Source organism: Nocardioides sp. URHA0032, from assembly GCF_000620645.1.
Lineage (GTDB): Bacteria > Actinomycetota > Actinomycetes > Propionibacteriales > Nocardioidaceae > Nocardioides.
The window spans coordinates 227,932-285,602 of sequence record NZ_JIAV01000019.1 but is presented as its reverse complement, the minus strand read 5'-3'; the positions used below and the strand labels follow the sequence as shown (position 1 = coordinate 285,602).

The 57,671-nt window shown below is 71.6% G+C and carries 51 protein-coding genes; 40 read left to right on the top strand and 11 right to left on the bottom strand.

Annotated elements, in window-relative coordinates; all coding sequences use genetic code 11:
- Positions 1-11: 11 nt before the first annotated feature.
- Positions 12-2,570, bottom strand: a complete 2,559-nt coding sequence (gene pepN / locus N538_RS0110115; RefSeq protein WP_028637215.1) for an aminopeptidase N — start codon at positions 2,568-2,570, stop codon at positions 12-14.
- Between the two features lie 63 nt (positions 2,571-2,633).
- Here pepN and chrA point away from each other — a divergent pair, with 63 nt between their 5' ends.
- The 5 genes from chrA to N538_RS0110090 all read left to right on the top strand — a co-directional run bounded on the left by chrA (position 2,634) and on the right by N538_RS0110090 (position 8,030).
- Positions 2,634-3,989 (top strand): chromate efflux transporter, encoded by a 1,356-nt coding sequence (chrA, locus tag N538_RS24750; protein ID WP_036570016.1) that lies wholly within the window; start codon positions 2,634-2,636, stop codon positions 3,987-3,989.
- Between the two features lie 39 nt (positions 3,990-4,028).
- Positions 4,029-4,628: a mycothiol-dependent nitroreductase Rv2466c family protein gene (locus N538_RS0110105; protein ID WP_028637214.1), complete on the top strand. Its 600-nt coding sequence runs from the start codon at positions 4,029-4,031 to the stop codon at positions 4,626-4,628.
- 52 nt (positions 4,629-4,680) lie between these two features.
- Positions 4,681-5,205 (top strand): TIGR03086 family metal-binding protein, encoded by a 525-nt coding sequence (locus N538_RS0110100; RefSeq protein ID WP_028637213.1) that lies wholly within the window; start codon positions 4,681-4,683, stop codon positions 5,203-5,205.
- 43 nt (positions 5,206-5,248) lie between these two features.
- Positions 5,249-7,036, top strand: a complete 1,788-nt coding sequence (gene metG / locus N538_RS0110095; protein ID WP_028637212.1) for a methionine--tRNA ligase — start codon at positions 5,249-5,251, stop codon at positions 7,034-7,036.
- A gap of 172 nt (positions 7,037-7,208) precedes the next feature.
- The gene (locus N538_RS0110090) at positions 7,209-8,030 is read left to right on the top strand and encodes a class I SAM-dependent methyltransferase (RefSeq protein ID WP_036570103.1); all 822 of its coding nucleotides are present in this window, start codon (positions 7,209-7,211) and stop codon (positions 8,028-8,030) included.
- Here the strand turns inward: N538_RS0110090 and arfB are convergent.
- Both arfB and N538_RS0110080 read right to left on the bottom strand, forming a co-directional pair.
- On the bottom strand, positions 8,017-8,445 hold the full coding sequence (gene arfB / locus N538_RS0110085) for an alternative ribosome rescue aminoacyl-tRNA hydrolase ArfB (RefSeq protein WP_028637210.1): 429 nt from the start codon (positions 8,443-8,445) through the stop codon (positions 8,017-8,019). The genes N538_RS0110090 and arfB overlap by 14 nt on opposite strands.
- A complete protein-coding gene (locus N538_RS0110080; RefSeq protein ID WP_028637209.1) occupies positions 8,442-8,852 on the bottom strand; it encodes a CoA-binding protein in 411 nt (136 codons plus the stop codon). Before N538_RS0110080 ends, arfB begins: the two co-directional genes overlap by 4 nt.
- 97 nt (positions 8,853-8,949) lie before the next feature.
- Here N538_RS0110080 and N538_RS0110075 point away from each other — a divergent pair, with 97 nt between their 5' ends.
- The 7 genes from N538_RS0110075 to paaK all read left to right on the top strand — a co-directional run bounded on the left by N538_RS0110075 (position 8,950) and on the right by paaK (position 14,820).
- Complete coding sequence (locus N538_RS0110075; RefSeq protein WP_155992038.1) at positions 8,950-9,870, top strand: hypothetical protein; 921 nt, start codon at positions 8,950-8,952, stop codon at positions 9,868-9,870.
- A gap of 107 nt (positions 9,871-9,977) precedes the next feature.
- Positions 9,978-11,162: an acyl-CoA dehydrogenase family protein gene (locus N538_RS0110070; protein ID WP_028637207.1), complete on the top strand. Its 1,185-nt coding sequence runs from the start codon at positions 9,978-9,980 to the stop codon at positions 11,160-11,162.
- 39 nt (positions 11,163-11,201) lie between these two features.
- Positions 11,202-11,936 carry a dienelactone hydrolase family protein gene (locus N538_RS0110065; protein WP_028637206.1) on the top strand — a complete coding sequence of 245 codons (735 nt, stop codon included), beginning with the start codon at positions 11,202-11,204 and terminating at the stop codon, positions 11,934-11,936.
- Between the two features lie 45 nt (positions 11,937-11,981).
- Positions 11,982-12,308: a hypothetical protein gene (locus N538_RS0110060; protein WP_028637205.1), complete on the top strand. Its 327-nt coding sequence runs from the start codon at positions 11,982-11,984 to the stop codon at positions 12,306-12,308.
- A 63-nt stretch (positions 12,309-12,371) separates the two neighbouring features.
- Positions 12,372-13,136: a sigma-70 family RNA polymerase sigma factor gene (locus N538_RS0110055; RefSeq protein WP_036570015.1), complete on the top strand. Its 765-nt coding sequence runs from the start codon at positions 12,372-12,374 to the stop codon at positions 13,134-13,136.
- Positions 13,133-13,561, top strand: coding sequence for a hydroxyphenylacetyl-CoA thioesterase PaaI (gene paaI, locus N538_RS0110050; RefSeq protein ID WP_028637203.1), 429 nt, complete (start codon positions 13,133-13,135; stop codon positions 13,559-13,561). The genes N538_RS0110055 and paaI overlap by 4 nt, the downstream gene beginning before the upstream one ends.
- Positions 13,558-14,820 carry a phenylacetate--CoA ligase PaaK gene (paaK, locus tag N538_RS0110045; protein WP_231496189.1) on the top strand — a complete coding sequence of 421 codons (1,263 nt, stop codon included), beginning with the start codon at positions 13,558-13,560 and terminating at the stop codon, positions 14,818-14,820. Before paaI ends, paaK begins: the two co-directional genes overlap by 4 nt.
- Here the strand turns inward: paaK and N538_RS0110040 are convergent.
- Together N538_RS0110040 and N538_RS0110035 are read right to left on the bottom strand one after the other, a co-directional pair.
- On the bottom strand, positions 14,814-15,680 hold the full coding sequence (locus tag N538_RS0110040; RefSeq protein WP_028637201.1) for a crotonase/enoyl-CoA hydratase family protein: 867 nt from the start codon (positions 15,678-15,680) through the stop codon (positions 14,814-14,816). The two genes, paaK and N538_RS0110040, sit on opposite strands and share 7 nt — an antisense overlap.
- Before the next feature lie 7 nt (positions 15,681-15,687).
- Entirely contained in the window at positions 15,688-16,926 is a 1,239-nt protein-coding gene (locus N538_RS0110035) for an LCP family protein (protein WP_028637200.1), read from the bottom strand.
- A 23-nt stretch (positions 16,927-16,949) separates the two neighbouring features.
- Between N538_RS0110035 and N538_RS0110030 the strand changes: the two genes are divergently transcribed.
- From N538_RS0110030 to N538_RS27360, 9 genes are all read left to right on the top strand, one after another.
- Entirely contained in the window at positions 16,950-17,471 is a 522-nt protein-coding gene (locus N538_RS0110030) for an acyl-CoA thioesterase (protein WP_028637199.1), read from the top strand.
- A gap of 102 nt (positions 17,472-17,573) precedes the next feature.
- Positions 17,574-18,995, top strand: a complete 1,422-nt coding sequence (locus N538_RS0110025; protein WP_028637198.1) for an LCP family protein — start codon at positions 17,574-17,576, stop codon at positions 18,993-18,995.
- A 117-nt stretch (positions 18,996-19,112) separates the two neighbouring features.
- Positions 19,113-20,066: a glycosyltransferase family 2 protein gene (locus N538_RS0110020; RefSeq protein WP_051549150.1), complete on the top strand. Its 954-nt coding sequence runs from the start codon at positions 19,113-19,115 to the stop codon at positions 20,064-20,066.
- Positions 20,063-20,971 (top strand): glycosyltransferase family 2 protein, encoded by a 909-nt coding sequence (locus N538_RS0110015; protein WP_028637196.1) that lies wholly within the window; start codon positions 20,063-20,065, stop codon positions 20,969-20,971. The genes N538_RS0110020 and N538_RS0110015 overlap by 4 nt, the downstream gene beginning before the upstream one ends.
- 6 nt (positions 20,972-20,977) lie before the next feature.
- Complete coding sequence (gene glf / locus N538_RS24745) at positions 20,978-22,165, top strand: UDP-galactopyranose mutase (protein WP_036570013.1); 1,188 nt, start codon at positions 20,978-20,980, stop codon at positions 22,163-22,165.
- Positions 22,162-24,168 (top strand): glycosyltransferase, encoded by a 2,007-nt coding sequence (locus N538_RS0110005; RefSeq protein WP_028637195.1) that lies wholly within the window; start codon positions 22,162-22,164, stop codon positions 24,166-24,168. Before glf ends, N538_RS0110005 begins: the two co-directional genes overlap by 4 nt.
- Positions 24,161-25,075: an ABC transporter permease gene (locus N538_RS0110000; RefSeq protein WP_051549120.1), complete on the top strand. Its 915-nt coding sequence runs from the start codon at positions 24,161-24,163 to the stop codon at positions 25,073-25,075. The genes N538_RS0110005 and N538_RS0110000 overlap by 8 nt, the downstream gene beginning before the upstream one ends.
- Positions 25,075-25,863 carry an ABC transporter ATP-binding protein gene (locus N538_RS0109995; RefSeq protein ID WP_028637193.1) on the top strand — a complete coding sequence of 263 codons (789 nt, stop codon included), beginning with the start codon at positions 25,075-25,077 and terminating at the stop codon, positions 25,861-25,863. The genes N538_RS0110000 and N538_RS0109995 overlap by 1 nt, the downstream gene beginning before the upstream one ends.
- Before the next feature lie 384 nt (positions 25,864-26,247).
- On the top strand, positions 26,248-29,130 hold the full coding sequence (locus N538_RS27360) for an FG-GAP-like repeat-containing protein (protein WP_051549119.1): 2,883 nt from the start codon (positions 26,248-26,250) through the stop codon (positions 29,128-29,130).
- A gap of 7 nt (positions 29,131-29,137) precedes the next feature.
- On the opposite strand, the gene N538_RS24735 is transcribed toward N538_RS27360, so the two are convergent.
- Positions 29,138-29,863, bottom strand: coding sequence for a TIGR03089 family protein (locus N538_RS24735; RefSeq protein ID WP_036570011.1), 726 nt, complete (start codon positions 29,861-29,863; stop codon positions 29,138-29,140).
- A gap of 17 nt (positions 29,864-29,880) precedes the next feature.
- Between N538_RS24735 and N538_RS0109980 the strand changes: the two genes are divergently transcribed.
- Positions 29,881-30,957 (top strand): mannose-1-phosphate guanylyltransferase, encoded by a 1,077-nt coding sequence (locus tag N538_RS0109980; protein ID WP_028637192.1) that lies wholly within the window; start codon positions 29,881-29,883, stop codon positions 30,955-30,957.
- Between the two features lie 32 nt (positions 30,958-30,989).
- Here N538_RS0109980 and N538_RS0109975 read toward each other — a convergent pair whose 3' ends face one another.
- Genes N538_RS0109975 through cofD form a run of 3 tightly spaced genes read right to left on the bottom strand, consistent with a single transcriptional unit; the run spans position 30,990 to position 33,754 of the window.
- The gene (locus N538_RS0109975) at positions 30,990-31,757 is read right to left on the bottom strand and encodes a DUF3105 domain-containing protein (RefSeq protein ID WP_028637191.1); all 768 of its coding nucleotides are present in this window, start codon (positions 31,755-31,757) and stop codon (positions 30,990-30,992) included.
- 39 nt (positions 31,758-31,796) lie between these two features.
- Entirely contained in the window at positions 31,797-32,759 is a 963-nt protein-coding gene (locus tag N538_RS0109970; protein ID WP_028637190.1) for a coenzyme F420-0:L-glutamate ligase, read from the bottom strand.
- Positions 32,756-33,754: a 2-phospho-L-lactate transferase gene (gene cofD, locus N538_RS0109965; RefSeq protein ID WP_028637189.1), complete on the bottom strand. Its 999-nt coding sequence runs from the start codon at positions 33,752-33,754 to the stop codon at positions 32,756-32,758. The genes N538_RS0109970 and cofD overlap by 4 nt, the downstream gene beginning before the upstream one ends.
- 202 nt (positions 33,755-33,956) lie before the next feature.
- On the opposite strand from cofD, the gene N538_RS0109960 reads away from it, so the two are divergent.
- From N538_RS0109960 to N538_RS0109950, 3 genes are all read left to right on the top strand, one after another.
- Positions 33,957-34,211 (top strand): WhiB family transcriptional regulator, encoded by a 255-nt coding sequence (locus N538_RS0109960; RefSeq protein ID WP_028637188.1) that lies wholly within the window; start codon positions 33,957-33,959, stop codon positions 34,209-34,211.
- Positions 34,212-34,347: 136 nt separating this feature from the next.
- Entirely contained in the window at positions 34,348-37,200 is a 2,853-nt protein-coding gene (locus N538_RS24730) for a glycosyltransferase family 2 protein (RefSeq protein WP_051549116.1), read from the top strand.
- On the top strand, positions 37,197-38,588 hold the full coding sequence (locus N538_RS0109950) for a DUF5719 family protein (RefSeq protein ID WP_028637187.1): 1,392 nt from the start codon (positions 37,197-37,199) through the stop codon (positions 38,586-38,588). Before N538_RS24730 ends, N538_RS0109950 begins: the two co-directional genes overlap by 4 nt.
- 6 nt (positions 38,589-38,594) lie before the next feature.
- Here the strand turns inward: N538_RS0109950 and N538_RS0109945 are convergent, their stop codons facing one another.
- Both N538_RS0109945 and N538_RS0109940 read right to left on the bottom strand, forming a co-directional pair.
- Positions 38,595-39,635, bottom strand: a complete 1,041-nt coding sequence (locus N538_RS0109945) for an NAD-dependent epimerase/dehydratase family protein (RefSeq protein ID WP_028637186.1) — start codon at positions 39,633-39,635, stop codon at positions 38,595-38,597.
- Between the two features lie 36 nt (positions 39,636-39,671).
- Positions 39,672-40,097, bottom strand: coding sequence for a metallopeptidase family protein (locus N538_RS0109940; RefSeq protein ID WP_028637185.1), 426 nt, complete (start codon positions 40,095-40,097; stop codon positions 39,672-39,674).
- A 49-nt stretch (positions 40,098-40,146) separates the two neighbouring features.
- Between N538_RS0109940 and N538_RS0109935 the strand changes: the two genes are divergently transcribed.
- The 15 genes from N538_RS0109935 (at position 40,147) to secA (ending at position 57,465) form a co-directional block, all read left to right on the top strand.
- Positions 40,147-40,506, top strand: a complete 360-nt coding sequence (locus tag N538_RS0109935) for a DUF3499 domain-containing protein (RefSeq protein WP_028637184.1) — start codon at positions 40,147-40,149, stop codon at positions 40,504-40,506.
- Positions 40,507-40,529: 23 nt separating this feature from the next.
- On the top strand, positions 40,530-41,900 hold the full coding sequence (locus N538_RS0109930; protein ID WP_028637183.1) for a phosphomannomutase/phosphoglucomutase: 1,371 nt from the start codon (positions 40,530-40,532) through the stop codon (positions 41,898-41,900).
- Positions 41,897-42,061 carry a Trm112 family protein gene (locus N538_RS27930; RefSeq protein ID WP_081790395.1) on the top strand — a complete coding sequence of 55 codons (165 nt, stop codon included), beginning with the start codon at positions 41,897-41,899 and terminating at the stop codon, positions 42,059-42,061. Before N538_RS0109930 ends, N538_RS27930 begins: the two co-directional genes overlap by 4 nt.
- A gap of 2 nt (positions 42,062-42,063) precedes the next feature.
- Positions 42,064-43,095 carry an SIS domain-containing protein gene (locus N538_RS0109920; RefSeq protein WP_028637182.1) on the top strand — a complete coding sequence of 344 codons (1,032 nt, stop codon included), beginning with the start codon at positions 42,064-42,066 and terminating at the stop codon, positions 43,093-43,095.
- Positions 43,096-43,124: 29 nt separating this feature from the next.
- Entirely contained in the window at positions 43,125-44,216 is a 1,092-nt protein-coding gene (locus N538_RS24725) for an acyltransferase family protein (RefSeq protein ID WP_051549115.1), read from the top strand.
- A gap of 10 nt (positions 44,217-44,226) precedes the next feature.
- Positions 44,227-45,168 carry a DUF808 domain-containing protein gene (locus N538_RS0109910; protein WP_028637181.1) on the top strand — a complete coding sequence of 314 codons (942 nt, stop codon included), beginning with the start codon at positions 44,227-44,229 and terminating at the stop codon, positions 45,166-45,168.
- 55 nt (positions 45,169-45,223) lie between these two features.
- The gene (gene ahcY, locus N538_RS0109905) at positions 45,224-46,651 is read left to right on the top strand and encodes an adenosylhomocysteinase (protein ID WP_028637180.1); all 1,428 of its coding nucleotides are present in this window, start codon (positions 45,224-45,226) and stop codon (positions 46,649-46,651) included.
- Between the two features lie 36 nt (positions 46,652-46,687).
- On the top strand, positions 46,688-47,413 hold the full coding sequence (gene mtrA, locus N538_RS0109900; protein ID WP_051549113.1) for an MtrAB system response regulator MtrA: 726 nt from the start codon (positions 46,688-46,690) through the stop codon (positions 47,411-47,413).
- A 9-nt stretch (positions 47,414-47,422) separates the two neighbouring features.
- Complete coding sequence (mtrB, locus tag N538_RS0109895; RefSeq protein WP_028637178.1) at positions 47,423-49,054, top strand: MtrAB system histidine kinase MtrB; 1,632 nt, start codon at positions 47,423-47,425, stop codon at positions 49,052-49,054.
- Complete coding sequence (locus N538_RS0109890; RefSeq protein ID WP_028637177.1) at positions 49,051-50,799, top strand: LpqB family beta-propeller domain-containing protein; 1,749 nt, start codon at positions 49,051-49,053, stop codon at positions 50,797-50,799. Before mtrB ends, N538_RS0109890 begins: the two co-directional genes overlap by 4 nt.
- A gap of 57 nt (positions 50,800-50,856) precedes the next feature.
- On the top strand, positions 50,857-51,567 hold the full coding sequence (locus N538_RS0109885) for a ComF family protein (RefSeq protein ID WP_051549111.1): 711 nt from the start codon (positions 50,857-50,859) through the stop codon (positions 51,565-51,567).
- Between the two features lie 337 nt (positions 51,568-51,904).
- On the top strand, positions 51,905-52,525 hold the full coding sequence (gene hpf, locus N538_RS0109880) for a ribosome hibernation-promoting factor, HPF/YfiA family (protein ID WP_028637175.1): 621 nt from the start codon (positions 51,905-51,907) through the stop codon (positions 52,523-52,525).
- 114 nt (positions 52,526-52,639) lie between these two features.
- A complete protein-coding gene (locus tag N538_RS0109875; protein ID WP_231496187.1) occupies positions 52,640-53,323 on the top strand; it encodes a response regulator in 684 nt (227 codons plus the stop codon).
- A gap of 82 nt (positions 53,324-53,405) precedes the next feature.
- Positions 53,406-54,614: a winged helix-turn-helix domain-containing protein gene (locus tag N538_RS0109870; protein ID WP_051549107.1), complete on the top strand. Its 1,209-nt coding sequence runs from the start codon at positions 53,406-53,408 to the stop codon at positions 54,612-54,614.
- A 37-nt stretch (positions 54,615-54,651) separates the two neighbouring features.
- Positions 54,652-57,465 carry a preprotein translocase subunit SecA gene (gene secA, locus N538_RS0109865; RefSeq protein ID WP_028637172.1) on the top strand — a complete coding sequence of 938 codons (2,814 nt, stop codon included), beginning with the start codon at positions 54,652-54,654 and terminating at the stop codon, positions 57,463-57,465.
- Positions 57,466-57,671: the final 206 nt, after the last annotated feature.

Below are 57,671 nucleotides of genomic sequence, written 5' to 3'. Positions count from 1 at the left end.
GGCGGGGCGGATCAGCCCTGCGCGTCCTTGGCCTGGGCGGCCAGCGCCCGGGCGACGTCGGCGCGGCCCTCACGGACGTACCGCTTCGCTGCCGGGTTGGCCTCCGACGAGTCGAGCCACGCGTCGACGCGGTCGAGCAGCTCCTGGCTGGCCAGCTGCTTGGGGAAGATGAACTCCAGCGCGGTGGACGCGCGCTGGGTGCCCTTCCTCTCCCACAGCGTGTCGGCCTCGGCGAGGTACTTCTCGACGTACGGCGCCAGCACCTCGTCCTGGCCGTACTGCTGGAAGGCGAGCACCACGCTGCGCTGGGTCTCGTTCGGTACGTCGTCGCGGACCATCGCGATCTCCCACGCCTCGGCCTTCGCCTCGGCGGTCGGACGCATCGCCCGCGCGGCGGCGGCGTGCTCCTGGCCGGAGATCGTGTTGTCGCGCTCGAGCTCCTCGGCGATCCGGTCCGCGTCCGCGCGGCCGTTGCGGGCCAGGCCCTTGAGCAGCGTCCAGCGCAGGTCGGTGTCGACCGCCAGCCCGTCGAAGGTGAGCGTGCCGTCGAGCACCCGCTCCAGGTCGGTCAGCGCCGCGTCACTGTGCGCGGCGCCGGCGTACGCCCGCGCGAACGACAGCTGGTGGTCGCTCCCCGGCTCGGCGTTCTCGAGCAGCTTGCGCAGGCCCTGCTCCCACGTCGAGCGCAGCGCCGCCCTGTTCTCCGGTGCGGAGTAGAGCGTCGCCGCGAGCGCGGCGTACCCGGGGATCCTGGCCACGCCGAACGCGTCGGTCTCGCTGCCGATCCCGCTGAGCACCAGCGCCACGAAGTCGGTGGCGCTCATCTCGGCGTCGCGGGTCATGTCCCACGCCGCGCCCCAGCACAGCGCCCGGGCCAGGGAGTCGTCGAGGGTGGCGAGGCCGCCCACCACGGTCGCGAGCGAGCGCTCGTCGAGGCGGATCTTGGCGTACGCCAGGTCGCCGTCGTTGAGCAGCAGCAGGTCCGGCTGCTGCTGGCCGACCAGTTCGGCGACGTCGGTGTGGTCGCCGTGCACGTCGATCTCGATCGAGGTACGCCGGACCAGCCGGCCGCCGGCCTCGTCGTACAGGCCGATGCCGAGGCGGTGCCGGCGCAGCGTCGGGTGGTCCGGGTCGGCGGTCTGGCGCACGCCGAACGACGCGTAGGTGCCGTCCTCGGCGAGCTCGAACTCGGGAGCGAGGGTGTTGACGCCCGCCGTCTGCAGCCATTCCTGCGCCCACGACTCGAGGTCACGGCCGGAGGACTTCTCGAGCGCGGCGAGCAGGTCCTTGAACTCGGTGTTGCCGAACTCGTGCTCCTGGAAGTACGCGCGCACGCCCACGAGGAAGTTCTCCAGCCCGACCCACGCGACGAGCTGCTTGAGCACCGAGGCGCCCTTGGCGTAGGTGATGCCGTCGAAGTTGACCTCGACCGCGCGCAGGTCGACGTTGTCGGCCGCGATCGGATGGGTGCTGGGCAGCTGGTCCTGGCGGTACGCCCAGTTCTTCCGCGCGTTGGTGAAGCCGGTCCACGACTCGGTGAACTCCGAGGCCTCGACGGCAGCGTGGTAGCAGGCCCACTCGGCGAACGACTCGTTCAGCCAGAGGTCGTCCCACCACTTCATGGTGACCAGGTCGCCGAACCACATGTGCGCCATCTCGTGGAGGATCACCTCGTTGCGGAACTCGTAGAACGAGCGGTCCTGGCGGCTGCGCGGGAGGTACTCGTCGCGCAGCGTGATGCAGCCGGCGTTCTCCATCGCGCCCATGTTGTACTCCGGCACGTAGAGCTGGTCGTACTTGCCGAAGGGGTAGGGGTAGGCGAAGGCCTCCTCGAAGAACTCGAAGCCCTGGCGGGTCAGCTTGACGAGCTCCTCGACGTCGAGGTGCTCGACCAGCGACTGGCGGCAGTAGTGGCCGAGCGGGATGTCGCCGTGCTTGCCGTGGTAGACGTCCAGCACCTCGTGGTACTCGCCCGCGACGACCGCCGTGACGTACGTCGACAGCGGCTTCGTCGGCTCGAACCGCCAGACCGCTGCGCCACCCTGCCCATCACCGGCGCTCGGCTCCGGGGTCGGGGTTGGGGAGTTCGAGACGACCTTCCAGCCCTCGGGTGCCGTCACCGTGAACTGGAACGGCGCCTTGAGGTCGGGCTGCTCGAAGGTGGTGTAGACGCGCCGGGCGTCCGGCACCTCGAACTGCGTGTAGGTGTAGACCCGGTCGTCGGCTGGGTCGACGAAGCGGTGCAGGCCCTCGCCCGTGCGGGAGTAGGTGCAGTCCGCGCGCACGACGAGCTCGTTCTCCGCGGCCAGGCCGGTGAGCGTGATCCGGCTGTCGGCGTACGCCGTGGCCGGGTCGACGGGCTCGCCGTTCAGCGTGATCTCGTGGACGGTCGCGTCGACGAGGTCGGCGAAGGTCTCGGCACCGGCCTCGGAGCAGGTGAACCGGATCGTCGTGGTCGATCCGAAGGTCTTGTCGCCGGTGGTGAGGTCCAGGTCGATGGCGTACGACGTGACGTCCAGGAGCGCGGCGCGGGTCGCGGCCTCGTCCCGGGTGAGGTTGGTTCCAGGCATGCGAATCATCCTGCCACTCGGTCCTTCGGTCGCGAAAAGCAGATCGACCGGCATGATGTCCGCGTGAGCGACCCCGGCAGGCACGTCGTCCCGCTGCGGGAGGCGTTCCGTGCGTGGTTCCTCATCTCGTGGCAGACCTTCGGCGGCCCGGCGGGCCAGATCGCGGTGATGCACCGCGAGCTCGTGGTCGAACGCCGCTGGATCGGCGAGCGTCGGTTCCTGCACGCCATGAGCTTCTGCATGCTGCTCCCCGGGCCGGAGGCCCAGCAGCTCGCGGTCTACAGCGGGTGGCTGCTCAACGGCTGGGCCGGAGGCGTGATCGCCGGGGTGCTCTTCGTGCTGCCGGGCCTGCTCACGATCCTCGCGCTGTCGTGGGTGTACGTCGCGCACGGCGACTCCACGCTCGTCACCGGACTGCTGCTCGGCCTCGCCGCCGCAGTCATCCCGATCGTCATCCAGGCCGTGCTCCGGCTCGGCGGCCGCGCGGTGCGCAACCGGGTGCTGCTGGTGCTCGCGGTGGCCGCGTTCCTGGCGCTCGCCGTCCTCGCCGTGCCGTTCCCGCTCGTCGTGCTCGTGGCCGGGCTGGTCGGCTGGCTGATCGGCCGGCGCCGTCCGGACCTGGTCCGGGTGCCCGAGCCCACGACCCAGCCGGAGGAGGTCCCGCCGCTGATCCCGGACGACGCGCTGCACACCGGAGTCCGGTCGGGGCGTCGTTCCCTCCTCATCCTCGCCGTCGGGCTGCTCCTCTGGGTCGCGCCGGTCGCGGCGGCGTACGCCCTCGCCGGCGGCCGCCCGACCGTGTTCACCGACCAGGGCCTGTTCTTCGGCGGAATGGCGCTGGTGACGTTCGGCGGCGCGTACGCCGTGCTCTCGTACGTCGCCCAGGCAGCGGTCGAGCACTACGGGTGGCTGACCGCGCAGGAGATGGTGCGGGGGCTCGCCCTCGCCGAGACGACACCCGGGCCCCTGATCATGGTCGTCCAGTTCGTCGCGTTCCTCGGCGCGTTCCGCGATCCTGCCGGGCTGGACCCGTGGGCGGCGGCGGTGCTCGCGTCGCTGCTGGTCGTGTGGGTGACGTTCGTCCCGTGCTTCCTCTTCATCTTCCTCGGCGCGCCGTACGTGGAGCGGCTGCGCGGCAACGACACGCTCTCGTCCGCCCTGACCGGGGTCACCGCGGCGGTCGTGGGGGTGATCGCGAACCTCGCCCTCTACTTCACCGTCCACACCCTGTTCGCGGAGGCCGAGCGCGCTGGCTGGGACCACTTCGGGCTCCTGGTGCCGGTGTGGTCGTCATTCCAGTGGCAGCCGGCGGTGCTGGGCGCACTCGGGACCGTGCTGATCTTCGGCCTGCGCTGGCCGGTGCTCCGCACCCTGGGGGTCTGCGGGCTGGCGGGGCTGGCCGTCGCGATCCTCACCTGACGGGGAATGCGGACCGCGGTCCGGGTCGTTGCGAATGACATGACCAACGCTGACTTCTGGTTCGACCCCGCCTGTCCCTTCGCCTGGATCACGTCTCGCTGGATCCTCGAGGTCGAGAAGGTCCGTGACATCGAGGTCACGTGGCACATCATGAGCCTTGCCTACCTCAACCAGGACAAGGACATCTCCGACGAGTACCGCGAGTTCCTCGCGACCGCCTGGCAGCCGGTCCGGGTGCTGATGGCCGCCGAGCAGAAGTACGGCAAGGAGGTGCTGCTGCCGCTGTACACCGCGATGGGCACGCGCATCCACGTCGAGAAGCAGGACAGGGACCGGGCGATGATCGAGGCCGCCCTGGAGGAGGCCGGCCTCGACACCTCGCTCGCCGACGCCATGGACGGCCCGTCGTACGACGAGGCCATCGCCGCGTCCCACGAGCGCGGGATGAGCCAGGTCGGCAACGAGGTCGGGACGCCGACGATCGCCTTCGAGGGCCGCGCGTTCTTCGGTCCGGTCATCAGCAAGGCGCCCCGCGGCGAGGACGCCGGCCGGATGTGGGACGCCTTCGTGACGCTCTCGAAGTTCGAGCACTTCTACGAGCTCAAGCGCAGCCGCACCGAGGCGCTCGACTTCAGCTGATCCCGCCGGCGCGACACTCGCCGACGTCGCCGCGACGGCCTACGGTGGCTCCATGGGCGACGAGGTGACGGTGCTGTCCCACGCGATCGACCAGGCCGGCGACGTGCTCGACCACGTCCACGCCGACCATCTCGATCGCGGTACGCCGTGCGCCGACTGGACCGTGGCGGGGCTGGTCGACCACCTGGTCGCGGCGCCGGGGCGGTTTCTGACGATGATGCGCGGCGAGGAGCCGGACTGGTCCAGCGACCCGCACGTCGCGGAGTCCTGGGGCCCGGCGTTCCGCGCCCACGGCGACGACCTGGTGCACGCGTGGCACCAGCACGAGCGTGACGCGCCGGTGCCGGCCGACTGGCAGATCGCCGAGCTCGCCGTCCACACGTGGGACCTGGCCATGGCGATCGACTTCCCGCCGGACCGCCTCGATCCCGAGGTGGCCGAGCACGGACTCGCGTTCATGCAGGCGAACCTGACAGCCGAGAACCGGGGGCCGGCGTTCGCGGCCGAGGCGCCCGTTCCCGAGGGAGCCGGGCCCTACGAGCGACTCGCGGCGTTCGCGGGCCGGACCGTGGCCTGACACCAGCGGAAACCGGGTGGCGGCCGATCCCTAGGATTGCCCCATGAGCAGAGTCCTGTCCGCAGTCGCCTGGCCGTACGCCAACGGCCCGCGCCACATCGGCCACGTCGCCGGTTTCGGCGTGCCCTCCGACGTCTTCAGTCGGTACATGCGGATGGCGGGCCACGACGTGCTCATGGTCTCCGGCTCCGACGAGCACGGCACGCCGATCCTGATCGCCGCGGACGAGGCCGGGATGACACCGCAGGAGCTCGCCGACCAGAACCACCGGATCATCGCCGAGGACCTCACCAGCCTAGGCCTCACCTACGACCTCTACACGCGCACCACCACCCGCAACCACCACGCCGTGGTGCAGGAGCTGTTCCTCGGCGTGTACGAGAACGGCTACTTCGTCGAGGAGACGACGTACGGCGCGATCTCGCCGTCCACCGGCCGCACGCTGCCCGACCGCTACATCGAGGGCACCTGCCCGATCTGCGGGTACGACGGCGCCCGCGGCGACCAGTGCGACAACTGTGGCAACCAGCTCGACCCGCACGACCTGATCGACCCACGCTCGAAGATCAACGGCGAGACGCCGGAGTTCATCGAGACCCAGCACTTCTTCCTCGACCTGCCGGCGTTGGCCGACGCGCTCGCGGAGTGGCTGGACGGCCGCGAGGCGACCGGACTCTGGCGCCCGAACGTGATTCGGTTCAGCCAGAACATCTTGAAGGAGATCCGGCCGCGCTCGATGACCCGCGACATCGACTGGGGCATCGCCGTACCCCTCGAGGGCTGGCGGGAGAACCCGACGAAGAGGTTCTACGTCTGGTTCGACGCGGTCATCGGCTACCTGTCGGCGTCGGTCGAGTGGGCACGCCGCCTGGGGGAGCCGGACCGCTGGCGCGACTGGTGGAACGACCCCGAGGCGCTGTCGTACTACTTCATGGGCAAGGACAACATCACCTTCCACAGCCAGATCTGGCCGGCCGAGCTGCTGGCCTACTCCGGCAAGGGCAGCAAGGGCGGTACGCCGCGCGAGCTCGGCGAGCTCAACCTGCCCACCGAGGTCGTCAGCTCGGAGTTCCTGACCATGGAGGGGCGGAAGTTCTCCTCCTCCAAGCGGGTGGTGATCTACGTCCGCGACCTGCTCAGCCGCTACCAGCCCGACGCATTCCGGTACTTCGTGGCCGCGGCCGGCCCGGAGAGCCAGGACTCCGACTTCACCTGGGCGGAGTTCGTGCGCCGCACCAACGACGAGCTGGTCGCCGGGTGGGGGAACCTCGTCAACCGCACGGCCAACCTGATCGCGAAGAACTTCGCCGAGCTCCCGAAGGCCGGCGAGCTGACCGCGGAGGACGAGGCGCTGCTCGCCGGCGTCGAGACGGCGTTCGGCACGGTCGGCGACCTGATCGGCCGGCACCGGCAGAAGCAGGCGATCGGCGAGGCGATGCGCGCGGTCGCCGAGGTCAACAAGTACGTCTCCGACACCGAGCCCTGGAAGATCAAGGACGACCCGGAGCGGCTCGGCACCATCCTCCACGTGGTCGCCCAGTGCGTCGCGGACCTCAACCTGATCCTGTCGCCGTTCCTGCCGTTCTCCGCCAACGAGGTCGACCGGGCGCTCGGCGGTGCGGGCGACGTCGCGCCGATGCCCAGGATCGAGGAGGTCGACGACCTCGACGGCGGCGCGCCGTACCCGATCATCACGGGGGAGTACTCCGGGTTCCCGGCCTGGGAGCGCCGGCCGATCGTGCCCGGCACCCCGGTCGCGAAGCCGACCCCGATCTTCACCAAGCTGGACCCGGCGATCGTCGACGAGGAGCTCGCCCGCCTCGAGGGCTGACGCGACACGCCGGCGGGTTTCTCCGGTCAGCCGGTGAAACCCGACCGACACGCCGGACCGGGTCGGCGTGTCGGTCGGGTTCTGCCGGACAAGTTCGCACCCGCGGGCGCTTCGTTCGGCGGGAACGACTCGCCCCGTATCGCCGGCCCCGCGGATGCGGCAGGCTGGGTCCGTGCGTGACGGGGAGCCCAGCCGGACCGCGTTCGGGGCCGCGGCGCTCCGTGCCGCCCACCAGGAGTCCGAGGAGCCTCGGGTCTTCACCGACCCTCTCGCGCTGCGGATCCTGGGAGAGCACGAGCTGCCGCACCGCGCCTGGTCGCAGCCACGGCTGCGCCTGTTCATCGCGGTGCGGCACCGCTTCGCGGAGGACTCGCTCGCCGCTGCGGTCGCCCGCGGCACCCGCCAGCTGGTCGTGCTCGGCGCCGGGCTCGACACGTTCGCCTACCGCAACCCGTTCCCCGGCACCCGAGTCTTCGAGGTCGACTTCCCGGCCACCGGCGCGTGGAAGCGCGAGCAGCTCGCCGCCGCCGGGATCGCAGTGCCCGACAACGTCACGTACGTCGGCGTCGACTTCGAGCACGACTCGCTCGCCGAGCGGCTGGCCGACGCGGGCTTCGACGCGGGGCAGCCGGCGTTCTTCCTCTGGCTCGGTGTCGTGCCCTACCTCTCCGACGACGCCGTCCGCGCCACGCTGTCCGTGGTCGCGGCGGTCCCCGACGGGGAGGTCGTGCTCGACTACCTCAGGTCCGTCGCGGCCGCGCCGACGCTCGCGCGCTCCGACCGGGCGACGCTCGAGGCGCACGTCGCCGGGGTGGGCGAGCCGCTCCAGCCCGGACGCGACATCGCGACCGTGGCCGCGATGCTGCGCGAGGCCGGCTTCGACGAGATCGAGGACATCGGTCGCCGCGAGATCCGCTCGCGCTACCTGGGGCTGTCGCCGGGTGACGCCGACGGCGACGCGCACGTGGTGCGCGCCCGGGTCACTCGTCCCTGACCCTCCCGCGCAGCGCCTTCGTCTCGCCGCGCGCCTTCTTCTCGTCGAGCCGCCGGCGCTGCGAGCCACGGGTCGGCCTCGTGGGCCGCCGGGCGGGGGGCGGGGGAGCGAGCGCGGCGCGGAGCCGCTCGGCCAGCCGCTCGCGGGCGGCGACCCGGTTGCGGTGCTGCGACCGGTGCTCGGAGGCCACCACCCGCACCGGCGAACCCAGCCGGCCGACGAGCCTGGCCCGCTGGGCGTCGTCGAGGACGGGCGACGCCGCGACGTCGTACTCCAGCTCGACCCGGCTGTCGGCGGTGTTCACCGACTGCCCACCCGGCCCGGGGGACCGCGAGAACCGCTCGACCAGCTCGGCTGCGGGGATCGTCAGGCCGTCCGGAACGCCCGGGCCGGCCGGGACGACGAGGTCCCTCACCGCCGCCGGCGCCACTCGATCGCCGGGCAGGTGTCCATGACCATCGGCACGCCTGCGGCCACGGTGCGCTCGAAGGCGTCCTGGTCGACCACCCCGAGCTGGAACCAGACGCCCCGCGCCCCGACCGCGACCGCCTGGTCGGCGAACTCGCCTGCCGACTCCGACCGCCGGAACACGTCGACGACGTCGACCGGGAACGGCACGTCGGCCAACGTGGCGTAGCCCTGCTCGCCGAGCACCACCGGCGCCGACGGATGGATCGGGACGATCCGCTTGCCCCGGCGCTGCAGGAGCGCGGCGATCTCGTACGCCGTCCGGGTCGGGTCACCCGAGAGCCCGACCACGGCCCAGGTCTCGCAGTCATCCAGCATCATCCGGACCCACTCCGGGTCCTGCCAGTCCGCCATGTCACGAGCCTAGGCCGTCGCGGGAGCCCGAGCCCTCGCCTCACGAATTCGACGACTTCGGGGGTTCCGCCCACGGTGCTCGGCCTGTCGGGATAGCGTGCGTCCGTCTTGCTACCTCCTGGTAGCACATCCAGTTGCTCGGGAGGGAGCACTTTTCATGAAGATTCGCAGCATCACCGCGCGTGCCGCGGTTGCCGGCGCCACCACTGCCCTGATCGCCGGTGGCCTCGTCGCCGCCACCAGCACCACCGCGGGCGCGGTGGATGCCAGTACCGACTACGCATGCGCGCTTGCGAGCCCGATCCCGATGGACCTCGGGACCTTCAACCTGCTCGTCTCGACGCCAGTGATCCCGCCGACCGTGACCGCCGGTCAGAGCTTCCCCGGTGGACTGCTGGCGCTGACGGCAACGCTGACGATCCCCTCTCCGACGGGTGCCGCTCTCGCCAGTTACGGTGTCGACCACGCTGACGCGCCCGACTACGCCGTTGGGCTCGGATCGTCCTCGATCGGTGCGCCGATCGCCTTCGGTGCACCCACCGTGAACGACGACGGGTCTGCGACTGTGGAGGGGGCTGGGGTCAACGAGCCGTTCACGCTTCCTGCTGCGGGCACCTACTCGGCGATGCTGCCGAGCACCTTCACGCTCGAGACTCAGGTGAACCTCGGTGGCGGGCCGACTCCTGCGACGATCACCTGCAACAGCGACGCGCCCGGCAACCTCGGGTCGGTCCAAGCTACCAAGGGCCTCTCGGAACTCACGGTGAAGGCCGCGAAGAAGCAGAAGGTGACCGCGACCGTCAAGCGCCTCGGTGACGAGGTCGTGGCAGGAGGCAAGGTCGTTGCCAAGGTCGGCAAGAAGTCGTGGACCAGCCAGCTCACCAACGGCAAGGCCGTCTTCAAGTTCCCGAAGTCGCTGAAGGGCAAGAAGGCCGTCTTCAGCTACAAGGGGGACGCATTCACGGCTGGCGACAGCAAGGACCTCAACAGCAAGCCGATCGCTACCGTGATCAAGTGACGCTCTAGCTCCAAGCAGTTGACGAACGCCCGGCCGGGTTCTGCCCCGGCCGGGCGTTCGCATGCCCGCCCCCGGACGCTCGGTTACCCGCAAGTAGAATTGGCGGCATGAGCTCCGAGTTCCCCCTCTTCGCCCTCTCCGAGGAGCACCAGGCGATCCGTGAGGCCGTGCGGGCGGTCTGTGACGCCAAGGTCGCGCCCTTCGCCGCCGACGTCGACGAGCATGCGCGCTACCCCGACGAGGCGGCGGCAGCGCTGCTGGCGGCGGACTTCCACGCACCGCACGTCCCGGAGGAGTACGGCGGCGCCGGGGCGGACGCCCTCGCGACCGTGATCGTGATCGAGGAGGTCGCCCGGGCCTGCGCGTCCAGCAGCCTGATCCCGGCGGTCAACAAGCTCGGCTCGCTGCCGGTGCAGATCTCCGGGTCCGAGGAGCTCAAGAAGCGCTACCTCGGCAAGCTGGCGGCGGGAGAGGGCGGCTTCTCGTACTGCCTGTCCGAGCCGGACGCCGGCTCCGACGCGGTGGGCATGAAGGCCCGCGCGGTGCTGGATCGGGGCAGCGACGGCGACCACTACGTCCTCAACGGCGTGAAGCGCTGGATCACCAACGCCGGGGTCAGTGAGTACTACACGGTCATGGCCGTCACCGACCCCGAGAAGCGCGGCCGGGGCATCTCGGCGTTCGTGGTCGAGAAGTCCGACCCGGGTGTCTCCTTCGGTGCCCCGGAGAAGAAGCTCGGCATCAAGGGCTCGCCGACCCGCGAGGTCTACCTGGACAACGTCCGGATCCCGGCGGACCGGATGATCGGGGCGGAGGGCACCGGCTTCGAGACCGCCATGAAGACCCTGGACCACACCCGGGTCACGATCGCCGCGCAGGCGGTGGGCATCGCGCAGGGTGCTCTGGACTACGCCCTGGGGTACGCCCAGGAGCGCAAGCAGTTCGGCAAGTCGATCAGCGACTTCCAGGGGATGCAGTTCCTGCTCGCCGACATGGGCATGAAGGTCGAGGCCGCCCGGCAGCTGACCTACGCGGCCGCCGGCAAGTCCGAGCGCGGCGACGCCGACCTCACCTTCTTCGGTGCCGCCGCGAAGTGCTTCGCCTCCGACGTCGCCATGGAGGTCACCACCAACGCCGTGCAGGTCCTCGGCGGCTACGGCTACACCCGCGACTACCCCGTCGAGCGGATGATGCGCGACGCCAAGATCACCCAGATCTACGAGGGCACCAACCAGGTGCAGCGCATCGTGATGGCGCGCCAGCTCCTCGCCGGGGTGCAGTCGCAGCTCTGAGGACCGCGCCGGTTGTGCAGGGCAACTACGGTCGCGGGCATGGGAACCACGATCGAGGTCCAGGCAGCCGACGGGACCGCGGAGGCGTATCTGACGGGCGAGGCCGGCAGGCCCGGCGTGCTGTTCTACGTCGACGCGATCGGGCTCCGGCCGCAGGTCGAGGAGATGGCGGACCGGATCGCGTCGTGGGGGTACGTCGTGCTCGTCCCGCACGTGTTCTACCGCGACGGCCGGGCCGCCGACCTCGCCCCGACGGCCGACCTGCGCGACCCGGGTGCCCGCGAGGAGTTCTTCGCCTCGGGGGTCGGTGACCGGGTTGCCGCGCTGACCCCCGACCGTTCGGGACCGGACGCCGAGGCATGGGTGCGCGCCCTGGAGCAGCACGCGGGCGACGGGCCGATCGGCGTCACCGGCTACTGCATGGGCGCGCGGCTCGCCGTCCGCACCGCCGGCCAGTTCCCGGGCACCGTGGCGGCGGTCGGCGGCTTCCACGGCGGCCGCCTGGTGACCGACGCCGACGACAGCCCGCACCACGCGGTCGCGGCCTCGACCGCGGAGTACGTCTTCGGCCACGCCGACCAGGACGCCTCGATGCCGCTCGAGCAGGTCGAGGCGCTCGAGCAGGTGCTCCAGGAGGCGGGCCGGCCGCACCTCAACGAGGTCTACGCGGGCGCCGCCCACGGCTACACGATGGCCGACACGTCGGTGTACGACGAGGCCGCGGCCGAGCGCCACTACCGCGTGCTGCAGGGGCTGTTCGCCCGCACCCTGTGACCCGGCGGCGTACATGCCGCCGGTACGGCGGGGGTACTCCGGGACATGCCTCAGGAGCAATGGAGCAAGAAGCGCGAGCGGCAGTACGAGCACATCAAGGAGGGCCTCGAGGATCGGGGTCGTGACGAGGACGAGGCGGAGGAGATCGCCGCCCGGACGGTCAACAAGGAGCGGGCCCGGCACGGCGAGGCGAAGCAGGCGAGCCGGGCGTCGACCGAGGACATCTCCTCGTCCCGGCGCGGCGGGCTGCGCTCGCACGCCGGGGCCGGCGGTCGCACCCGGGACCAGCTCTACGCCGAGGCGAAGCGGAAGAACATCAAGGGCCGCTCCTCGATGACCAAGGCCGAGCTCGAGAAGGCCGTCGGTCGTTGAACCCTCGGCACTGCCGCCCGAAAGGGTGGTGTGCGGTCTAGACCAGGCTGCCATCGTCGAGGAATGGAAGACCGGCGAGCGGCAACCGCGCGCCTCCTGGCCGAGGCGCGGGACGCGTCTCCCGGCGACCGCCGAGCCATCCAGGACGAGGTCATCCGGCTCAACATGGTCGTCGCGAGCGACTGCGCCCGCCGGTACCACGGCCGGGGCGTCGCCACCGAGGACCTCGAGCAGGTCGCCTACCTCGGCCTGGTGAAGGCCGTGCAGGGCTTCGACGCCGATCGCGGCAGCGACTTCCTCTCGTTCGCGGTGCCGACCATCCGCGGCGAGCTGCGCCGCCACTTCCGCGACCACGGCTGGGCGCTGCGCCCGCCGCGCTCGATCCAGGAGATGCAGACCCGGATCCTGGCCGCCGAGGGCGAGCTGACCCAGGAGCTCGGCCGGTCCCCGCGGCCCTCGGACCTGGCGCGGCACCTCGACGTCGACCTGGAGCGGGTGCTCGACGCGCTCGGCGCGACCGGGTGCTTCAGCCCCGCATCCCTGGACGCACCCGTGCCCGAGGGCGAGGACGCGCTCGGTGCCCGCCTGGGCTCGCTCGACCCGGACTTCGCCGAGGCCGAGGCGCGGGTCACGCTGCACGCCGTGCTCAGGGGCCTGACTCCGCGCGAGCGCCGGATCCTGGAGCTCCGGTTCTTCGGCGGCTACACCCAGGCGGAGATCGGCGCGGACATCGGGGTCACCCAGATGCAGGTCTCGCGGCTGCTGAACCGGATCCTGACCCGCCTCCGCGAGCGGCTCGTCGAGACAGGTCCTAGCCTGTCGGCGTGACACCGGAGGAGGCCGCCCGCGACGTCGCCGAGCGCAGCGCCGCGGCCATGTGGGCCGACGACCACGCCAGCCAGGCCCTCGGCATGTCGCTCGAGGCGGTCGGGCCGGGCACGGCCACGCTGCGGATGACGGTCCGCGACGACATGGTCAACGGCCACGACCTCGGCCACGGCGGGCTGACGTTCACGGTCGCCGACTCGGCCTTCGCCTTCGCCTGCAACTCCTACAACAGGCGCACGGTCGCCGCCGGGGCCGAGATCCGGTTCCGCCGGCCGACGCACGCCGGGGACGTGCTGGTCGCGACGGCGGTCGAGCGCGAGCGCGCCGGCCGCGACGGCACGTACGACGTCACGGTGACCGTCGGCCACGAGGTGGTCGCCACCTTCGTCGGCCGGTCCCGCGAGATCGGCGGGCAGCTCTGGTGACCGTCCCGCCGGACCTCGGTCGCCCCGAGCTGGAGGCGCTCCAGCTGGAGCGGCTGCGCGCCACGCTGCGCGCGGCGTATCAGCACGTGCCCCACTACCGCAGGGCGTTCGACGAGGCCGGCGTCCGACCGGACGACCTCGCCTCGCTGGCGGACCTGGCGCGGTTCCCGTTCACGACCAAGGCCGACCTCCGCGCGAACTACCCGTTCGGCATGTTCGCTGTACCCCGCGAGCAGGTCGTCCGCGTCCACGCGAGCAGCGGCACGACCGGCAAGCCCACCGTGGTCGGCTACACCCAGACAGACGTCGACACCTGGGCGGACCTGATGGCGCGCTCGATCCGCGCGGCCGGCGGCCGGCCGGGGGACGTCGTGCACGTGGCGTACGGCTACGGCCTGTTCACCGGCGGTCTCGGTGCCCACTACGGCGCCGAGCGGCTCGGCTGCACGGTGGTGCCGGTCAGCGGCGGCATGACCGAGCGGCAGGTGCAGCTCATCGTGGACTTCGCGCCACGGGTGATCATGGTGACCCCGTCGTACTTCCTCGCGATCCTGGACGAGATGGACCGCCAGGGCGTGGACCCGCGGAGCACCGCCCTCGAGGTCGGCATCTTCGGCGCGGAGCCCTGGACCGACCAGATGCGCCGAGCCGTGCAGGAGCGCTCCGGCGTCCGCGCCGTCGACATCTACGGGCTGTCGGAGGTGATGGGGCCGGGCGTCTCGCAGGAGTCCGGCGAGACCCAGGACGGGCTGCACGTGTGGGAGGACCACTTCCTGCCCGAGATCGTGGACCCGGTGACGCTGCAGCCGGTGCCCGACGGTGAGCCGGGGGAGCTGGTGTTCACCTCGCTCACCAAGCAGGCGATGCCGGTCATCCGCTATCGCACCCGAGACCTCAGCCGGCTGCTGCCGGGGACGGCGTACCCGACGTTCCGGCGGATGGAGAAGGTCACGGGCCGGACCGACGACATGATGATCGTGCGCGGGGTGAACGTCTTCCCGAGCCAGGTCGAGGAGCAGATCCTCGGCGTGGAGGGACTCACCCCGCACTACCTCTGCGTGCTCACCCGGCCCGGGACGCTCGACGAGCTGACCGTGCAGGTCGAGGCCGCCGGCCCTCCCGACCCGGGCCTCGGTGGCCTCCTCGCCGAGCGGATCAAGCAGCGGATCGGCGTGACCGCGCGGGTCGAGGTGCTGGCGCCCTACGCCCTGGAGCGCTCGCTCGGCAAGGCCAAGCGGATCAGCGACCGGCGTCAGTAGACCTCGGGCAGGTCGGAGGCCCGGCCGGCGAACTCCGGCGCGCGCTTCTCCAGGAACGCCGCGACGCCCTCCTTGCCGTCGCCGATCGACTGCCAGTACATCGCCAGCGAGTCCGACAGGTGCGCCTCGAGCGGCTCCGCGGCGGCGCTGTTGCGGTAGAGCAGCCGCTTCGCGAGGCCCAGGGCGGCGGGCGAGCGGCCCACCACGAACGAGCGGGCCAGGTCGTACGCCGCCGGCAGCAGGTCGTCGGGCTCGTGCACGCTGCGGACCAGCCGTCCGGTGAGCGCCGCGTCCGCGCTCAGGATGTCGGCGGAGTAGACCCACTCGAGCGCCTGCTGGATGCCGACGATGCGCGGCAGGAACCAGGTCGATGCCGCCTCCGGCACGATCCCGAGCCGGCCGAACACGAACCCGATCCGCGCCCTCGTCGAGGCCAGCCGCAGGTCCATCGCCAGGGTCATCGTGGCGCCGATGCCGACGGCGGGGCCGTTGATCGCGGCGATCACCGGCTTCGGCAGCGCGTGGATCGCGAGGGTCACCTTGCCGCCGGTGTCGCGGACGCCGTCGTCGTACGGCGCCTCGGCGTACCGCGCCCGGAACTCCGTCACGCTCGGGCGCAGCGACTCGTCCAGGCCGAAGACGTTGCCCTCGGCGGAGAGGTCCATGCCGGCGCAGAACGCCCGCCCCGCTCCGGTCACCACCACCGCGCGGACCTCGTCGTTCCAGGCGTCCTCCCGGAAGACCTGCTCGAGCTCGCGGGCCATCGTCAGGTCGAAGGCGTTGAGCTGGTCGGGTCGGTCGAGGGTGACGGTCGCGATGCCGTCCCCGTCGACCTCCCAGCCGAGGGTCTCGAAGCTCATCGGTCGATCATCCGGTGACGCTCTTCGGCAGGCCCGTCGCGGTGCAGAGGCCCTTCGGGATGTCGTCGGTCTTGTCCTGCTTGATGTAGTCGAACATCTGCCGGGACCGGTCCGGGTCCCAGTGGACCGCGAGGTCCGAGATCGGCACGACGCAGCTCAGGTCGACGTTCGTCATCGCCGTCGCCCACTTGGCGGCCGTGATCGGGCTCGCACCCTCGCCGAAGGCGAAGAAGTCGGGGATCGCCATGTTGAGGTTCCAGTAGCGGAACGGGTTGATGAACGTCCAGGGCGACATCACCTTGTCACCGACGGCGGCGACGACCTCGCGCTGGTGCTTCACACGGGTGATGTCGCCGTACCGCGGGTCGGTGTGACGGGAGCGCGCGTAGCCGAGCGCGGTGGTGCCGTCCGCCTGCTGGCAGCCCTTCTTGATGTCCAGCCCCGCCAGCTTGTCCTTCATGTCGAACGTCGGGCAGATCTGGATCCCGCCGACCGCGTCGACGACACCGGCCAGCCCGCCGAGACCGATCTCGACGTAGTCGTCGACGCGGATCCCGGTGTTCTGCTCGATCGTCTTGACCAGCAGCTGCGCGCCGCCGTCGGCGCCACCGCCGTTCGCGTAGCCGTACGCGTAGGCGGCGTTGATCTTGCTGGTGCCGTGGCCCGGGATGTCGACCAGCGAGTCGCGCGGGATCGACATCAGCAGGTTCGGTCCGCTGCCGGTGTGCAGCAGCATGATCGTGTCCGTGCGCTGGCCCGAGGCGTCGCCGGTGTGGAACTGCTTCCGCTGATCCTTCGTGAGGTCGCCGCGGGAGTCGCTGCCGACCATCAGGTACGTCGTCCCGGACTGGTCGCCGGGACGCTTGCCGCTCGGCTCGAAGGCGACCTTGTCGACCTTCGTCCACGAGTAGAACGGGACCGCCACGAGGTAGACGACCCACAGCAGCAGCAGGACCAGGACGATGCCGATCCAGAACTTCGGTCCGCGACGGCGGCCGCCGCGCTGCGTGCGGGGTGCGGGCGCGACCGGGGGCGGCGAGGGCGGCGTGGAGCGGTTGCCCGGAGCGGTCGAGGGCGGGGGCGGGGGAGACGGCGGCGGCGCGTCGGAGGGGCGCGACATCGTGGGCATCACCCGGGTCTCGTCGGGGCGTGGCTCCTCGCCCGGGTGGGCGTTCTCGCCGTACAGCCAGTGGAAGTCAGGAGCCCCGTCCTCGGGTGCACCATCCTGCCGAGGACGGTCATTCATGTCGCTGACGCTACCGTGCAGGCATGACTGCCCCAGGGGATGGGGAGCGGCACGGGCTCGCTCCGTCGTACGCCCGGGTCTCGCTCGCGGTGGTCACCTCCGGGCGGGAGGCGAACCTCCTCGGCAACATCCACGGCGGCGAGATCATGAAGCTCGCCGACTCCACCGCGGGGGCCGTCGCGGCCCGGCACAGCGGCGGCCCGGCCGTCACCGCCGCCGTCGACGAGGTGGCGTTCCTGCAACCGGTGCACGTCGGTGACATCGTCCGGACGTTCTCCCAGGTGAACTGGGCGGGGAGGTCCTCGATGGAGATCGGGGTGCGCGTCGAGGCACAGCCCTGGAACGACCCGTCGACCACCTCGCTGCACGTGGCGTCGGCCTACTTCGTGTTCGTCGCCGTCGACGGGGCCGGCCGGCCGCGCCCGGTCCCCGGCGTCGTCCCCGAGACGCCCGACGAGGCGCGCCGCCTCCGCGAGGCCGAGATCCGTCGCGCGCACCGGCTGGCGCGGAAGGTCGAGATCGACTCGGGCCGTCGTACCGACTGAGGCGTCCCGGCGCGTCGCGACCGCGTGTGACGGGTGTGACTGGTGATACTGGCGGTCAGCACCACCACTTCCCCGCTCCACCTGTCGCAGAGAGGCATCTCGATGCCACCCGTCTCTTCCCCCGGGTCCTCCGCGCTCGACCGTGCCGCTCGGGTGCGCTTCCGCAGGGCCATGGCCCTGATGCTGATGACGCTCGTCCTGCCGGGCTCGGCGCAGATCGTCGCCGGCAACCGCCGGGTCGGCCTCACCGCGCTCTACGTCTGGGTGGCCGGCTGGGCGGTCTTCCTCGGCACCCTGCTGGTCGGCGTCTTCTGGCACGAGCTGTTCTTCTGGTTCGCCTCCACACCGTTCTTCCTCTTCTGGCTGCGCCTGGTCCTGATGGCGCTCGCGACCGGCTGGGCGCTGCTGTTCTTCGACGCCTGGCGGGTCGGCCAGCCGCTCACGCTCTCGATGGGACACCGCCGCGCGGTGGTCGGGGTCAACGGCGTCCTGTGCCTGACCGTCGCCGGCACCCTGCTCTTCGGCGCCCACCTGGTCGGCGTGCAGCGCGACTTCATCCTCACCATGTTCGGCGGCGACACCGTCACCGGTGCGCACGACGGCCGCTACAACGTGCTGCTGCTCGGCGGTGACTCGGGCGCCGGCCGCTGGGGCCTGCGCCCCGACTCGATGACGGTCGCCAGCATCGACGCCGACACCGGCCGCACGGTGCTGATCTCGCTGCCCCGCAACATGCAGAACTTCCCGTTCGCGAAGGGCTCGGTGATGCACCAGCAGTTCCCGCACGGCTTCGACGCGGACTACCTCAACGGCGTGAGCACCTGGGCCGGCGACAACACCGAGCTGTTCCCGCACTCCGACAACCCGGGCGTCGACGCCACGATCATGGCGATCGAGGGCATCACCGGCCTGAAGATCAACTACTGGGCGATGGTCAACCTCGAGGGCTTCAAGGACCTCGTGGACGCCGTCGGCGGCGTGACCCTGAACGTGCGCCAGCCGATCCCGGTCGGCGGCCTCGGCGACGACGTGACCGGCTACATCCAGCCCGGGGTCCGGAAGCTGGACGGCCACGACACGCTCTGGTTCGCCCGCGCCCGCGACGACTCCGACGACTACTCGCGGATGGCCCGCCAGAAGTGCGTGATGAACGCGATGCTGCAGCAGATCAGCCCGCAGGTCGCCGTCCGCAACTTCGAGTCGATCGCGCAGGCCAGCTCCGCGATGATCTCCACGAACATCCCGGCCAGCGAGGTCGACCGGTTCATCCAGCTCGCCCTGAAGGCACGCGGCCAGCAGGTCTCGACGCTGTCGCTCGTGCCGCCGATGATCAACACGGCCGACCCCGACATCAAGCTGATCAGGCACAAGGTCGCCGGCGCGATCGACAGGGCCGAGGGCACCGCACCGCCGCCGGCGAAGTCGAAGCAGCACAAGGACGCCACCGTCACCGGCGGCTCGATCGGCTCGCTCGGCGACGGGTACGCCGCCAACGAGGCCGACGACCTCGACACCGCCTGCTGAGGGCCCTGACCGGTCGGCGGCCGGCGGTCGGTCCCGGCGGGTGACCACAGTGACCCACGCCCCACCGCCGGCTCGCCCCCGACGAGCGCGCGCAGGCCGCCCCCTAGGGTGGTCGCCGTGACCGAGCAGCCCGCGCAGCCAGCGCAGCCCCGCATCGCGGCGGTGGTGGTCACGTTCAACCGGCTCGACCTGCTGCAGCGGCTGCTCGAGCGGCTGGAGGGGGAACCTGGGCTGGCCGAGGTCCTGGTGGTCGACAACGCCTCGACCGACGGCACGGGGGAGTGGCTCTCGACGCTGGCCGACCGCGATCCCGGCGACGAGCACCCGACGGTGCCGGTCCTCGGCCGCACCCTCGTCGAGAACGGCGGGGGTGCGCGGGGGTTCCACGACGGCCTGGAGTGGGCGGTGGAGCGCGGCGCCGACCTGGTCTGGCTGATGGACGACGACGGCCTGCCGGACCCCGGCTGCCTCGAGACCCTGCTCGGCGAGACCGACCTGGACTTCTGGGGACCGTTGGTCGTCGACGAGGCGGAGCCCGGCCGGCTGGTGTTCCCGATCCGGCTGCCGGGCGGCACCAAGGTGGTGCACCGGCTGGCCGACGTCGAGGCGGCCGCGCGGAACGGCCGCATCGACGGCATCGTGATCCCCTTCAACGGCGTGCTCGTCACCCGTGCCCTCGTCGAGCGGATCGGGCTGCCCCGGTCCGAGTACTTCATCTGGGGCGACGACCACGAGTACCGGCTGCGCGCCGAGAAGGCCGGCGCCCGGATCGCCACCGTGGTCGGCGCGCAGGTGCGGCACCCGGCGGTCGGCAGCCTGGGAACGCCGATGATGTTCGGGCGGACGACGTACAACCACAGCCCGAGCGACCTCAAGCACTACTGCATGGCCCGCAACAACCTGCTCAACCTGCGCGAGTACCGCGGCTGGCCGTACGCGCTGGCCTTCGTCGGAAAGACCGTGTGGTTCTACGCCTTCACCCGGCCGAGCCCGCACCGGATCCGGCTCAGCCTGCGCGCCATGACGGCCGCTCTCCGAGGCGACTTCACCGGGCACCGGAGATACCTGTGAGCGAGCCGCGCGAGTCCGTCGCGATCGTGGTCGTCACGTACAACCGGGCCGACCTGCTGGCCCCGATGCTCGCCGGCCTGGGCGCGCTCGACCCGCTGCCCGACGCGGTGCTCGTCGTGGACAACGCCAGCACGGACCACACGCCGCAGGTGCTCTCGGCGGCGACCAACCCCGGCCTCCAGGTGATCCGGCCGGAGTCGAACCTCGGCGGCGCGGGCGGCTTCCACCGGGGGGTGGCGGCGGCGTACGAGCAGGGCTTCGACCGGATCTGGCTGATGGACGACGACGTCATCCCCGCGCCCGATTGCCTGGGCGTCCTGCTCGCCCAGGACGAGTCCTGCCTGATGGCGGTCCGCGAGGACACCGCGGGAGCCCTGGTCGAGAAGGCCGCGGTCAGGTTCGACCTCGCGAACCCGCTCGCGATCCGGCCGAAGACCGCGATGGTCGAGACGGAGTACGCCCACCGCCACCTGATGCCGCACCGGGTCGAGGTGCACAACGTGGCGTTCGAGGGCTTCATGGTGCGGCGCCGGGTCATCGACGAGATCGGGCTGCCCGACCCGTCGTTCTTCATCTTCTACGATGACGTCGACTACGCGCTCCGCGCCCGCCGCGCCGGCCACCGGATCTGGGCGGTCCGCGACGCGGTCCTGGTCCGCCAGCTCGACTTCGACCAGCAGCACGACCTGAGCGGCTGGAAGGGGTACTTCATGTACCGCAACCTGTTCGCGGTGCACCTGCGGTACGGCGAGAACGCGCTGGTGCGGGCCAAGCCCTGGCTGATCACCGCCGCGGTCGTCGCGCTCAGCCCGGTGCGCGGCGGGCGGGCCGAGGCGCGCAATGTGATCCGCGCCATGCGCGACGCGCGGGGAATGCGGGTCGTGCCGTCCCGATCCGTAGACTGACCAACCGTGTCATCCCCTGAGCACCGCCCTGACCTCGTCGTCGTCGGCTCCGGTTTCTTCGGCCTCACCATCGCTGAGCGCTGTGCGACCGAGCTCGGCCTGAACGTGCTCGTGCTCGAGCGCCGCTCCCACCTCGGTGGGAACGCCTACAGCGAGTTCGACGAGGAGACCGGCATCGAGGTGCACGTCTACGGGACGCACCTGTTCCACACCTCGAACAAGAAGGTGTGGGACTACGTGAACCGGTTCACCGCCTTCACCGGCTACCAGCACCGCGTCTTCGCGAAGTACCAGGGGCAGGTCTACTCGTTCCCGATGAACCTGGGGCTCATCAACCAGTTCTTCGGCAGGAGCCACACCCCCGACGAGGCGCGGGCGCTGATTGCCGAGCAGGCCAGCGAGATCGCCACCGAGGACGCGCAGAACCTCGAGGAGAAGGCGATCAGCCTGATCGGCCGCCCCCTCTACGAGGCGTTCGTGAAGGGGTACACCGCCAAGCAGTGGCAGACCGACCCCAAGGAGCTGAGCCCGGACATCATCACGAGGCTCCCGGTCCGCTACAACTTCGACAACCGGTACTTCAACGACACCTACGAGGGCCTCCCGGTCGACGGCTACACCGCCTGGCTGGAGAAGATGGCCGACCACCCGAACATCGAGGTGCGGCTCGACACCGACTTCTTCGACGTCGCCGACGAGTTCAGGGGCAAGGTCCCGATCGTCTACACGGGACCGGTCGACGAGTACTTCGGCAACTCGGCGGGCCGGCTCTCCTGGCGGACCATCGACCTCGAGCGGGAGACGGTGGACGTCGACGACTACCAGGGCACGGGCGTCGTCAACGCGAACGACGAGGACCTTCCGTTCACCCGTACGCTGGAGTTCAAGCACCTCCACCCCGAGCGGACCTACCTGCCCGGCAAGACGATCGTCGTGCACGAGTACTCGCGGTTCGCCGAGGAGGGTGACGAGCCCTACTACCCGATCAACACCGCCGAGGACCGCGAGAAGCTGCTGCAGTACCGCGAGCTGGCGAAGAAGGAGCAGATGGTGCTCTTCGGCGGCCGGCTCGGGACCTACAAGTACCTCGACATGCACATGGCGATCGGCTCAGCGCTGTCGATGTTCGAGAACAAGCTCCGGCCGCACTTCGCCGAAGGTGCGCCGCTGACCAGCGGAGGTGTCGACGCATGAGCACGCCGACCACGACCCGCCTGCTCCAGCGCCAGATCCTCCCGCTGGACCGCGACCTCGACGTACTCGCCCTGTACGTCGACCCCGAGGACGCCAGGCTCGACGCCGACAAGTACGAGGTCGGCGGCAGTCGGGCGGCGAAGGACCTGAACCACGCCGCGATCCGGCAGTCGACCGCGACCGGCCGCGGGGTGCACCTGGATCAGATCGAGTCCCGCACCGCGCTGCGCGTCCGCGCGGGCGAGCGCCTGTCCTTCGGCACCTACTTCAACGCGTTCCCGGCCAGCTACTGGCGCCGCTGGTCCGTCGTCACCGACGTCACGCTGACCGTCCGCGTATCCGGCAAGGGCGCGACGGTGATCGTCTACAAGTCGATGGCCCGGGGCCACTCCCAGCGCGTCGGCGCGGCCGACACCGGCGCGGAGGAGACGAGCACCTTCACGTTCGAGCTGTCGCTCAAGCCGTTCGTGGACGGCGGCTGGTACTGGTACGACGTGATCGCGGGCGACGAGGACGTCGTCGTCGAGTCCGCCGAGTGGTCCGCTGACGTGCCCGAGGACCGGGCCCAGCACGGCACCGTCGACATCGCGATCACCACGATGAACCGGCCGGACTTCTGCGCGAAGCTGCTCACCCAGATCGGCGAGGACGCCGACCTGGCGCCGTACCTCGACACCGTCTTCGTGATGGAGCAGGGCACCGACAAGGTCGTCGACTCGCCCGACTTCGCCAAGGCCCAGTCGGAGCTGGGCGAGACGCTGCGGATGATCGTGCAGGGCAATCTCGGCGGCTCGGGCGGCTACGCCCGCGGCCAGCTCGAGTCGGTCCGCAAGGGCACCGCGACGTACACGATGATGATGGACGACGACGTCGTCTGCGAGCCCGAGGGCATCATCCGCGCGATCACGTTCGCGGACCTCGCCCGCCGGCCCACGATCGTGGGCGGCCACATGTTCAACATCTACTCGCGCTCCCGGCTGCACAGCTTCGGCGAGATCGTGCAGCCGTGGCGGTTCTGGTGGCAGTCGCCGTTCGACACCTACAGCGACTGGGACCTCGCCGGCCGCAACCTCCGGTCGAGCCGCTGGCTGCACAAGCGCATCGACGTGGACTTCAACGGCTGGTTCATGTGCCTGGTGCCACGCCAGGTCCTCGAGGAGATCGGCCTGTCGCTGCCGCTGTTCATCAAGTGGGACGACTCCGAGTTCGGCCTGCGCGCCAAGGCGGCCGGCTACCCGACCGTCACGTTCCCGGGTGCCGCGGTGTGGCACGTGCCGTGGACCGACAAGAACGACGGCCTCGACTGGCAGGCCTACTTCCACCAGCGGAACCGGTTCGTGGCCGCGCTGCTGCACTCGCCGTACCCCAAGGGCGGCCGGATGGTGCGGGAGAGCCGCAACCACCAGATCTCCCACCTGGTGTCCATGCAGTACTCGACGGCCGAGATCCGCCACCAGGCGCTGCTCGACGTGCTGGCCGGACCGGACCACCTCCACGAGATGCTCCCGACCCGGCTGGGGGAGATCAACGCGCTGCGCAAGCAGTTCACCGACGCCCAGCTCGAGTCCGACCCGGACGCGTTCCCGCCGGTGCGCCGCAAGAAGCCGCCGCGCAAGGGCAGGGATGGGACCGAGATCCCGGGCCGCCTCGCGCAGCTCGTCAGTGCCGGCCTCCAGCCGCTGCGCCAGCTCAAGCCGCCGCGGGAGCTCGCGCAGGAGTACCCCGAGGCGGAGATCCGCGCGATGGACGCCAAGTGGTACCGCCTCGCGTCGTACGACTCGGCGATCGTGTCGATGAACGACGGCGCCTCGGCGGCGTTCTACCGGCGTGACCCGGAGAAGTTCCGCGAGCTGATGCTGAAGACCATCGAGATCCACGAGCGGCTCAAGCGGGAGTGGCCGCGGCTGGCCGACGAGTACCGCGCCAAGCTCGGTGAGGTGACCTCGCCCGAGGCCTGGGACGAGACGTTCCGGCCCTGGACCGGGCAGCGCGCGGATGACTGACGTCGTCCAGCCGCTCGGCGACACCCCGGCCCGGCCGGTGCACCACGTCGACGCCCCGCTGAGCCCCCCGTCGGCGTCGACGGGCCTGTTCGAGGTCTTCCGGCGGCGCTACCTGCTGCGGCTGCTGGTCCGCCGGGAGATCAGCGCGCGCTACCAGGGCTCGCTCCTCGGCCTGCTGTGGTCCTACGTCAACCCGCTCACGCAGTTCTTCATCTACTACTTCGTGATGGGGGTGCTGTTCCAGCTCCACCAGGACGTGCCGAACTTCGCGATCCACATGTTCTGCGGGATCATCCTGGTCCACTTCTTCAACGAGACGTTCAACGCCGGCACCCGCTCGATCGTCCGCAACAAGACGCTCGTCCAGAAGATGGCGGTGCCGCGGGAGATGTTCCCGGTCGCCTCGATGCTGGTGTCGGCGTACCACATGCTGCCGCAGTTCGTGATCCTCACCGCCGTCTGCGTGATCACCGGCTGGACTCCCGAGCTCGCCGGCGTCGTGGCCCTGGTGCTCGCGCTGGCGATCATCATGACCCTGGGCACGGCGATGGCGCTGCTCTTCAGCGCCGCCAACGTGTTCTTCCGCGACGTCTCGAACGTCGCGTCGATCATGACGAACCTGGTCCGCTTCGGCGTCCCGATGATCTACCCCTACAGCCTGGTCGCCGAGCGCTTCCACGGCCACACCGAGTTCTACCTCGCGAACCCGATCGCCGAGGCCGTGCTGCTCGTGCAGCGTGCGTTCTGGGTCGGCTCGACCGACGATCCCCAGGCGACGATCGCCGCGCACCTGCCCGACCACCTCTTCACCCGCAGCATCATCGGTCTCGGGATCTGCCTGGTCGTCCTGGGCGTCGGCCAGCTGGTCTTCTCGCGGCTCGAGAACAAGATCCCGGAGCGGCTCTGATGGGCACCCAGTCGATCGTTGTCGAGAACGCGACGAAGTCGTTCACGCTGCGCTACCACCGCACGTTCAAGCAGATGACCGTGGCCGCGCTGCGCCGCCAGGACATCAGTGACACGTTCAAGGCCGTGGACGACGTGTCCTTCACGGTCGAGCAGGGTGAGTCCATCGGGCTGATGGGCCTCAACGGGTCCGGCAAGAGCACGCTGCTCAAGCTGATCAACGGCATCATGCGGCCCGACAGCGGCCGGGTGCTCACCCGCGGGCGGATCTCCGGGCTGATCGCGACCGGCGCCGGCTTCCACCCGCAGCTCACCGGCCGGGAGAACATCTACCTGAACGCCGCCGTGCTCGGCATGAGCGAGGCGGAGACGAGCCGCAAGTTCGACGACATCGTCGCGTTCGCCGACATCGGCAAGTTCCTGGACTCCCCGGTCGGCCACTACTCCTCGGGCATGTTCGCCCGCCTCGGCTTCGCGGTGGCCATCCACGTCGACTCCGACATCTTCCTCGCCGACGAGGTGCTCGCGGTAGGGGACCGGCCCTTCAAGCAGAAGTGCCTGGAGAAGATGCAGGAGGTCCGCGACGGCGGCCGCACCCTCTTCTACGTCAGCCACGCGGCCGGCTCGGTCCGCAAGATGTGCGACCGGGTGATCGTCCTCGAGCAGGGCCGCCTCGCCTTCGACGGCGGCGTCGACGCGGGCATCAAGTTCGTCAAGTACGACGGCGGCGAGACCGAGGAGGAGCTCGGCTCCGAGGACGCCGACGAGGAGCTCGGCGCCGACATCTGAGCGCCCAGGTCCCGAGCTTGCTCGGGACCTGACCAGGCGCCAGGTCGAGTAGCGGCGCGAGCGAGGAACGAGCTCGCGGACCCGCGTATCGAGACCGGTGGTCCGCGCTGCCGGTCCCGGCGATCACCCGTCCCGTCGACGTAGTCCCTGCCGGAAATGTCGCGGATCGGGTGGTCCGACGACATTTTCGCCAGGGACTACGGCATTTCGGCACCCGGACCCGGCGAATTACACACCTGAGATTTCTTGACAAATCTAGGAATCATCGGCGTGTCGAGTGGAAATTACACCTTTGTAGTTACTCAGTTTCCCTTCCGTGCCCAGTGTTGCGCGTGTGAAAGTTGCGTCTCGTGTGAACTTCCCCGCGCACACTGGAGTACCCGAATGCCTCCCAGCAAGTCCAGCTTCGTCACCGCCTGCCAGCAGTTCCTGGCGCTCGGTGTCGTCATCGCCGCCCTCACCCCGGCGGCCAGCGTCGTGAGCCTCGACGTGGTCCGCGAGAGCCCGAGCGGCCAGTACGGCCAGGCGCCGCTGCAGGGCGACCTCGCGGCGTACACGCGCGCCGCCGAGCGGCCGGCCAAGGTCCCGACCGCGGTCGTCGACCCGACGGTCGACGAGCACCAGCTCACCGCGCCGCCCGGGCAGCCGCACGCCCGCCTCGAGGTCGAGCGGGCGCCGCTGGCCCGCGGCAAGGCCGGCGCCCTCGGTGGGCAGCCGACGCTGACCAGCCTCCCCGAGCCGGTCTCCGGCTACGGCACCGTCGGCGTGACCTGGGCGCACGGCACCCAGCTGCCCGAAGGCGACATCACGCTGCAGGTCCGGACCCGCACCGGCGACAGCTGGTCGGGCTGGCTGGACCTCGAGTACCACGACGACCACGGTCCGGACCCGGGCTCGGAGGAGGCGCGGCACGCGCGCCCCGGCACCGACGAGCTGCTGGTCGGCGACGTCGACCAGGTCCAGGTGAAGGTCGCGACCACCCTTAACGCGCTCCCGGCCGACCTGAAGCTGGCCGTGGTCGACCCGGGCCGGGCCGCGCGCTCGGCCATGGAGAAGCCCGCGCTCGACACGACGTCGATGGACGGTACGCCGGGCGACGCCGTACCGAGCACGAGCACCACCATCGCCACCGACGACGGCGAGGGCACCGGCGGCTCGGACCGGATCGACCTGTCCGCTGCGACGTTCACCCCGAAGCCGCAGATCTTCTCCCGGGCCCAGTGGGGCGCGGACGAGCGCATGCGCGACAAGAGCTCGCTGCACTACTTCGAGGTGCACGCCGGCTTCGTCCACCACACGGTGAACGCCAACGACTACACCCGGGATGAGGTGCCCGCGATCCTGCGCAGCATCTACGCCTACCACACCCAGTCCCGCGGCTGGTCCGACATCGGCTACAACTTCCTGGTCGACCGCTTCGGCCGCATCTGGGAGGGCCGGTACGGCGGCATCGACCGCCCGGTGGTCGGTGCGCACACCCTGAACTACAACGACTACGCGTTCGCGATGTCGGCGATCGGCAACTACGACATCAAGCAGCCCAGCCAGGCGATGGTGCAGGCGTACGGCGCGCTGTTCGCGTGGAAGCTGTCCCTCCACGGCGTGGACGCGTCCTCGACCAAGCAGTGGGTTGGCTCGCGCTACTTCGAGGCGATCAACGGCCACCGCGACGCGGCCTCGACGGCCTGTCCCGGCCGGTACCTCTACGCCAAGATCCCGCAGATCCGCCGGCTCGCCGCCGAGGCGCAGCGCGGCTGGTCCGGGCGCGAGCTGGAGTCGAACCTCGCCGGCTCGTCGCACCCCGACCTGGTGGTCCGGCGCGCCAGCGACGGCCAGGGCTTCGTGATCCCGACCGGCGGGCTCACGGCGTTCGGCACCGGCGTACCCGCGGCGTCCGGACTCACCTCGGACCAGACGGTCATCACCACGCCGGACGTCACCGGCGACGGCGTCGGCGACCTCGTGGTCGTGGACGGCGACGGCACCGCTGAGGTCCGCCCGGGCAACGGCAAGGGCGCCTTCGGTGCCGCCGTCAGCACGATCAGGCAGCTGGCCGGGCACGACCTGGTCACCGCGGCCGGCGACCTGAACGGAGACGGCCGGAACGACCTGGTCGCCCGCTGGCCGGACACCGGGCGGCTGGACGCGCTCTACGGCCGCGGTGACGGACGGTTCCGCGTGCAGCGCCTCGGCACGGTCTGGGGCGGCTACACCGCCCTCGTCGGCGCCGGTGACGTCACCGGGGACGGCAAGGCCGACCTGCTCGGTCGGGCCAAGGACGGGACCGTCTGGCTGCACCCCGGCACCGGCAAGGGCTTCGCGAAGAAGTCGAGCATCGGGAGCTGGGACCGGTGGACCGCCGTCACCGGCCTCGGTGACTTCGACGGGGACGGGGACACCGACCTGTTCGCGCGCGACGCCGACACCAAGAACGGCTTCGTGCTGCCGTCGAACGGCGACGGCACGTTCGGCCACCCGCTCGGCCCGATCCTCCGGATCGCGAGCGTCGGCTCCCTGGTCGGCGCCGCCCAGCTGCTCGGGGACGGTACGCCGGACCTGGTCGCGCGCACCGGCGCCGGGCTCACCGTGTTCCCCAACAGCGGCACCACCGAGCTCCGCGCCCCGATCGCGACCGGCATGGACCTCTCGAACGCGAACCTCGTGATGAACGCCGGCGACTGGGACCGGGACGGGTTCGCGGACGTGATCAACCGCAACACGAAGACCGGCGCGCTGTTCCTGCGCCGCGGTGACGGCAAGGGCCACTTCGCCAAGCCCGTGAAGCTGGCCGACGGCTTCTCCGGGGTGGGGCTGCTCGGCGCGGTCGGCGACATGACCGGCGACGGCTGGCCGGACCTGATGGGCCAGCCGGCCGGGGGCGCGATCCGGATCTACCCGGGCGCGGGCCTCGACGGGCTGCACCCGAGCTACGTCGCGCACGGCCGGATCGACGCGGGACGCCAGGTCCCGGTCGGTCGCTGGGACGGCGACGGCGCCCCCGACTCGCTGTTCCGCCAGGGCAACAGGCTCACGCTGTTCCCGGGCAACGGCCCCGGCGGCCTGACCGGCGGAAAGCCGCTCGGGCTTGACCTCTCGCCGTACGACTGGGTGGTCGGCATCAGCGACATCCAGCTCACCGGCCACGCGGACCTGGTCGTCCGCGAGAAGGCCACCGGCGACCTGTGGCTCCTCCAGGGCACGGCGGCCGGGTTCAAGACCCGGCGCTACCTCGGTGGGGGGATGGGGGTGTACGACCTGGCTGGTTGACCCGCGATCAAGGGAAGCGGGCCGTGGCGCGCTCGGCGGCGTACGTCGTCTCGAGTCGTCCCGGTCCGGCGTGGGTGACCAGTACCAGTGAGCCGTCTCTGACGAGCGGCTCGGTGAAGGTGGCGAGTCCTGGTGGGGAAGCCGGGTTCGCCTCCGTGAGGAGGCGGCCGCCGTCGGTGAGGAGGCTCCCGGCGGCGGCCGCTCTCCACGTCTCGTCCTGGGTCGCGCCGCCGTACGACGGGCCGGTGGCCGGGTCGTCCGCGGTCGGCGGGTCCCACGCGGTGAAGGCGTCCGGCTGCGACCACACCTCGAGGCCGACGTCGTGCACGCCCGCCGGGAGCGGGTCGGCGAAGCGCACCCCCAGCGGCAGCAGCGAGCAGGCCAGCACCGGGAGGTCGGCGGCGAGTCCGGCCCAGCGCTCCACGGCGTCGGGACCGCACACGACGGCGTCCGGGTGGTCGTCCTCCGGGCCGGTCACGACCAGCCCGACCGCCCAGGCCGCGCCGAGGAACACCGGCCCGAGCCAGTGGGCCGGGAGGTCGACGCACAGCGACTGGCCGCGCTCGAGGCCGTGCTCCTCGGCGAGCAGGGACGCGGTCTTCGCGACCCAGTTCGCATACGTCGTCACGGACAGCTCGACCCGCTCGCCGGTCGCGTCGTCGTAGAACGTCACGAACGGGCGCGAGGAGTCACCGCGCACCTGGCGCGCCAGCACGTCGGCGAAGGTGGTCACCTCGCTAGCCTCTCAGCATGTCCCCGATCGACCACTTCTGGGCCGTGATCCCCGCCGGCGGCGCCGGGACCCGGCTGTGGCCGCTGTCGCGCTCGTCGGTGCCGAAGTTCCTCCACGACCTCACCGGCAGCGGTCGCACCCTGCTGCAGGGGACGGTCGACCGGCTCTCGACCGTCGCGGAGGACCGGTTCCTGGTCGTCACCGGGCGACCGCACCGGGACGCGGTGCTGGGGCAGCTCCCCGGGGTCGCCCCGGAGCGGGTCCTCGCCGAGCCGTCGCCGCGCGACTCGATGGCGGCGATCGGGCTCGCGGCGGCCGTGCTCGAGCGCGAGGACCCCGAGGCGGTGATGGGCTCGTTCGCCGCCGACCACGTGATCCCCGACCCCGAGGTCTTCGCGGACTGCGTGCGGATCGCGGCCGACGTGGCCAGGGACGACTGGCTGGTCACGCTCGGCATCGAGCCGGCCTTCCCGTCCTCGGCCTTCGGCTACGTCCACCTCGGTGACCCGCTGGCGGGCCACCCGGGCGCGTTCGCCGTCCGCGAGTTCGTCGAGAAGCCCTCGGTCCGCACGGCGGCGGAGTACCTCGCGACCGGTGACTACCGCTGGAACGCCGGCATGTTCATCGTCCGCCCGACCGTGCTGCTGGACCTGCTCGGCCGCTGGCACCCCGCGTTCGCCGCCTCGCTCCGCGCGATCGCGGCCGACCCCTCGAGGCTCGACGACCTGTGGACCGACCTGCCGAGGATCGCCCTCGACCACGCGGTCGCCGAGCCCGCGGCGGACGCGGGTCGCGTCGTCTGCGTGCCCTCGGCCTTCCGCTGGGAGGACATCGGCGACTTCGACGCGCTGGCCGGGCTCGTCGGTGACGCCGGCCGGCCCACGGTCCTCGGCGACGACGACCTGGTCCGCGCGATCGACGCGAGCGGCCTCGTCGTACCTGCTGCCGGGCGCCTGGTGGCGGTCATCGGCCTCGACGACGTCGTGGTGGTGGACACCCCGGACGCGCTCCTGGTGACGACCCGGGCCCGGGCCCAGGACGTCAAGCAGGTCGTGCAGCGGCTGAAGGAGTCAGGACGAGCTGAGCTGACGTAGTCGTCTCCCGAGCAAGCCCGGGAGACGACTCATCACATGGCGCCGGGCTCGGGGGAGTCGAAGTACGGGTACTTCTTCATGAAGTCCTCCAGGGCGGCACCGCTCACCGCGGAGCAGTACTGGAACGCGCCGACCTGCTTCGAGGGGTCGGTCTCGCCCTGGCCGCCGGCCGACCAGTGAGTGAACGCGACGTGCTGGCCGTCGGGGAACTTCGCGCCGTCCTCGTCGGTGGACTTCCACGGGGCGGCGATGAACTTGTCGCGCATGTCGTCCGAGGAGCCGGAGAACTTGTCGGCGATCGCCTTGACCTCGTCGAGCGCCGTGGAGTCGTCGGCGATGGTGGAGTCGTACCAGAGGATCGTGTAGCCGTGCTCGAGGTTGTGCACCAGCGCCTCGAGCTCCGGGCGCTCGTCCGCGGTGTAGAACTTCTTCGCGAACGGCGCGGGAGCGACGCCGGCCTCGTTCCAGTGCGCACCGAACGCCGGCGGTGCGGTCGTGTAGTCGACCGGCGTGCCGATCGGGACGTGGTTCTGGTTGCCGTCGGCCTTCTTGGTGGTGATGTCCTGGCAGGACGAGGCCGGTGCGCCGATGTCGGAGAGCGCCGTGTTGTCGTACTTCCGCGCGTCGAGCTTGTCCTTGACGATCGGGACGATGGCGGCCGCGAGAATGCCGACGGCGATCAGGACGCAGACGCCGACGATGGCGAAGTTGCGCCGGCGGTCGGCACCCTTCTGCTTCTTCCGCATCTGCTCGACGACCGCCTTGCGGTCGATCTTGTCGGACTTGGTGGTCTTGGCCACGGCTCGATTCCCTCTACGGCTGGACGACGACGGCAGAGTCTACGGGCGGACCGGTCGCAACCGGGCATCGCTCGGCGAATCCGACTGCACGAGCTCCCAGCCGTGCGCGAACGCGAGGGCACCCAGCGGGCGCGCCAGGCCCTTCGGGACCGTCACCAGCAGCGTTCCGCCGTCGCCCGTCGAGTGCGACGGGACCAGGCCGAGGACGTCGCTGATCGCCGCGGCGAACTCGTCGGCCGGGGCGGGGGCGCCGAACGGCGCCCGGTCCGCGGCGACACCCTTGAGGGCGCGGACGACGGCCTCGCGGGCGCCGTACCCGAACAGGTCGCCGCCCTCGGCGCGGACCAGCGCCGCGGCGCCGGGGCCGTCCTGGTCGGCCGGCAGCACCAGGTCGGCCCGGCCGCGGACGACCGCGAACGGGCGTCCGGCGAGCTTGCCCTGGGCGAGGTCCGCCATGCCGGCGATCTCGTCCGCGACGGCCGGCAGCGTCACCGCCAGCTCGTTGCCGTGCGCATCCGTGCGGCCGGCGTACTCCTGGGCGACGACGAGCCCGGCGGCGCCGATCGCGATGTCGGTCTGGCCCTCCCGCCACGCCCGTCCGGCCGTGTCGGTCACGACCACGGCCACGTTGCGGCCGGTGCGGCGCCGTACGTCGGTGCGGACCCGGCGCGCGGAGGCGTCGGGGTCGACCGGCAGCAGCGCGATCGAGCCGGCGGGCACGTTCGAGTTGTCGATGCCGGCCGCGGCCATGGTCAGGCCGAGCCGGTTGCGCACGATCGTCGTGGGACCGCGGCGGGCGACCACGCGCACGGTCTCACCCGCCAGCGCCTCCTCACGGGTGCCGCGGACCACCCGGCGCTCGGCCTTGCTGACCACCTTGCTGGTGATCACCAGGACGTCGCCGTCGACCAGCGCGAGCAGGGGGACCAGCAGCTCGACCAGGTCGGTGCCGGGCCGCACCTCGCCGACGCCGTCGGGTGCGAGCACCTCGACACGGTTCATCGAGCGACCAGCTCCACGGCGGCGGCGGCCATCGCGGCGGTGGCGCCGACGTCGGTCATCATCAGCGGGACCGCGCGGCACGGCAGCCCACCCGCGACCACCCGGTCGACCTGGTCCCGGTCGGTCTCGTCGACCAGCCAGCCGTCCAGGACCCCGCCGTCCGCCCGGCTGCCGTAGTGCAGGCCCACGCCGGCGGCGCTGACCTCGACCTCGATCGCGTTCAGCATCTGCTCGGCCATCCCGCGCACGTGGGTGCCGCCGACGATGGGGGAGAGGCCGACGACGGGCGCGGACGTGGCGACCAGCGCCTCGCGGACCCGCGGCACGCCGAGGATGGTGCCGATCGAGACGACCGGGTTCGACGGCGGAAGGACGACGAGCTCGGCGTCCGTGATCGCGTCGATGACCCCCGGCGCCGGCGTGGCGTCGTCCAGCCCGACGAACACCACGGCCTCGGCCGGCACCGCGGCGCGCAGCCGCACCCAGTACTCCTGGAAGTGCACGACCCGGCGCCCGCTGGGCGAGTCCGCGTCGGCGATCGCGACGTGGGTCTCGACCCGGTCGTCGGTCATCGGCAGCAGCCGGACGCCCGGCTGCCAGCGCCGGCAGAGGGCGGCGGTCACCTCGGAGAGCGCGTAGCCGGCGTCCAGCATCTGGGTGCGCACCAGGTGGGTCGCGATGTCCCGGTCGCCCAGGCCGAACCACGACGGCTCCACGCCGTACGCCGCCAGGTCCTCCTTGACGCTCCATGTCTCGTCGCGGCGGCCCCACCCGCGCTCGGCATCGATGCCGTCGCCGAGGGTGTACATCACCGTGTCGAGATCGGGGCACACCTTGAGTCCGTGGACCCACAGGTCGTCCGCGGTGTTCGCGACCACGGTGACCGTCGCGTCGCGCTCGACCCCGGGCAGCAGACCGCGCTCGATGCCGTGCAGGAGACCCTGGAGGAACCGGGCGCCACCCATCCCACCGGAGAGCACCGTGAGGTTTCGCATGCGGATACCTTGCCGCACGGGGTCCGCGCAGCGTTTCGCCGGTCTTCGCCATAGCAGATCCGGGGTTGACTTTCGGGGTACGACAGGCATGTAATTCCCACAGTGTCGTTCGCGATTCCTTCGCGGGATCCGGACCCGTCGCCGACGGGGCCGCGGGGGGAACGGGGATGTGGGAGCAGTACCGGGTCGAAAGGGCAAAGCCGTGAGAGAACTATTTCTCCTCGACGGGGACGCCGAGGAAGCGGGTTGGCAGGAACGTGCGCTCTGCGCACAGACCGATCCCGAGGCGTTCTTCCCTGAGAAGGGAGGATCGACGCGGGAGGCCAAGAAGGTCTGCCTGACGTGCGAGGTGCGAGACGACTGCCTCGAGTACGCGCTGGGCAACGACGAGCGCTTCGGCATCTGGGGCGGTCTCTCCGAGCGAGAGCGCCGCAAGCTGAAGAAGCGCGCCGTCTGACCTCGGTCCGACTCGTCTGACGCGGTGGGGGTGCCCCGGGGGAGGGGCACCCCGCCGAGACGGCTCCCCGGATCCTGCTCCCCCGGATCCTGCTCCCCCGGATCCTGCTCAGGGCCCGGCCGTTAGGGTCTGGCCCGTGGTTTCCTCGGTCACGGCGCTGCTCGTCAGTCACGACGGCAGTCGCTGGCTGCCCGCCGTCATCGACGGCCTGACCGCCCAGACCACGCCGGTCGATGCGGTCCTCGGGATCGACACCGGCAGCAAGGACGAGAGCGCCGAGCTCGTCGAGCGCGCCTTCGGCGCCGTGCTCAGCGCGCCGAGCTCCACCTCCTTCCCGGCCGCCGTGGACCTGGGCCTCGAGCGGCTGCGTGAGCAGGGGTCCACCAGCGAGTGGATCTGGCTCCTGCACGACGACGCCAACCCCGCGCCGGATGCGCTCGCCGCGCTGCTCGAGGCCGCCGCGGCCGACCCTGCCGCCGACGTGCTGGGCCCGAAGCTGCGCGAGTGGCCCTCGCTGAAGCGACTGCTCGAGCTCGGCGTCACCATCTCCGGCACCGGCCGGCGCGAGACCGGTCTCGAGCGCGGCGAGTACGACCAGGGCCAGCACGACGAGGTCCGCGAGGTGCTCGCGGTGAACACCGCGGGCATGCTGGTGCGCCGCACGGTCCTCGAGGAGCTCGGTGGCTTCGACCGGCAGCTGCCGATGTTCGGCAACGACCTGGACTTCGGCTGGCGCGCGGCGGCCGCCGGGCACCGCACCCTCGTCGTACCGCAGGCGGTCGTGTTCCACGCCGAGGCCGCGCACCGCGGAGTCCGGCGTACCCCGCTGACCGGCCGGCACACCCACTACCAGGAGCGCCGGGCCGCGCTGTTCACCCTGCTCGCCAACGCCCGACGGCGGTCGCTGCCGTGGCTGGCGGTGCGCCTCTTCTTCGGCACCCTCCTGCGGATGGTCGGGTTCCTCGTCGTCCGCTCGGTCGGCGAGGCACTCGACGACCTCGCGGCGCTGCTCAACATCTACGCCCACCCCGGCGAGATCCGGGCCGCGCGCCGTGCGCGTCGGGAGAAGGGTGCGGTGGCGGAGGAGCACGCGCGGTCGCTGCTGGCGCCGTGGTGGGTGCCGTACCGGCACGGGCTCGACTTCCTCGGCGACCTCGTCGCGGCCGCGACCAACCAGGCGCAGGACGTGGCGGAGCGGCGTCGCATCGCCGCCGCCGAGCACGCCCCCGCCAGCACGCTCACCCGCCCGCGCTCCGACGAGGACGACCTCCTCGAGGACACCGGCTGGGTGGTCCGGTTCGTGACGAACCCGATCGCTCTCGCGATCACGCTGTTCGTCGTGGTCGCGCTGGTCGGTGCCCGCGGCGTGCTCGACTCGGTGGCCGGCGGCGGCCTGTCGCCGGCACCGTCGGTCGTCTCGGACTGGTGGCGCCTGTACGGCGAGACCTGGCACCCGCTGGGCACGGGCACCGCGGTCCCTGCCCCGGCGTACCTCCTCCCGCTCGCGCTGCTGGCGACGCTGCTCGGCGGCAGTCCCGGCGCCGCGGTCTCGGTCGTCCTCCTGCTCGCGGTGCCACTGGGCGTGTGGGGTGCCTGGCGGTTCCTGCGCGTCGTCGGCCGGCTGGTGACCTCGGCCGGTGCGCCGCGCTGGGTGCTGCTCTGGGGCGCGACGACCTGGGCGCTGGTGCCGGTCGCGTGCGGGGCCTGGGGGGACGGCCGGCTGGGCGTGGTGGTCGTTGCGGCGCTGCTGCCGTGGCTCGCCCACGCGGCGCTCGGCTTCGCCGACCCCGACGCGGACCGGCGGTGGCGGGCCGCGTGGCGGACCGGGCTGCTGCTCGCCCTCGCGACGGCCTTCGCGCCGGTGCTGTGGCTGTTCGCGGTCGTCCTCGGGCTGGTCGTGGTCGTGGCGGCCTTCCTCATCGTCCGCGGCGCGGGCCGGGACCGGTCCGTGTGGGGTCCGCCCGCCGCGGCCGTCGGCCTGGTGCCGCTGCTGCTGGCGCCGTGGTGGGTCCCCGCCCTCCAGCGCCGGGCGGGTGCCGCGCTGCTGCTCGACATCGGGCGGCTGCCGGCGCCCAGCATCGACGGGCTCGACCTGGCCACCGGCCGGCTCGGCGATCTGGGCGCACCGTGGTGGCTCGGCGCCGTCCTCGCCCTCTTCGCCCTCCTCGCACTGCTGCCGCGCGCGACCCGGATCCCGGTGCTGGTCTGCTGGGTGGTCGTCCTGGTCGCGGCGCTCGTGGCTGTGCTGCTGGGCGCGTTCTCGCTCGACCTCGCCGCGACGACCGCCGAGACCGGGCTCGGCGCCCTCGTCGTGGTGCTGCAGGGGGCGTTCCTGGTCGCGGCCGTCCTCGGCGCCGTCGGGGCGACGCGCGAGCTGCTCTCCTGGCGGCGGGTGGTCGCCGCGGTCGTGGCCGTCGGCGCGGCCGCCGTACCCCTCGGCACGCTGGGATGGTGGGTCGTCGGGTCGGACAACGCCATCGACGAGGGCATCGACAGCGACATCCCGGTCTACATGGTGCAGAGCTCGGAGGAGGGCCCCGAGCACGGCATCCTCGTCGTCCGCGGCAGCGTCGACGACGGCCTCAGCTACACCGTGCGCCGCGGTGACGGCGTGACGCTCGGCGAGGACGAGGTCCTCAACCTGACCGCCGAGGACACCGCGTTCACCGGCACCGTGCGTGAGCTGGTCTCGCGGCCCACCCCCGCGGTCGTCGACGAGCTCGGCAGGAACGGCATCGAGTACGTCGTGCTCCCGTCGCCCGCCGACGGCGATGTGGCCGCGGTCCTCGACGCCGCCGCAGGTCTCGTGCAGGCGAGCGCGGCCGACCGGTCGACCCGGGCCTGGCAGGTGGACCGGCGGCTCGACGCGTCCGGCCTCGACGGGCCGACGTCGTGGCTGCGGGTCGCGCTGCTCATCGTCCAGGGCGTCGCGATCCTCGTGGTGCTGGTCCTCTGCCTGCCCACCGCGAACCGGAGGCGGTCGTCATGAGCCACTCCGCACCCGCAGGTCGCCGGGCCACCTCCAGGCTGAACCTGACGACGCTGCTGGCGGTCGTACTGCCGGTCGTCTGCGCCCTCGCGCTGCTGCTCGTCCGCCCGTCCGAGCCCGCTGACACCGCGGCGGCGCCGGCGCTGACCGCGCTCACCCGCTCGACCGTGGTGTGCCCGTCGGGCTCCTCGGCGGTGTCGATCTCCAGTGCCGCCGAGGGCGTCGACGGGCCGGTCCAGGTCGGCCTCGGCTCGGACAAGAAGGAGGCCCAGGTCGCCTCCGGCAGGACGACGTCGCTCGACGCCGGCGACGGGCCGGTCGCGGTGTACGGCGAGGACGACACCGCACCCGGCCTGGTCGCGGCACGGTTCGGCACCGACCAGCCCGCGGTCGCGAGCTGTGTCCCGCCGGCGGCGCACTCCTGGTTCACCGGGGTCGGCGCGGGAGCCGCCCACACCTCGATCCTCGAGCTCACGAACCCCGACTCCGGCACCGCGGTCGCCGACGTCACGGTCTACGGCCGGCACGGCGTTGTCGACGCGCCGCGGCTGCGCGGCATCTCCGTGACCGGCGGCAGCAGTGTCCGGCTCGACCTCTCCTCGATCGTCCCGCGGCGCGACGAGCTCGCGCTCGAGGTGGTCGCCGCCCGCGGCCGGGTCGGCGCCACGATCCTGGACCGGTACGACCCGCTCGGCCGCGGGCGGACCACGCAGGACTGGCTGACCGCGCAGGCCGATCCCGCGACCGCGAACCTGCTCCTCGGCATCGCTCCGGGATCCGACGCGCGGCGTGCCCTCGTGGTCGCCAACGGCGGCTCCGACGAGGTCCGCGCCACGATCCAGGTCGTGACGGAGGAGTCGGTCTTCACGCCCAAGGGCGTGCCCGACCTGCGCATCCCCCCGGAGAGCGCGGGCAAGCTCAACCTGTCCGCCGCGCTCGCGGACATCGTGAAGAAGGGCGACGTCACCGGGCTGCTGGTCACCGCCAACGAGCCGGTCACCGCCTCGCTGCGCTCATACGCCGAGGGCGACCTCTCGCACGCCGTACCGGGCCCGGTCGTCGACGGCCCGTCGACCGTCCTGCTGCCGGCGGGGACCAAGGGGGAGGAGCGCACCCTGCTGCTCGCGGGTGCCGCCGGCGCCGGGACCGTCGACGTCGTCGCCCGCACCGCCTCCGGTGAGGAGCTGCACGACGTGAAGGTGGACGTCAGCCCCGACCACGGCATCACGGTCGCGCTCCCGGCCGGGGCCGAGCTGGTGACCGTCACGCCGACGGGGACCACGATCAGCGGCGCCGTGCTGATCACCGACGACGGCGCTGCGGCCGTACCGCTCACCGTGCCCGCCATGAACGGGCTGGTGCCGGCCGTGCGCCCCGGCCTTCCGTAGGCCTCCCTACGGCCGGACCCGGCGGCTGACCGGACCGCGGCGGAGCAGGCTGCCGATCTCGCGCGGGACCGTGCGGCGGCGGAGCGCGGCGCTGTCGCCGGCGTCGCCGTGGACCATGCTGTCGACGACCTCCTCGAGCACCTCGCGCGCGGACCTCCGGGGCGTCCAGCCGAGCTCCTGCCCGGCCCTTGACGCGTCGATCACCGGGGCGTGGCGGGCCAGGTCGACCCAGCCGGGGTCGACCTGCTGGAGCCGCAGGTGCCAGGTCGCGCTGGCGGCCGCGCGGAGCACCGGCATCGGCACCGCGACCCGCCGCGCGCCGAGCACGTCGGCGATCTCGTCGGCGTCGACGGAGCCGGCCGTGAGGTTGAACGCGCCGCCCGTCTTCCGGTCCAGCACCCGCGCGATCGCGTCCGCCACGTCGTCGGCGTGCACCATCGACAGCTGCACGACGTCGTCGAGGGGCAGCACCGGCAGCCAGGTCAGCAGCCGCCCCGGCACGAGCAGCGGCACGGCGTACCGGAGCAGGCCGCCGGCGGCGCGCCGCTGCCCGATGATGCCCGGCCGCATCCGGGTGACCGTCAGGCGGCCGTCGTACTCGTCGAGGAGCTTCTCGGCGGCGGCCTTGTGCCGGGAGTACGGCGAGGACTCGACCCCGTCCGTCGGGTGGTCCTCCCGCACCGGGCTCATATCGCGCCGCGGGGAGTAGGCGCCGACCGAGGACTGGTGCACCAGGTGCGGTACGCCGGCGCGCACGGCGGCCTCCGCCACCCGCCTCGTGCCGTCCACCCCGAGGGCGCGGAGGTGGTCGATCCGGTGCGAGGGCTGGAACCCCCAGGCCAGGTGCACGACGGCATCGGCACCCTGCACCGAACGCTCGAGGTCCGGCACCTGCGCCTCGTCCGTCAGGTCGACCCGGTGCCAGTCGAGACGGTCGTCGTCGGGCGGTCGCCGTACGATCCCGACCACCTCGTGGCCGTCGTCGACCAGCCGGTCCACCAGCGCCGACCCGACGTTCCCGCTTGCTCCCGTGACCGCGATCCGCATGCCACCCGGTGCCCACCCACCCCGCCGTTGAATCGGTCAGTCGCTCTCGTACCTCGGGTCGACCTGGTCGGCGTCGATGCCCAGCAGCTCGGCCACCTGCTCGACGACCACGGTCAGCACCATCGCCTCGAGGTCCTCGCGGGTCTCGCAGCGGTGCTCGATCGGACGCCGGAACAGCACCAGCCGGGTGGGGGTGGTGCCGGAGCCGCGCACGAGCGAGGAGAGCGGCACCGTCCCGGACGCCCAGTCGTCGGGGATCTGCGGCGCGTCCTCGACGGCGTACTCGACCAGGCCGAGCCGGTCCTGCCAGCGCGCGTCGATGTCGGTGACGATGCCGAGCGCGAGGTCGTCGAACCGCTCGCGGGCCGTGGGCAGCTCGGGCTGCCCGGGAACCCGGGGGAGGACGGCCGGGCCACGCATCCCGCGCCCGCGCCGGTCACGAGAAGGCCGCTTCCGATCCACGCCGCGAGCCTAATGGGGACCGGTGGGGGAGGCGGGTACCGTCTGCCGCGTGAGTCCTGCCCGCCGCTGTTCGCGCACGGCCTGCGGCCGCGCCGCGATCTGCACGCTGACCTACGTGTACGCGGACCAGACCGCGGTCCTCGGACCGCTGGCGACCTACGCGGAGCCGCACGCCTACGACCTCTGCGAGGTGCACAGCGAACGACTCAGCGCACCGCGTGGGTGGGAGGTGCTCCGCCTCGCCACGGACACGGCGGCCCCGGGACCCTCCAGCGACGACCTGCTGGCGCTGGCCGACGCCGTCCGCGAGGCCGGGCGCCCGGCGCCGCAGGCACGGATCGCCCCCGCCGAGGAGACCGGTCGCGAGACCGCCCGCCGGGGTCACCTCCGGGTCCTCACCACCGACTGAGCCACCGGCACTATCCTCGCGCCATGGCCGACACCCTCGACCCGGCGAACCTGCGCGCGGTCTTCAAGGCGTACGACGTCCGCGGCATCGTTCCCGACCAGGTCGACGAGGACCTGGCCCGGGCGACGGGCGCGGCGTTCGTCCGGGTCACCGGCGCCGCGACGGTCGTGGTCGGCCACGACATGCGGCCGAGCTCGCCCGGCATGGCCGGCGCGTTCGCCGAGGGCGCGAGCGGAGCGGGCGCGGACGTCGTCCTGATCGGCCTCGCGTCGACCGACCAGCTCTACTTCGCCTCCGGCCACCTCGGTCACCCCGGCGCGATGTTCACCGCGAGCCACAACCCGGCGCAGTACAACGGCATCAAGATGTGCCGCAGCCACGCCCAGCCGATCGGCGTGGAGACCGGCCTCGCCGACATCCGCGACCTGGTGCCCGGCCCGGTCCCGATCGCCTCTGTCCCCGGCGACATCTCCGAGCACGACGTCCTGGAGGCGTACGCCGCACACCTGCTCGCGCTCGCGCCCGTCAAGGGCCGGCCGCTCAAGGTCGTGGTGGACGCCGGCAACGGCATGGCCGGCCACACCGGACCCGCCGTGTTCGAACGCCTCGGGCCGGACGTCGAGCTGGTGCCGATGTACTTCGACCTGGACGGCACGTTCCCGAACCACGAGGCCAACCCGATCGAGCCGGAGAACCTCCGCGACCTCCAGGCCCGGGTGCTCGCCGAGGGCGCCGACATCGGCCTGGCCTTCGACGGCGACGCCGACCGCTGCTTCCTCGTCGACGAGCGCGGCGGGTTGGTCTCGCCGTCCACGCTCACCGCCCTGATCGCGACCCGGGAGCTCCGCAAGGAGCCGGGCGCCACCGTGATCCACAACCTCATCACGAGCAGGGCGGTGCCGGAGATCGTCGCGGAGCTCGGCGGCAACCCGGTCCGCACCCGCGTCGGCCACTCCTACATCAAGGCGACGATGGCCGAGACCGGGGCGATCTTCGGAGGGGAGCACAGCGGCCACTTCTACTTCCGCGACTTCTGGCGCGCCGACTCCGGCATGCTCGCCGCGCTGCACGCGCTCGCGGCACTCGCCGAGACCGACGTCCCGCTGTCCGGGCTCCTCGCCGAGTTCGAGCGCTACGTGCTCTCGGGCGAGATCAACAGCGAGGTCACCGACCAGACCGCGGTCATGGACGCCCTCGAGGCGTCGTACGCCGGCCGCGACGGCGTCACCACCGACCGGCTGGACGGCCTCACCGTCAGCCACGCCGACTGGACCTTCAACGTCCGACCGTCCAACACCGAGCCGCTGCTCCGCCTCAACGCCGAGGGCCGCGACGAGCAGACCATGACCCGCGTCCGAGACGGCGTCCTCGCCGAGATCAGGAGTGACCGATGAACATCGACCCCGCGCTTTTGGAGATCATCGTCTGCCCGGCCTGCCGCTCGGACCTCGCCGTGGAGGGTGAGGAGCTCGTCTGCACCGGGTGCGGGCTGGCCTACCCGGTCCGCGACGACATCCCGGTGCTGCTGGTCGACGAGGCCCGCAAGCCCAACTGACCATGGCCACCTGGTTCGACGAGTCCCGTCTGGACGACGCCGCCGTGCTCGAGTCCGCCGGCGGCGGGCTCCGGCTGCTCGCGGAGACCGGTGCCCGGGTGCGCCGCGACGCGGGCGACGCCAGCGAGGCCACCGCGGAGGCGGTACGCCGGGGCGAGGAGCTCGCCCGGCCACGTGCGGTCGTCGCCGCGGGTCCGGACTCCCGCCTGCTCCGAGCCGTGCTCGAGCCGTGGTGCCCGGTGCCGTTCGTGGCCTGGCCCGGCCCCGCGCTGCCGGGCTGGGCCGGCAGCCTCGACCTGGTCGTGGTGCTCGCTCCCGACGGCGCCGACACCGGGACGGCCTCGGCCGTCGCGGAGGCGGTCCGCCGCGGCTGCCAGGTCATCGTGGCCTGCCCGCCCGCGTCCCTGGTCGCCGACCACGCCGCCGGCCGCTGGAGCACGATCCTCCCGACCACCACGCGGGACCAGCTCGCGACGGCGGTGATCGTCCTGGACTACCTGCACCGCGTCTCGCTCGGCCCCGAGGCGGACGCCGAGCAGGTCGCCGACGCCCTCGACCAGGTCGCGATCGAGTGCTCGCCGCACCGCGACCTCGCCGTCAACCCGGCGAAGATGCTGGCCATCGCGCTGGCGGACGCCAACCCCCTCGTCTGGGGCGGCTCGGTGCTGGCGGCGCGTGCCGCGCGCCGGGTCGCCGAGTCGATCCGGCGCGCCAGCGGCCGGACCGCGCTCGCCGGCGACGCCGAGCACCTGCTGCCCGTCCTCGAGGCCACCCGCCCCCGCGACGTCTTCGACGACCCGTTCGCCGACCCGGCAGGAGACCTGCGCCCGATGCTGCTCGTGCTCGATGACGGAGCCGAGGACCCCGTCGTGCGCGAGCACCGCGGCCGGCTGCAGGCGGCCGCCGTCGCACACGGCGTACGGGTCGAGACGGTGACCACCGAGGCGCCCTCCGAAGTGGCCAGGTACGCCTCGCTGCTGCTGAGCGGGACCTACGCCGCGGAGTATCTCCGGATCGGCTTCGTCGAGGACTGAACCCACCGCCCAGCGGGTAACCGGAGGACGTGGCCGCCACCCCCCGGGACCCCTGGTTCGACAACGCCAAGATGGCGTTGGTGACCTTGGTCGTCGTCGGGCACGCCTGGGTGCTGCTGCCCGACACCGCGGTCAACGAGCACCTCTACGACTTCCTGTACGCCTGGCACGTGCCGGCGTTCGTCTTCGTGACCGGCTATCTGTCCCAGCGCTTCGCCTGGACCCGGATGCGGATGTGGCAGCTGTTCCGCACGGTGGTCGTCCCGTACCTCCTCTTCGAGTCCGCGCTCGCGCTGTTCCGCATCTACGTCGGCGGCGAGGAGCTCGCCGACCTGTTCCGCGACCCGCACTGGCCGATGTGGTACCTCTCGGCGCTGTTCCTGTGGCGGCTGGTGACGCCGGTCTTCAAGCCGCTGCCGTTCGGCATGGTGGCCGCCGTGGCGGTCAGCCTGGTCGCGGGCATGTACGCCGGCGACACCCTCGACCTGGCACGCGTGCTCGGCCTCCTGCCGTTCTTCGTGATGGGTCTCAAGGCGACTCCCGAGCGGCTCGAGCTGCTGCGGAAGCGACCGGCCAGGGTCGCCGCGGTGGCCGTGCTGGTCGGCATCTGGATCGCGACGACCTGGACCGACGGCTGGGCCAGCACCGAGTGGCTCTACTACCGGTCCAGGTACGACGAGATGGGGTACGCCGACGACCTGCACGCGCTGCTCACCCGCAGCCTGGTGCTCGCGATCGGCTGCCTCGGCGCGTGGGCGTTCCTCGCGCTCGTGCCGCGGATCCGGGGCTGGTTCACCGCCATGGGCGCCTACACGCTGGTCGTCTACCTGTTCCACGGCTTCGCGGTGAAGGGCGCCGACTACGCGGGGTTCGACAACTGGTCCGACGACCACGCGATCCTCTCCTTCGGCATCACGACGGCCGGTGCGGTCGCACTGGCGGTGCTGCTCGCGAGCGCCCCCGTCGCCCGCCGGCTCAAGGACCTGGTCGACCCGCTCGGCTACGCCGAACGGCACGTCGAGCAGGCCGTCGACCTCACCGCCGCCAAGGACCAGGTGCAGCCCGAGGTGCAGGCCGAGCTCGAGTCGTCCGCCGCCGAGGAGCCCGTGAGCTCCCGATAGGCTCGACCCCATGGCTGGTGGGCTCTTCGCGCTGCTCGACGACGTCGCAGCACTGGCGCGGATGGCCGCCGCATCGATCGACGACGTCGGTGCCGCGGCGGGCCGCGCGACCACCAAGGCCGCCGGCGTGGTGGTCGACGACACCGCGGTGACGCCACAGTACGTCCACGGCGTGACCGCCGACCGCGAGCTGCCGATGATCCGCAAGATCACGGTGGGGTCGCTGCGCAACAAGCTGCTGATCATCCTCCCGGTGGCACTGGTGCTCAGCCAGTTCCTGCCGGGCCTGCTGACGCCGATCCTGATGGTCGGCGGGTCCTACCTCTGCTTCGAGGGCGCCGAGAAGGTGTGGGGCCGGCTCCGTGGCCACGACCACCACGACCACCCGGTCGCCGAGGACGGCCCGGACGCCGAGAGGACGATGGTCGCCAGCGCGATCCGCACCGACCTGATCCTGTCCGCCGAGATCATGGTGATCGCGCTCAACGAGGTCGCCGACCAGGCGTTCCTCGCCCGGCTCGCGATCCTCGTCGTCGTCGCGGTCGTCATCACGATCGCGGTGTACGGCGTCGTCGCGATCATCGTGAAGCTCGACGACGTCGGTCTCTCGCTGGCGCAGCGGTCGTCGTCGGTCGCGCAGAAGGTCGGGCGGGGCCTGGTGGTCGGGACCCCGAGGCTGCTCTCGGTCATCTCGGTGGTGGGCGTCGCCGCGATGCTCTGGGTGGGCGGACACATCGTCCTCAACGGCCTCGACGAGCTCGGGTGGCACCCGCTCTACGACCTCGTGCACCACGCCGAGGAGGCCGTCCACCACGGCGTCCAGGGGTGGCTCGTCAACACCGCTCTCTCGGCGGCGTTCGGACTCCTGCTCGGACTGCTGCTGATCCCCGTCGTCAACGTGGTGTCGCCGCTCGTCGGCAGGGTGCGGCGACGATTCTTCGGAAACTCCTAGGTCGATCTAGTCTCGGATTCCAGGCAGCACCAGCCCCTCTGGACCAGGAGCAGACATGGACTTCAAGGTCGCCGACCCCACCCTGGCCGACTACGGCCGCACCGAGATCCAGCTCGCCGAGCACGAGATGCCCGGCCTGATGGCGATGCGCGAGAGGTACGGCGACGCGAAGCCGCTGGCGGGCGCGAAGATCGTGGGCTCGCTGCACATGACGATCCAGACCGCCGTCCTCATCGAGACGCTGGTCGCGCTCGGCGCCCAGGTGCGCTGGGCCTCCTGCAACATCTTCTCGACCCAGGACCACGCGGCCGCCGCGATCGTGGTCGGCCCCCACGGCACCGTCGAGGACCCCCAGGGCGTCCCGGTGTTCGCGTGGAAGGGCGAGTCGCTGGAGGAGTACTGGTGGTGCACCCGCCAGATCCTCGACTGGGGCGACGACCAGCCGAACATGATCCTCGACGACGGCGGCGACGCCACCATGCTCGTGCACCTCGGCGTCCAGGCCGAGAAGTCGGGCTCCGCACCGGACCCGGCCACCGCCACGAGCCACGAGCAGAAGGTCGTCTTCGAGGTGCTCAACGACCAGCTCGCGGCCAACGCGTCGTACTGGACCCCGAAGGCGAACTCCATCAAGGGCGTCACCGAGGAGACCACGACCGGTGTCCACCGTCTCTACGAGATGATGAAGGAGGGCTCGCTGCTCTTCCCGGCCATCAACGTCAACGACTCGGTCACCAAGTCGAAGTTCGACAACAAGTACGGCTGCCGCCACTCGCTGATCGACGGCATCAACCGCGCCACCGACGTCCTCATCGGCGGCAAGGTCGCGGTCGTGTGCGGCTACGGCGACGTCGGCAAGGGCTGCGCGGAGTCGCTGCGCGGCCAGGGCGCCCGCGTCATCGTCACCGAGATCGACCCGATCTGCGCGCTCCAGGCGGCCATGGACGGCTACCAGGTCTCGACCCTCGACGAGGTGCTCCCGACCGCGGACATCATCATCACCGCGACCGGCAACAAGGACGTCGTCACCGTCGACCAGATGACCCGGATGAAGCACCAGGCGATCGTCGGCAACATCGGCCACTTCGACAACGAGATCGACATGGCCGGCCTCGAGTCGTACGACGGCGTGGTCCGCAAGAACGTCAAGCCGCAGGTCGACGTCTGGACCTTCCCGACCGGCAACTCGATCATCGTGCTCTCCGAGGGCCGGCTGATGAACCTCGGCAACGCGACCGGCCACCCGTCGTTCGTGATGTCGAACTCCTTCACCAACCAGGTCCTCGCGCAGGTGGAGATCTTCACCAAGCCGGAGGAGTACCCGGTCGGCGTCTACGTGCTCCCGAAGCACCTCGACGAGGAGGTCGCCCGCCTGCACCTCGACGCCCTCGGCGTGCGGCTCACGACCCTCACCGACGACCAGGCGAAGTACCTCGGCGTCGACGTCGCCGGGCCGTACAAGCCGGAGCAGTACCGCTACTGACCGGTTCCACGCCCCCGGGCTGGCACTATTGACGACATGAGCGAGTCCGTCGGCGCCCCGTCGGGGCCACCCAGCGACCCGGGGACCAAGGGCCGCATCCTGGTGGTCGACGACGACGCGTCCCTGGCGGAGATGCTGACGATCGTGCTGCGCCAGGAGGGCTTCGACAGCCGGATGGTCACGCGCGGTGACCACGCGATCGAGGAGTTCCGCGACTACCGCCCGGATCTGGTCCTGCTCGACCTGATGCTGCCCGGCAAGGACGGCATCGACGTCTGCAAGGAGATCCGGGCCGAGTCCGGCGTCCCGATCGTGATGCTGACCGCGAAGGGCGACACCGTCGACGTGGTCGTCGGGCTCGAGTCCGGCGCCGACGACTACGTCGTGAAGCCGTTCAAGCCCAAGGAGCTCGTGGCCCGGATCCGGGCCCGGATCCGCCGGTTCGACGCGCCGACGCCGGAGACGCTCACCATCGGCGACCTCACCATCGACGTGGCCGGCCACGGGGTCACGCGGAACGGCGCCGCCATCAGCCTGACGCCCCTCGAGTTCGACCTGCTCGTCTGCCTGGCCCGCAAGCCCTGGCAGGTCTTCACCCGCGAGGTGCTGCTCGAGCAGGTGTGGGGCTACCGGCACGCCGCCGACACGCGGCTGGTGAACGTGCACGTGCAGCGGCTGCGCTCCAAGGTGGAGCACGACCCGGAGAACCCGGAGATCGTCGTGACGGTCCGGGGCGTGGGATACAAGGCCGGGACGTCGTAGGCCGAGCCGATGCTGGACCTTCGATCCCCGGTCGGCTCGCGCAGGCTCCCGCAGGCCCTCCGACGGGGACTGACCTTCTGGCGCCGCTCCATCCAGGCGCGCGTCGTGGCCAGCACCGTGGTGCTGAGCGCCGTGGTGATCAGCGTGGTCGGCTGGTTCCTGCTCCAGCAGACCCGGGAGGGCCTGCTCGACCACCGGGTCGACGCGGTCGTCGCGGAGGCGAACGACGAGACCGCCGGTGCGCGTGACCTGCTCGAGGCGTCGCGGCAGACCGGCAACGACGCCGTGCAGCAGCAGCAGGGACTGGCCGGCATCCTGATCCAGCGCGGCGAGACCCGCGGCTTCTCGGTCGTGCTGGTCGGCCCGGCGCTGCCGGGCAGCCGGATCTCCGACGGTGGCGCGAACTTCACGCCCGGCCTGGACACCTCGAGCGTGCCGGTGTCACTGGAGCGGCACTTCGACGAGGACGCGTCGAGCACGGCGTGGACGTACACGACCATCCACAGCACCGAGGACGGCGTCACCACCGAGAAGCCCGGCATCGTGGTCGGCTCCCAGGTGCAGCTCCCCGCCGACGCCGAGACCTACACGCTCTACTACCTCTTCCCGCTCGACGAGCAGGAGGAGACGCTGGCACTGGTCACCCGGGCCCTGCTGGCCGCGGCCACGCTGCTGCTCGTGCTGGTCGCGGGCATGACCTGGCTGGTGACCCGGCAGGTGGTGACGCCGATCCGGATGGCCCGCCGGGTCGCCGAGCGGCTCGCGGCCGGCCAGCTCCAGGAGCGCCTCAAGGTGTCCGGCGAGGACGACCTCGCCCGTCTGGCCACCTCCTTCAACCAGATGGCCAGCAACCTGCAGCGCCAGATCCGCCAGCTCGAGGAGCTCAGCCGGGTGCAGCGCCGCTTCGTCTCCGACGTCTCCCACGAGCTGCGCACGCCGCTGACGACGGTGCGGATGGCCGGCGACGTCCTGCACGACGCCCGCGACGACTTCGATCCCGCCACCGCGCGCGCGGCGGAGCTCCTGCAGACCGAGCTCGACCGGTTCGAGACGCTGCTCGCGGACCTGCTCGAGATCAGCCGCTTCGACGCGGGCGCCGCCGTGCTCGAGCTGGACGACGTGAACCTGGTCGACGTCGCCCATCGCATCGTCGATGCCACCCGACCCCTCGCGCAGCAGCGCGGCGTGCAGGTGGTGGTGCAGGCACCCGACCACGCCTGCCTGGCCCAGGCCGACGTACGCCGGGTGGAGCGGATCGTCCGCAACCTCGTCACCAACGCGATCGACCACGCGGCCGCGGACGGCCCCGACGCGATCGTCGTGCACGTCGCGGGCGACGAGCACGCCGCGGCGATCGCGGTCCGCGACAACGGCGTCGGGCTGGCTCCCGGCGAGGCGTCGATGGTGTTCAACCGGTTCTGGCGCGCCGACCCGGCGCGCGCCCGCACCAGCGGCGGCACCGGGCTCGGCCTCTCGATCGCGCTCGAGGACACCCACCTCCACGGTGGCTGGCTCCAGGCGTGGGGCCGGCCGGGGGAGGGGGCGCAGTTCCGCCTCACGCTCCCGCGCCGGGTCGGCGGTGTGCTGCGGCACAGCCCGCTGCCGCTCGTCCCGACCGACATCGCGGAGCCGGTCTCGTGAGGCGCCCGCTCGCCGCGTTGCTCGTGCTCGTGACCAGTCTCGCGCTGGTCGGCTGCGTCGGCATGCCGAACGACGGTCCGGTCGTGACGACGCGGGCCCAGGGTGACCCGGTCTCCGCGCAGGGTGCGGCGTTCATCGACCCGCTGCCGCCGCAGCCGGGCTGGTCGCGCACCGAGGTCGCGCGGGGCTTCGTCAACGCGATGCAGAAGTGGCCGTTGGACCTGGCGACCGCCAAGGAGTACCTGACGACCGACGCGGCCGCGGCCTGGAACCCGCAGCACCAGACCATCACGTACGGCGCGCCGCCGACGCCTCGCGACGTCGGTGGTGAGGTCACCGTGCGGCTCACCACTGCGAACCACCTGGACGCCCGGGGTGCCTGGCTGGGGGCGCTCCCGCCGCGGCAGCGCACGGTCACGCTGTCGATGGTGCGCGCCGACGGCGAGTGGCGCATCGACGACGCGCCGAACGCCCTGATCGTGCCCGAGAACTGGTTCGCCGACCGCTACCGGCCGGTCTCGCTCTACTTCTTCGACCCGACCGCCTCGATCCTCGAGCCCGAGCCGGTCTTCGTGCCGACCGGCGACCAGCTGGCCACCAGCCTGACCGAGGCGTTGCTGATGGGGCCGGGGTCCGGCCTGCAGCGGGTCGCCCAGACCTTCATCCCGCGCGGTCTGGACGTGGCCGTCGGCGTGACGGTCTCCGACGAAGGCGTCGCCGACGTGCTCCTCACCGGTGACGCCGGGCAGCTCTCGGCGAACACCGTCGACCTGATGATGGCGCAGTTCGCCTGGACCCTGCGCCAGGAGCCGAAGGTGAAGAGCATCCGCCTCTCGGTGGGTGGCGCTCCCGTGCCGTTGCCCGGCGGGGTGAGCTCCTACCGGGTCGACGGTGGCGCCGAGTACGACCCGGCCGGCTTCCAGTCGAGCCCGCTGCTCTACGGCCTCAGTCGTGCGGGACGGCTCGTGTCCGGCACCCCGGCCGCGCTGGGCCGGGTGGACGGACCGTTCGGGAACCGGTCCTACGACCTCCGGTCGGTCGGCGTCGACCTCGGGGCGAACCGTTCGGCCGGCGTGACCGAGGGCGGTACGACGGTGCTCGCCGCGCCCCTGGCGGACGCCGGCGCGGGCAAGGTGCGCACGGTCGCCACCGGGACCGACTTCCTGCGCCCGGCCTGGGACTTCTCCGACCGGATGTGGCTGGTGGACCGCACCGCGCGCGGCGCCCGCGTCTTCCACGTCGACCCCGGCGCGGCCGGCGCCGTCCCGTTGCGGATCCCGGGCCTCACCGGCGAGCGGGTGCGGATGTTCCTCGTCTCGCGCGACAGCACCCGCCTCGTCGCGGTGGTGCGTCGCGCGGGCCGGGACGTGCTGATGATGAGCCGGATCGAGCACAACGGGGCGGGCGACGTGCTCGGGGCCCTGCCGGCCCAGCCGATCACGGTCGGAGACGACGTGAGCCTGCCGGTCCGCGACATCTCCTGGCGCACCAGCGCCAGCCTGGCGGTGCTCAACCCGCTCACGCCGACCCGATCCGAGGTCGCGCCCGCCTCCGTCGACGGCGCGCCGATCGGACCCGACGCCACCGCCACCGACGTCGAGGGCCGGGTGCTCGGCCTGGCGGGCTCACCGGTGGGCGACGAGCCGATCTACGGCACCACCCGCCGCGGGCTGGTCGTCGTCAGCGCGGACCCCCACTCGATCACGTTCGACGACCCGATCCGGGCCATCGTCTACGTCGGCTGATCCACAGGGCGGTCCCGGGCGGTTGAACCGGGGCTCCCGGGGTGCTGGCATCGGCGGGTGCTGCTCGACGTCCTCGACGGGGCCCTCGACCTCCTGCTCGGCGGCCACTGCGTCGGCTGCGAGCGGCCCGGGCGGGTGCTCTGCGCCTGCTGTGCCGCCGCGCTGCCGACGACCGGTCGCCCGGCGTGGCCGACGCCGACCCCGGCCGGCCTGGCGCCCCCGTGGGCGGCGGACGAGTACACCGGGACCGTCCGTGCGATGGTCCTCGCGCACAAGGAGCACCGGGTCCTGGCCCTCGCCCGGCCGCTCGCGCGGCTGCTGGCCACGGCCGTCGAGACGGCCGGGCTCGACGGCCCGATCGTGCTCGTGCCGGTCCCGTCGCGACCGGCGGTCGTGCGGGCGCGCGGTCACGACCCGACCCGGTCCGTGACCGCGCGGGCGGCCCGGCTCCTGCACGCCCCCGCCGTACCCCTGCTGCGCACGCGGGCGGGCCTGGTCGACCAGGCCGGCCTGGACGCCGGGCAGCGCGCGGCCAACCTCGCGGGCTCGCTGCACGTCCCGTCGGCCGGGCTGCGCCGCCTGGCCCGCACCCGCCCGCGAGCCCGGCTGATCGTGTGCGACGACGTGATCACCAGTGGTGCCACCGCGCGGGAGGCGCAGCGCGCGCTGGAGTCCGTCGGGCTGTCGGTGGGCGCGATCGCGGCTGTCGCGGCCACCCGGAGGATCTCGGCGGGACCCGCCCTTTCGCCCGCCCCGGCGAGCGACTAACGTCTTTGTATGGAGTCCGTCCGGGTCCGTGGTTGCGTCGTCGAGGGATCCGGGCAAGCCCCGGTCCCGCGTCGGCAAGCCGATGCCAGTCGCAGGCGAAACGGTCCACGTAACCGCGCTCTGAGCGCGGGATCACGGTGCGGCTTAGTGGTAAGTCCTGCCCCGTCCACGCCGTCAGATGCGGCGTCGTCCGGGAGAAGGCCAGTAGTGGCAGAGAAGCCGCGGAAGCCTCAGCAGGCGATTGTGGGGTCGAAGACCAGGTCGGCCGGACGGACTCCTCTGCCTGCCCTGAGCAGCAGCTGAACACGCGAGACCAACCGTGCAACTGGAGGTTCACATGGAAGTTGTGGTCACCGGACGTCACTGCGAGCTGTCGGACAGGTTCCGCGGCCATGTGGAGGACAAGCTGACGAGGCTGGAGAAGCACGACCATCGGATCATCCGCGTGAACGTGGAGGTCGAGTGCGAGAAGAACCCCCGTCAGGCCGACCGCGCCGTACGCCTCGAGCTGACCGCACTCTCCAAGGGACCGGTGATCCGTGCCGAGGCGTGTGCCGCCGACAAGATGGCGGCGCTCGACCTCGCGGTGGACAAGATGGCGGAGCAGATGCGCCGAGCCGCCGACCGGCGCCGGGTGCACCGGGGCCGCCGCACGCCTGTCTCGGTGGGCCAGGCCCTCGCCCCCACGGCGGACGAGGTCATCGACGAGGCGGAGCCGGTGACGACCGAGCGCCAGGTCGGGCCGATCGACGTCACCGGGGACGGACCGCTCGTGGTGCGCGAGAAGACCCACGCCGCAGCGCCGATGACGCTCGACCAGGCGTTGTACGAGATGGAGCTCGTCGGCCACGACTTCTACCTGTTCGTGGACAAGGAGAACGAGCGCCCGTCGGTCGTCTACCGGCGGCGCGGCTACGACTACGGCGTGATCTCGCTGGACCTCGGCGACGCCGACTGACCGCACTCCGCGCTCGACCTCGCTGGTGGGATGGCCCCTTCGGGCCATCCCACCGGTGTTTTCCACCACCCGCGCAGCACCCTTTGGCGGCCCGATCGTGTCATGATGCCTCTCGTGGCCGACCAGACGACCGACGCCGAGCGAGAGCCCATCCGGGTCCTCGTCGTCGACGACCAGGAGCTGTTCCGGCGCGGCCTGACGATGCTGCTGGCCATCGAGCCCGGCATCGAGGTCGTCGGGGAGGCCGGCGACGGCATCGAGGGGACGTCCCTCGCGTCCAGCGCGGCGCCGGACGTCGTGCTCCTCGACATCCGGATGCCGAAGCGCTCGGGCATCGAGGCCTGCCTGGCCATCAAGGACGCCGTCCCGACCACCAAGATCATCATGCTGACCGTCTCCGACGAGGAGGCCGACCTCTACGAGGCCGTGAAGAGCGGGGCGTCCGGCTACCTGCTCAAGGACTCCTCGATCGAGGAGGTCGCGCAGGCCGTCCGGGTGGTCGCCGACGGCCAGTCGCTGATCAGCCCGTCGATGGCCGTCAAGCTGATCGACGAGTTCAAGCAGATGTCGCGCCCCGAGCGCGACCACGTGCCCGGCCTGCGGCTCACCGACCGTGAGCTCGAGGTGCTCCGGCTGGTCGCCAAGGGCATGAACAACCGCGAGATCGCCAAAGAGCTCTACATCAGCGAGAACACGGTCAAGAACCACGTGCGCAACATCCTCGAGAAGCTCCAGCTCCACTCCCGCATGGAGGCCGTCATGTACGCCGTCCGCGAGAAGCTGCTCGAGCTGCCCTAGGGGGCGGGAGCAGGGTTGCACGGGGTCGCCCCCTGGTCTCCCTGACAGCACGGGTGTCGGCGACTCGTGGTTGAGTTCGGCCGTGCTTGATCGCCTCTCGAACGCCCAGGCGCGCCGGGTCGCGCTCGCCGCCCAGGGCTTCCTCGACCCGCGGCACACGGTGCCGACCATGCGCACGTTCCAGCGGACCCTCGAGCGCACCGGCGTGCTGCAGGTGGACTCCGTCAACGTGCTGCAGCGCGCCCACTACATGCCGCTGTACTCGCGGATGGGGCCTTACGACGTGGACATGCTCCGCCGCGCCGCGGAGCGGCGGCCGCGCCGGATCGTCGAGTACTGGGCGCACGTGCAGGCGTACATGCCGGTCGAGCTGTGGCCGGTCATGCAGCACCGGATGGCGTCGTACCGCGAGCGCAAGGGCAAGTGGTGGCGCGACGTCGACGAGGTGCTCGCCGCCCGGGTGCTCGCCGAGGTGGCCGCCCGGGGCGCGACCACCGCTCGCGACCTCGACGACGGCACCCCCCGGGACAAGGGCAACTGGGGCTGGAACTGGTCCGGGACGCGGAAGGCGCTCGACTACCTCTACATGACCGGCGACGTCGCCATCGCCGGCCGCAACGGGCAGTTCGAGATCCGCTACGACCTCCCCGAGCGGGTGATCCCGGCCGACGTCCTCGCGCAGCCCACCCCGAGCCTCGCCGACGCCAACCGGGAGCTGGTGCGCCGGGCGGCCCGGTCGCACGGTGTCGCGACCGTCCAGGACCTGCGCGACTACTACCGGATGTCGGTGGCGGACACCGCGGCCGCCGTCGCGGAGCTCGTGGAGGAGGGCGAGCTGGTGCCGGTGACGGTCGACGGCTGGAAGCGCCCCGCCTACCTGCACGCGGACGCCCGCCTGCCGCGGCGGATCGACGCCCGCGCCCTGCTCAGCCCGTTCGACCCGGTCGTCTGGGAGCGGGCGCGCACCGAGGCGTTGTTCGACTTCCACTACCGGATCGAGATCTACGTGCCGGCGGAGAAGCGCGTGCACGGCTACTACGTGCTCCCGTTCCTGCTCCGCGACGCCATCGTCGCGCGGGTCGACCTCAAGGCCGACCGGCAGTTCGACGGCGGCGCCGGGCGGCTGGTCGTCAAGGCGGCGTACGCCGAGGCCGGTGCCCCCGAGGACACCGCCGAGGAGCTCGGGGCCGAGCTGCGCCAGCTCGCGGGCTGGCTCGGTCTCGCCTCGGTCACGGTCGAGCCGCGGGGCGGCCTGGCGCCGCGGTTAGGGGAGGCTTCCGCCGCTCGGTAGAGTGGCGGCGCCAACCACTTCAGGGAGTCCGACTCACGTGCCTGCCATTCTCGACAGAATCCTCCGCATCGGCGAGGGCAAGATCCTGCGCCAGCTCGAGGCCATCGCACAGGCGGTCAACGCCATCGAGGACGACTTCGTCGCGATGAGCGACGCCGAGCTCCAGGCGATGACCGCGGAGTTCAAGGAGCGTCTCGCGAACGGCGAGTCCCTCGACGACATCATGCCGGAGGCCTTCGCCACCGTCCGCGAGGCCGCCCGCCGGGTGATCGGCCAGCGCCACTTCGACGTCCAGGTGATGGGTGGTGCCGCCCTGCACCTCGGCAACATCGCCGAGATGAAGACCGGTGAGGGCAAGACGCTGGTGTCCACGATGCCGGCGTACCTCAACGCCCTCGAGGGCAAGGGCGTCCACGTGGTCACGGTCAACGACTACCTGGCCAAGTTCCAGTCCGAGATGATGGGCCGGATCCACCACTTCCTGGGGCTGACGGTCGGCGTGATCCTGCCCGAGATGCGCCCCGACGAGCGGCGCGTCGCCTACGGCTGCGACATCACCTACGGGACCAACAACGAGCTCGGCTTCGACTACCTGCGCGACAACATGGCCGGGTCCATCGAGGAGTGCGTCCAGCGCGGCCACAGCTTCGCGATCGTGGACGAGGTCGACTCGATCCTGATCGACGAGGCGCGGACCCCGCTCATCATCAGCGGCCCGACCCAGGACGAGGTCAAGTGGTACGACGAGTTCGCGCGGATCTCGCGGACCCTGGTCCGTGACGAGGACTACGAGGTCGACGAGAAGAAGCGGACGATCTCCGTCCTCGAGCCCGGCATCACCAAGGTGGAGGACCACCTCGGCATCGAGAACCTCTACGACTCGGTGAACACCCCGCTGATCTCGTTCATGCACAACTCCATCAAGGCCAAGGAGCTTTTCCACAACGACAAGGAGTACGTCGTCATCGACGGCGAGGTCCTGATCGTGGACGAGCACACCGGCCGGATGCTGGCCGGGCGCCGCTACAACGACGGCCTGCACCAGGCGATCGAGGCCAAGGAGGGCGTGGAGGTCCGCGAGGAGTACCAGACCCTCGCCACGATCACGCTCCAGAACTACTTCCGCATGTACGACAAGCTCTCGGGCATGACCGGTACGGCCATGACCGAGGCCTCGGAGTTCGACAAGATCTACGAGCTCGGCGTGGTCCCGATCCCGACCAACAAGCCGATGGCCCGCATGGACCAGCCCGACCTCGTCTACCGGACCGAGGAGGCGAAGTACGAAGCGGTCGTCGAGGACATCGCCGAGCGGCACGAGAAGGGCCAGCCGGTGCTGGTCGGCACCGTGTCCGTCGAGAAGTCCGAGCACCTCTCCGGCAAGCTGAAGAAGCGCGGCATCCCGCACACGGTCCTCAACGCCAAGGTGCACGCCGACGAGGCGAAGATCGTCGCGATGGCCGGCCACCGGGGCGCGGTCACGGTCGCCACGAACATGGCCGGTCGAGGCACCGACATCATGCTCGGTGGCTCGGTGGAGTTCCTCGCCGACCTCGAGCTGCGCAAGCGCGGCCTCGAGCCGGCCGGTGAGACCGCCGAGGAGTACGAGGCCGAGTGGCCCGCCGCGGTCGAGCGGCTCAAGGCGCAGGTCGCGAACGAGCACGACGAGGTCCGCGAGTTCGGCGGCCTGTACGTGGTCGGCACCGAGCGGCACGAGTCGCGCCGCATCGACAACCAGCTCCGTGGTCGTTCCGGCCGCCAGGGCGACCCGGGCGAGTCCCGGTTCTACCTGTCGCTTCAGGACGAGCTGATGCGACTGTTCAAGTCCGACTGGGTCGACCGGGTGCTCCAGGTCCTCAAGATCCCGGACGACGTCCCGATCGAGAACAAGCGGGTCACCAGCGCGATCGCCAACGCCCAGGGCCAGGTCGAGTCGCAGAACTTCGAGTCCCGCAAGAACGTCCTCAAGTACGACGACGTGATGGACCGCCAGCGCAAGGTGATCTACGCCGAGCGCCGGGAGGTCCTCGAGGGCAAGGACCTCCAGGACCAGATCCACGGGTTCATCGCGGACACGGTGGCGTCGTACGTCACCGCGGCCACCGAGGAGTTCCCCGAGCAGTGGGACCTCGACGCGCTCTGGACCGCACTGGGCCAGATCTACCCCGTGGGTCACGACTGGCGCGTGCTCGAGAAGGAGGCCGGCGGTCGTGCGAACCTCGACCGCGGCGAGCTGATCGAGCTGCTCCAGCAGGACGCGCTGGAGGCCTACGCCCGCCGTGAGGCCGAGATCGGCGACACGGTGATGCGCGAGCTGGAGCGTCGCGTCGTTCTCTCGGTGCTCGACCGCAAGTGGCGCGAGCACCTCTACGAGATGGACTACCTCCGCGAAGGCATCTACCTGCGGGCGTACTCGCAGCGCGACCCGCTGGTCGAGTACCAGCGCGAGGGCTTCGACATGTTCGCCTCCATGATGGAAGGCATCAAGGAGGAGTCGGTCGGCTTCCTGTTCAACCTCGACGTCCAGGTCGAGGCGGAGGAGGAAGAGGTCGAGGAGGAGGTCGAGGTCCTCGAGCCGATGCGGCAGCCGGTGCCGTCCGGCGACCAGCCGCGCGACGGTGTGCAGATCAAGGCCAAGGGCCTCTCGCGGCCGGCGGCTCCTCAGAACCTCTCCTACTCCGCGCCCAGCGAGGACGGCGAGGCCGAGGTCCGGGGTGGCGTCTCCACGGAGGACGACGAGTTCGCCGGCGTCGGTCGCAACGACAAGTGCCCCTGCGGCTCCGGCAAGAAGTTCAAGCAGTGCCACGGCCGCCCCGGCGGACCGACCGGCCTGACGGCGCGCGTGTCGTAGCCGTTCGTTTCATCGGGTGGCGAGCGCCGTCGCGGCGGGCTCGACCGCGCGTGGCGTAGCCGTTCGTTGATCGAGTAGCGAGCGCCGTCGCGGCGGGCTCGACCGCGCGTGGCGGAGCCGTTCGTTGATCGAGTAGCGAGCGCCAGCGAGCGTATCGAGATCCCGTCGTCAGCGATGTCGACCGGGTCTCGATACGCGCCGTCGCG

What these genes read in the sequence shown, in the direction of transcription:
- N538_RS0109980 (WP_028637192.1), top strand. Translation starts at nt 29,881, where the DNA reads ATGTCCCCGATCGACCACTTCTGGGCCGTGATCCCCGCCGGCGGCGCC.
- pepN (WP_028637215.1), bottom strand. Translation starts at nt 2,570, where the DNA reads ATGCCTGGAACCAACCTCACCCGGGACGAGGCCGCGACCCGCGCCGCG.
- N538_RS0110025 (WP_028637198.1), top strand. Translation starts at nt 17,574, where the DNA reads ATGCCACCCGTCTCTTCCCCCGGGTCCTCCGCGCTCGACCGTGCCGCT.
- N538_RS0110080 (WP_028637209.1), bottom strand. Translation starts at nt 8,852, where the DNA reads ATGGCGGACTGGCAGGACCCGGAGTGGGTCCGGATGATGCTGGATGAC.
- N538_RS0110060 (WP_028637205.1), top strand. Translation starts at nt 11,982, where the DNA reads ATGCCTCAGGAGCAATGGAGCAAGAAGCGCGAGCGGCAGTACGAGCAC.
- N538_RS0109930 (WP_028637183.1), top strand. Translation starts at nt 40,530, where the DNA reads ATGGCCGACACCCTCGACCCGGCGAACCTGCGCGCGGTCTTCAAGGCG.
- N538_RS0110055 (WP_036570015.1), top strand. Translation starts at nt 12,372, where the DNA reads ATGGAAGACCGGCGAGCGGCAACCGCGCGCCTCCTGGCCGAGGCGCGG.
- N538_RS0110065 (WP_028637206.1), top strand. Translation starts at nt 11,202, where the DNA reads ATGGGAACCACGATCGAGGTCCAGGCAGCCGACGGGACCGCGGAGGCG.
- N538_RS0110105 (WP_028637214.1), top strand. Translation starts at nt 4,029, where the DNA reads ATGACCAACGCTGACTTCTGGTTCGACCCCGCCTGTCCCTTCGCCTGG.
- mtrB (WP_028637178.1), top strand. Translation starts at nt 47,423, where the DNA reads ATGCTGGACCTTCGATCCCCGGTCGGCTCGCGCAGGCTCCCGCAGGCC.
- N538_RS0109920 (WP_028637182.1), top strand. Translation starts at nt 42,064, where the DNA reads ATGGCCACCTGGTTCGACGAGTCCCGTCTGGACGACGCCGCCGTGCTC.
- mtrA (WP_051549113.1), top strand. Translation starts at nt 46,688, where the DNA reads ATGAGCGAGTCCGTCGGCGCCCCGTCGGGGCCACCCAGCGACCCGGGG.
- N538_RS0109910 (WP_028637181.1), top strand. Translation starts at nt 44,227, where the DNA reads ATGGCTGGTGGGCTCTTCGCGCTGCTCGACGACGTCGCAGCACTGGCG.
- N538_RS0109995 (WP_028637193.1), top strand. Translation starts at nt 25,075, where the DNA reads ATGGGCACCCAGTCGATCGTTGTCGAGAACGCGACGAAGTCGTTCACG.
- hpf (WP_028637175.1), top strand. Translation starts at nt 51,905, where the DNA reads ATGGAAGTTGTGGTCACCGGACGTCACTGCGAGCTGTCGGACAGGTTC.
- N538_RS0110030 (WP_028637199.1), top strand. Translation starts at nt 16,950, where the DNA reads ATGACTGCCCCAGGGGATGGGGAGCGGCACGGGCTCGCTCCGTCGTAC.
- N538_RS0109945 (WP_028637186.1), bottom strand. Translation starts at nt 39,635, where the DNA reads ATGCGGATCGCGGTCACGGGAGCAAGCGGGAACGTCGGGTCGGCGCTG.
- metG (WP_028637212.1), top strand. Translation starts at nt 5,249, where the DNA reads ATGAGCAGAGTCCTGTCCGCAGTCGCCTGGCCGTACGCCAACGGCCCG.
- N538_RS0109970 (WP_028637190.1), bottom strand. Translation starts at nt 32,759, where the DNA reads ATGAACCGTGTCGAGGTGCTCGCACCCGACGGCGTCGGCGAGGTGCGG.
- N538_RS0110070 (WP_028637207.1), top strand. Translation starts at nt 9,978, where the DNA reads ATGAGCTCCGAGTTCCCCCTCTTCGCCCTCTCCGAGGAGCACCAGGCG.
- N538_RS27360 (WP_051549119.1), top strand. Translation starts at nt 26,248, where the DNA reads ATGCCTCCCAGCAAGTCCAGCTTCGTCACCGCCTGCCAGCAGTTCCTG.
- N538_RS27930 (WP_081790395.1), top strand. Translation starts at nt 41,897, where the DNA reads ATGAACATCGACCCCGCGCTTTTGGAGATCATCGTCTGCCCGGCCTGC.
- N538_RS0110040 (WP_028637201.1), bottom strand. Translation starts at nt 15,680, where the DNA reads ATGAGCTTCGAGACCCTCGGCTGGGAGGTCGACGGGGACGGCATCGCG.
- N538_RS0110100 (WP_028637213.1), top strand. Translation starts at nt 4,681, where the DNA reads ATGGGCGACGAGGTGACGGTGCTGTCCCACGCGATCGACCAGGCCGGC.
- ahcY (WP_028637180.1), top strand. Translation starts at nt 45,224, where the DNA reads ATGGACTTCAAGGTCGCCGACCCCACCCTGGCCGACTACGGCCGCACC.
- N538_RS0109950 (WP_028637187.1), top strand. Translation starts at nt 37,197, where the DNA reads ATGAGCCACTCCGCACCCGCAGGTCGCCGGGCCACCTCCAGGCTGAAC.
- N538_RS0110035 (WP_028637200.1), bottom strand. Translation starts at nt 16,926, where the DNA reads ATGAATGACCGTCCTCGGCAGGATGGTGCACCCGAGGACGGGGCTCCT.
- N538_RS0110005 (WP_028637195.1), top strand. Translation starts at nt 22,162, where the DNA reads ATGAGCACGCCGACCACGACCCGCCTGCTCCAGCGCCAGATCCTCCCG.
- N538_RS0110000 (WP_051549120.1), top strand. Translation starts at nt 24,161, where the DNA reads ATGACTGACGTCGTCCAGCCGCTCGGCGACACCCCGGCCCGGCCGGTG.
- cofD (WP_028637189.1), bottom strand. Translation starts at nt 33,754, where the DNA reads ATGCGAAACCTCACGGTGCTCTCCGGTGGGATGGGTGGCGCCCGGTTC.